Raw genomic sequence first — 57,125 nt, forward strand, 5'->3', positions numbered from 1 at the left:
TGCAGCGGGCTCATCGTCGAGCGCAGGAATTCCGGGAAGATCGCGAGCAGCACCGCGCCGAGGATCACGCCCGGGATGTGGCCCATGCCGCCGAGCACCACGCACGCCAGCACGACGATCGATTCCCAGAACGTGAACGACTCAGGCGACACGAAGCCCTGGAACGCACCGAACATCGCGCCCGACAGGCCGCCGAACGACGCGCCCATCGCGAACGCGAGCAGCTTCACGTTGCGGGTGTTGATGCCCATCGCTTTCGCGGCGATTTCGTCTTCGCGGATCGCGGCCCATGCGCGGCCGATACGCGAGTGCTGCAGGCGCGTACAGACCCAGATCACCAGCAGCGCGCAGAGCACGAACAGGTAGTAGTACATGTAGACCGACGGCAGCTGGAAGCCGAAGATCGAGTGCGTCTGCGACAGGTTGAAGCCGCCGACGTGCACCGGATCGATGCCCGTGATCCCCTTCGGGCCGTTGGTGATGTTCACCGGACGGTCGAGGTTGTTCATGAAGATCCGGACGATTTCACCGAAGCCGAGCGTCACGATCGCCAGGTAGTCGCCGCGCAGGCGCAGCGTCGGCGCGCCGAGCAGGATCCCGAAGGTCGCCGCCAGCGCCATCGCGATCGGCACGATGATCAGGAACGGGATGTGCAGGCCGTTCGGCGCGAGCGCCGCGATCCACTCGAACTGCGAGGTCAGGTGCGGCGAGCTCAGGAGTGCCGCCGTGTACGCGCCCACCGCGTAGAACGCGATGTAGCCGAGGTCGAGCAGGCCGGCGAAGCCGACCACCACGTTCAGGCCCAGCGCGAGCATCACGTACAGCATCGCGAAGTCGAGCACGCGGACCCAGTAGTTGCCGCCTGCCGAGCCGATGATGATCGGCGCCGCGATCACGAAGGCCGCGGTCAGGATGCCGATGACGACGGTCTTGGCGGTGTTGCGTTCTTCGACGAGCGACGTCGAGGATTCGATCGGTTGAATGGATGTCATGTTGTTTGCTCCCCTTCCGTTACGCGCGGTCCGCGACACGTTCGCCCAGCAGGCCCGACGGACGGAACACCAGCACGATGATCAGCACGATGAATGCGAACACGTCCTGGTAGTTACTGCCGAACACGCCACCCGTGAGGTTGCCGATGTAGCCCGCGCCGAGCTGCTCGATCAGGCCGAGCACCACGCCGCCGACCATCGCGCCGCCAAGGTTGCCGATCCCGCCGAGCACCGCGGCGGTGAACGCCTTCATGCCGGGGATGAAGCCCATGTAGAAGTGCACGTTGCCGTATTCGGACGCGATCATCACGCCGGCCAGCGCGGCGAGCGCGGAGCCGATCATGAACGTCGCCGAGATCACGAAGTTCGGGTTCACGCCCATCAGGCTCGCGGTGTTCGGGCTTTCGGCGATCGCGCGCATCGCGCGGCCGAGCTTGGTCTTGTGCACGAGCAGCAAGAGGCCTGCCATCACGATGAACGCCACCGCGATGATCACGATTTCGGTGACCGAGATCACGGCGCCGGGCGTCGTGTCGGTCGCCTTGATCACGTTGATCGGATCGGTCGGCAGCAATTGCGGGAACGGCAGCGGGTTGCGCGACCAGATGATCATCGCGGCCGTCTGCAGCAGGATCGACACGCCGATCGCGGTGATCAGCGGGGCGAGACGCGGCGCGCGGCGCAGCGGCCGGTACGCGACCCGCTCGATCGTGTAGCCCACGCACGCGCAGACGACCGCGGCGATGCCAAGGCCGATCGTCAGCGTCGCGACGTTGCCGAGTCCGGGAAAGTGGTTCTGCAGCACGGTGATCGCCGACAGGGCGACCATCGCGCCGATCATCAGCACGTCGCCGTGCGCGAAGTTGATGATGCCGAGAATGCCGTACACCATCGTGTAACCCAACGCGATGATGGCGTACACACTGCCGAGCACCAGCCCGTTGAGGATCTGCTGGACGAAAATATCCATTTAAAGCTCCTTGGCCCATGCTGCCGGAGGACGTTGCGCCCCGCGGGTAAGCGAGGAATCGCGCCTTCGCGGCGACACTGCGGGTACTAGTCGATACCGGTAAGGGTGGATCGCCCCGGCGCGCGCCGCCCGGCCTGTACGGCCGGACCTGCCGCCGGAACGGATACAGAAACGACACCGCACTGTTCCGGTGCCATCATGAGTCCCGTCGCTAAATCGTCACGACATCGAGGACGGTGTACTTGGCCTCCTTGAAGTCGTAGGGCAGCGTGCCGCAACGGCCGGTGTCCGGTTGCCCGAACGCCATGCCTTTTTCCGTCCGGGCCGGGGCGAACCCCGCGTCCGGGCAGATCAGGTTCCGCGCCGCGTCGCCCGCGGGCTCGACCACCTTGACGGCGCACATGCCGATGTCGCCAAGGGTTTGCGCTCCGATGCCGGACGCCGTCGCCTGCGGTGCAAGCGGGCCGTCCGCCGCCACCCGCGCGGCGCCCGAACCGGCATCGCGAAGGTGGCGCCCGACTTTCGTCAGGACTGCGTCGGAATCCGTGAAACGAAGCAGACCGCCCGCCGCGACGCGATGGGTCGCGGCGACACGCTGTTTCGTCGAATCGAAATGAAAGGGAATCAGTGACATCTGCACGTCGCCTGCGTTGCCCCGAAACCCGGGCGCCCGCCGTGCGGCGCGCCCTGCTGCTGCCGCATCATGGCCGGCGGCTCGTTGTCGGGCAATCAGCTTGCCCGTCGCCCGGTCGATGGCAGCGCCGCCGGCGCGTCCTGCCCGCCGTGCCGAATGCATGCCGATCTTCGGGCCCTGCGCGTTGAAATCCTCGATCGCCAAACGTGCCCCGTTGTCCTTGTCACTGTCCGATTGCGCAATGCGGCACACCGACCGCGCCGCACGACCGGGTCCGGCAGCGCGCACGTCGCTGGCCGCCGGTACTGCGGGTGCCGCAGTCTCCCTGCCCGCCTCGTCGTCGCTCTTTTTGCTACAGCCGGCAAGCATTGCAACCGGTGCGGCGACGGACATGGCGTCAGCCAACTTCACATGCATCGAGTAGGTCTCCCGCGCCTTGCCAAAACCCGATTTCAAAGCCATTCCGGCCTGAAAACGGGCGCATTGTAACTCCATTTATAGGCCGCCAATAATCCTGATTCGATGGGGTTTTCCTGCATTGCAACCAATTTTGAGAAGCGGCTACGCGCAGCGATAGCAACCGGGTTGCACCATTGCTGTGAACAATGGTTGCATCTCGTTTTCGCGACGCAAAAAAAAGCGCGCCGGGAGGCGCGCTTCGGGGGTATCGCGGGTGCGATGCGGCAATCAGGCGGCGGGCGGCAGGTTGAGCCCGCGCGGCAGCGGAAACGACACGTTTTCCTCGATGCCGTCGAGGGCGCGGACATTGCGCACGCCGAGCTCGCGCAGCCGCGCGATCACGGCCTGGGCGAGCACTTCCGGCGCCGATGCGCCGGCCGTCACGCCGATGCGGCGCTTGCCCGCGACCCAGGCCGGATCGATCTGATCGGGCGCGTCGACCATGTACGCGGCCACGCCGCGCTTCTCGGCCACTTCGCGCAGGCGGCTCGAATTCGAGCTGTTCGGGCTGCCGACCACGATCACGACGTCGCACTGCGGCGCCATGAACTTCACCGCATCCTGGCGGTTCTGCGTCGCGTAGCAGATGTCCTGCTTCTTCGGCTCGCGGATCTTCGGATACTTCGCCTTCAGCGCGCCGATGATCTCGGCCGCGTCGTCGACGGACAGCGTCGTCTGCGTGACGAGCGCGATGCGCTCGGGATCGGCGAGTGCGAGCTTCTGCACGTCCTCGACGCTTTCGACGAGATGCATGCCGCGCTCGACCTGCCCCATCGTGCCTTCGACTTCCGGGTGGCCCTTGTGGCCGATCATCACGATGTCGACGCCGTCCTGGCGCATCTTCGCCACTTCGACGTGCACCTTCGTGACGAGCGGGCAGGTTGCGTCGTAAATACGCAACCCGCGCACGTCCGCCTCGTCGCGCACGGCCTTCGACACGCCGTGCGCGCTGAAGATCACGGTGTTGCCGGCCGGCACTTCCTCGAGTTCCTCGACGAAGATCGCGCCTTTCTTCTTCAGATCCTCGACCACGTACTTGTTGTGGACGATCTCGTGACGGACGTAGATCGGCGCACCGTGCATCGCGATCGCGCGCTCGACGATCTCGATTGCGCGATCGACCCCTGCGCAGAAGCCGCGCGGCTGGGCCAGCAGGATTTCGGCATCGGCGGCGACGGTCTGCCCGGACAGCGTATCGGTGGTGCTCATGATTACAGGATTCCGATGATTTTCACTTCGAACGTGAGCGCTTGGCCCGCGAGCGGATGATTGAAGTCGAACAGCGCCGAGGTTTCGCTGACTTCCTTCAGCACCCCTGCATAGCGGCCGCCGTCCGGCGCGTTGAATTCGATCAGCTCGCCCGGCGTGAAATCGTCGCCGACCATCCCGTTCTCGCGCAGCGTCGACAGCGTCACGCGCTGGAGCATGTCGGGATTGCGGGGACCGAACCCCTGCTCGGGCGTTAGCTGAAAAGTCGAATGGTCACCGACCCTGAGCCCGAGCAGAATCTGTTCCAGCGAGGGCGCCAGTTGCCCGGCGCCGAGCAGCAGCGTGGCGGGCTTGTCGGAGAAGGTGTTGACGATATCGGCGCCGTCGGCCAGTGCCAGCCGGTAATGCAGCGTGACATGGGAACCGGGCTTCACTTCGGATAGATCGATGATGCTCATGAATGACTCGTGTTCGTCGGCGCCCGAACTGGCCGAAAGGCCCGGCGCAAAGCCAATATTGTAAGTCACCTGAGCGCGCAAGGCTGAAAGTGCGACGACGTCGCGCACACGGCCGCCGCCAATGGAGTTTCGATCATGCCGTCATCCTCTCTCGCCGTCGCGCCGGTCGAATGCCGCGACACCGCCGACCCACCGGCCGCTGCGCCGGCCCGCGTCGTCCCGATCCACCTGCGCAAGCGCCGCCCGGCCGACTGGCGCCCCGAGCGGCCGCGCGAACGGCTGCTGGAGCGCGGGCCCGCCGCACTGACCGACGACGAGCTGATCGCGCTGCTGCTCGGCACGGGCAAGCCCGGGCACGATGTGTTCGTCACCGCCCGCGCGCTGGTCAGGCAGTTCGGCACGTTGCGCGGCCTGCTCGAGGCGACCTCCGGCGACTTCGAGATGCACCCCGGCATCGGTCCCGCGCGCTCCGCACGGCTCGTCGCGGTCACCGAGATCGCGCGGCGCATGCTGGAGGAGAAGGCGCACGCGCGCCTGCAGATCGATTCGCCCGGCGCCGTCGAGGATTGCCTGCGGCTGAAGATCGGCTCGCGCCCGCACGAAGTATTCATTGCGGTGTACCTCGACGCCCGCAACGGCCTGATCGACATGGAGGAAATCACGCGCGGCTCGCTGACGCGCATGGCCGTCTATCCGCGCGAGGTCGTGCGCCGCGCGCTGCAGCAGAACGCCGCGGCGCTGATCGTCGCGCACAATCATCCGTCGGGCGCGGTCCAGCCGAGCGCGGAGGACCGCCGCCTGACGCGGGTGCTGAAAGACGCGCTCGAACTCGTCGACGTGCGGCTGCTCGATCACGTCGTCGTCGGCACCAGCGATACATTTTCGTTCGCGCGCGCCGGTTGGCTGTAGACTGTGGCCCGGCGACCCGCCCCACGGGCGCCGCAACGACGATGCGAAATTGGGTTTGATTTTTCTGAACTTTTTCTGCTAGAATCGTCGTCTGTCTTTTTTCCAACCAGTTCTAGCCATCGAAGGGCCTTGTCTTTACAGGCTTCGGCGTTCTGAGTGCAGCCATGGATCACGTGGCAGTACGATGGAACCTTCATCGGCGATCGAACCCCGAATTTAGCGTATTAGGAGTGCTCTCATGGCACGCGTATGCCAAGTAACTGGGAAAGCGCCGATGAGCGGCAACAACGTTTCCCACGCCAACAACAAGACGAAGCGCCGCTTCCTGCCGAACCTGCAAAACCGCCGGTTCTGGGTGGAGAGCGAAAACCGCTGGGTGCGCCTGCGCGTCTCGAACGCCGGCCTGCGCCTGATCGACAAGAACGGCATCGATTCCGTGCTCGCTGACCTGCGCGCACGCGGCGAAGCCTAAGCCCAAGGAGCACAATCATGGCAAAAGGCGCACGCGACAAGATCAAGCTTGAGTCGACCGCTGGTACGGGTCACTTCTACACGACCACGAAGAACAAGCGCAACATGCCGGAAAAGATGGCGATCAAGAAGTTCGATCCCGTCGTCCGCAAGCATGTGGAATACAAAGAAACCAAGATCAAGTAATCTCCGGTTTCTGCCAGCCTGACGGCGACCGAAAAGCCCCGCACAAGCGGGGCTTTTTGTTTTGCGCGGTTTCGCGCGCACGCTCGGGCCCGACGCGGTATGCTCTCCCCTTTCCGCGGCCAAAGTCGACGGAACGCACAAGATCAAAAGCGTAACGATGGAGATGCAGCATGAAATTCGACGTGGCGATCGTCGGCAGCGGCCTGGCAGGGCTGTCGGTCGCACTCAACCTGGCCAGCACGCGACGTGTCGCGCTGATCGCGAAACGTTCGATGATGGAGGGGGCAAGCGATAACGCGCAAGGCGGCATCGCGGCCGTCCTCGATTCGGCGGACAGCATCGAGAACCACGTCGACGACACGCTGGTCGCCGGCGGCGGGCTGTGCGACGAAGGCGCGACGCGCTACATCGTCGAGCATGGCCGGGAAGCGATCGAATGGCTGATCTCCCAGGGCGTGCCGTTCACGAAGGACGATGCGGCCGAACTCGGTTTCCACCTGACGCGCGAAGGCGGCCACAGCCACCGCCGGATCATCCACGCGGCCGACGCAACCGGCCATGCGGTGCTCGCGACGCTGTCCGACCGCGCACGCCAGCATCCGAACATCACGTTCTTCGAAAACCACCATGCGATCGACCTGATCACGTCGGACCGGCTCGGGCTGCCCGGGCGCCGCTGTCACGGGCTGTATGCGCTCGACGTCGACAACGACCGCACGATCACGATCGAGGCGCCGCACACGGTGCTCGCGACCGGCGGCGCCGGCAAGGTCTACCTGTACACGACGAACCCCGACACCGCGACCGGCGACGGCATCGCGATGGCGTGGCGCGCGGGCTGCCGCGTGTCGAACATGGAATTCATCCAGTTCCACCCGACCTGCCTGTTCCATCCGTATGCGAAGTCGTTCCTGATTTCGGAGGCCGTGCGCGGCGAAGGCGGCCTGCTCAAGCTGCCGGACGGCACGCGCTTCATGCCCGCACACGATCCGCGCGCGGAACTCGCGCCGCGCGACATCGTCGCGCGCGCGATCGACTTCGAGATCAAGAAGCGCGGGATCGACTGCGTGTATCTCGACATCAGCCATCAGCCGGAAGCGTTCCTGCGCGAGCACTTCCCGACGATCCACGCGCGCTGCCTCGAATTCGGCATCGACATCGCGAAGCAGCCGATTCCGGTCGTGCCGGCCGCGCACTACACATGCGGCGGCGTCGTCACCGATCTCGCGGGGCGCACCGATCTCGCGGGCCTGTATGCGGTCGGCGAGACGTCGTACACGGGGCTGCACGGCGCGAACCGGCTCGCGAGCAATTCGCTGCTCGAATGCCTCGTGATCGGCCGCGCGGCGGCCGAGGCGATCGAAGCGGCCGGCTTCGACGCTGCAACGCCGGCCAAGCTGCCCGCATGGGACGAAAGCCGCGTGTCGGATGCGGACGAGGAAGTCGTCGTCGCGCACAACTGGGACGAACTGCGCCGGCTGATGTGGAACTATGTCGGCATCGTGCGTACCGACAAGCGTCTCGAGCGCGCGAAGCACCGCTTGTCGCTGCTGCGCGACGAGATCCACGAGTACTACGCGAACTTCCGCGTGACGCGCGACCTGCTCGAGCTGCGCAATCTCGTCGACGTCGCGACGCTGATCGTGAAGAGCGCGTACTCGCGCCGCGAAAGCCGTGGGCTGCACTACAGCCGCGACTGGCCGCACACGCTGCCGAAGGCGCTGCCGAGCGTGCTCACGCCCCGCTCGCGCCGCTGACCGGTACGCCCTTCCCGGCTGCAGCCGACAAAAAAAGCCGCTGGCGTCATGCGCGCCAGCGGCTTTTTTCGTCAGACGGTATGTCGTGCGGTCAGTCGACGATCCGCATCGAGTAGTCGGTCGCGCGCACGTCCTTCGTCAGCGCGCCGATCGAGATGCGGTCGACGCCCGTCTCCGCGAACGTGCGCACCGTATCGAAATTGACGCCGCCCGACACTTCGAGCACGGCCTTGCCGGACGCGATGCGCACTGCCTCGCGCATCATGTCGAGCGTGAAGTTGTCGAGCAGCACCGACTGCGCGCCATGCGCGAGCGCCGTATCGAGCTGCGCGAGCGTCTCGACTTCGACCTGCACCGGCACGCCTGATTCGAGCGCGAACGCCGCATCGAGCGCTTCGCCGACACCGCCGGCAGCCGCGATATGGTTTTCCTTGATCAGGATGCCGTCGTACAGCGCCAGACGCTGGTTCTCGCCGCCGCCGACCCGCACCGCGTACTTCTGCGCGAGCCGCAGGCCCGGCAGCGTCTTGCGCGTATCGAGGATCTTCGTGCGCGTGCCTTCGACGCGATCGACGTAACGACGCGTCGCGCTCGCGACGCCCGACAGCAGCTGCAGGAAGTTCAGTCCGTTGCGCTCGGCCGTCAACAGCGCGCGCGCCGGCCCTTCGAGTTCGCAGACGGTCGAATCCGGCGCCATCCGGTCGCCTTCGCGATAGCGCCACTGCACGACGATCGACGGATCGATTCGCGCGATGACGGCCTCGAACCACGGCACGCCGCACAACACGGCTTCCTCGCGCACGATGATGCGCGCACGGCGCCGCTCGCCGGCCGGCACGAGCCGCCCGGTCTGGTCGCCGGTGCCGACGTCTTCGGCGATCGCATCGGCGACGTTGCGCGCGATCGCTTCGTCGAACGCCGCGCCGTATTGTGCGCGGACGGCTTCGAACAGCGGAGAGACTGTGCCGGTCATGCAGCCCCCACGTTCGCGAACAGTTGCTGATCGCGCTGCAGATCGCCGCTCGCTTGCACGCGCTTCTTGTGCGCCGCGGCGAAATCGAGCATCCGGTCGATCGGCAGACGCGCGCGCGCGCCGATCGCCGGATCGACGAAGATCTCGTTGTGACCGCGCTCGAGCACGTCGGCGAGGTTCGCGAGGCCGTTCATCGCCATCCACGGGCAATGCGCGCAGCTCTTGCAGGTCGCGCTGTTGCCGGCCGTCGGCGCGGCGATGAAGGTCTTGCCGGGCGCCGCGAGCTGCATCTTGTGCAGGATGCCGAGGTCGGTCGCGACGATGAAGTGCGTCGCGTCGAGCTTCACGGCGGCATCGATCAGCTGGGTCGTCGAGCCGACGACGTCCGCCTGCGCGACGACGTTTTCCGGCGACTCCGGATGCACGAGCACCTTCGCGTCCGGATATTCGGCACGCAGCAGGTCGAGCTCGATGCCCTTGAATTCGTCGTGGACGAGGCACGAACCCTGCCACAGCAGCATGTCCGCGCCGGTTTTCTTCTGGATGTAGCTGCCGAGATGGCGATCCGGTGCCCAGATGATCTTCTCGCCCCGCGCGTGCAGGTCGGCGACGATTTCGAGGCCGATCGACGACGTGACCATCCAGTCCGCGCGGGCCTTCACGGCGGCGCTGGTGTTCGCGTAGACGACGACGGTGCGGTCGGGATGCGCATCGCAGAACGCGGAGAATTCGTCGACCGGGCAACCGAGATCGAGCGAGCAGGTCGCGTCGAGATCGGGCATCAGTACGCGTTTGCCGGGGCTCAGGATCTTCGCGGTTTCGCCCATGAAGCGTACGCCGGCGACGACGAGCGTCTGCGCGTCGTGGTCGCGGCCGAAACGGGCCATTTCGAGCGAATCGGCGACGCAGCCGCCGGTTTCGTCCGCCAGTTCCTGCAGCTCGGCATCCACGTAGTAGTGAGCGACGAGCACGGCCTTTTCACGTGCGAGCAGCGCCTTGATGCGCGCCTTCAGCGCGGCGCGTTCTTCGGCGGACGGCGCCTCGGGCACTTTGGCCCACGCTTGCCCGACGCCACACACGGTTCCCGCCGAAACCGGCCGGTCGTACTCGACGGGTTTGATCGTCGATTGCATCTCCATATCTCCTGTCGGCCAGAGTTAGTGCTTTAGCACTTACTCTGGCCCCATGCTTCGCGGTCGACCCGAGTTAGCGCTTTAGCACTTACTCGGGTCCCATGCTTCGCGGTCGGCCAGAGTTAACGCTTCAGCGCTTACTCCAGCCCCATCCCTACGCTCGCCCCGGGGCGGCACGTCAGCGCTGCCCCGAGCCTCATACGAATTCCAGGCTTCCGGTCGCCCTTCGAAAACCGGCCACCCAAATGAAAAAACCCCGCCAACGCGGGGTTTGTGACGTCCTGAGATTCTAATCGATTTCGAATCAGGCGTAGCGACGCAGGCGCGTCGCGAATTCCTGCAGCGCCTTGATGCCGCTTTGTTCCGCGCGATGGCACCAATCCTGCAATTGCGCGAGCAGCTGTTCGCGCGAAGCGGTCGAGCGATCCCAGATCGCGGCCAGATCCTGGCGCAGCTGGAAGTACGTGTGCAGCTTCTGGCTGTTCGCGAAGATCTCCGGCAGCAGCTTCTTCTGCGGTTCGTCGAGGCCGTCGGCGTCCTTGTGGAACCACTTGCGCGCGCCGCGCATCAGCTGGTACTTCTCGCTCGAACCGAGTTCCTTCAGGTGCGCGAGCTCCTGACGATAGGCACGCTTCACGGCCTTGCCGTAGCGCGCCATCACTTCGTAGCGGTTCGACAGCACGGCCTGCAGCGTTTCCTGGTCGAGCACCGTCTTCGGCTTGTTCAGGCGCGGCGTCGGTGCAACCTTCTTCACCTTCGCGAGACCGAATGCCGACATGATGCGGATGTACATCCAGCCGATGTCGAACTCGTACCACTTGTTCGACAGCTTCGCCGACGTCGCGAACGTGTGGTGGTTGTTGTGCAGCTCTTCGCCGCCGATCACGATGCCCCACGGGAACAGGTTCGTGCTCGCATCGGCCGAGTTGAAGTTGCGGTAGCCCCAGAAGTGGCCGAAGCCGTTCACGACACCCGCGGCCCAGAACGGAATCCAGACCATCTGCACGGCCCACACGGTCAGGCCGAGCACGCCGAACAGCGCGACGTCGATCACCATCATCAGGCTCACGCCGAGGATCGGGTACTTCGAGTACACATTGCGCTCGATCCAGTCATTCGGCGTGCCGTGGCTGAACTTGCGCATCGTTTCTTCGTTCTTCGCTTCCGCGCGATACAGTTCGGCGCCTTCGAGGAACACCTTCCAGATGCCGCGCGTCTGCGGGCTGTGCGGATCTTCCTCGGTTTCGCACTTCGCGTGGTGCTTGCGATGGATCGCGGCCCACTGGCCCGTCAGCATGCCGGTCGTCATCCACAGCCAAGCGCGGAAGAAGTGACTCGCGATCGGGTGCAGCTCCAGCGCGCGGTGCGCCTGGCAGCGGTGCAGGTAGACCGTCACGCCGATGATCGTGACGTGCGTGACGGCAAGCGCGAACAGCGCGACCTGCCACCACGAAAAGCGCAGGAGCCCGTGGGAAAGAAAATCGAGCAGGGAATTCAACAAGGCAGTTACCTGTGGTGAGAGCGATGCCGGCGCCGGCCGACGTCATAAAAATGAAAGCATACCGCGTGTAGACCGGAATTTTACTTCAACCGTTCCAAGTCTTTGTAAAAAATGAATATTCTCTTGTCTTGACGCAACGCAAACAGTCCATCGGCGGACCGGGAAAGGCGCGCGATCCGGTTCTGGCCGCAGGCACCGCCCGATTCGCGCCGTCGGCCGCATCTACGCGGCCGACGCCCGCCCGTCCACCGACCGGCCACCGGCCACGGGCATGCCCTCGGCGACCACGCCGGTCGCGGCGAACCCCTCCGGCAAACCGACCACGCGCACTTCGCGCTGCGGGAACGGAATCGAGATCCCGTGCTCGCCGAACAGCCGCCAGATGTTGCGGTTCACCGACGAACGCACGCCCGACGTGCCCTTCGCCGCATCCTCGATCCAGAAGCCGAGCTCCAGGTCGATCCCGTCCGCGCCGAAGCTGACCAGATACGGCGTCGGCGCCGGCTCAGCGAGCACGCGCGGCACGCCCTTCGCGGCTTCCGCGAGCACCGCGAGCGCCTGCTCGACGTCGCTGGTATAAGCAATCTGCACGGCGACCTTCGCGTAGCCGCGCGTCAGGTACGACGACTGGTTCTGCACGACGTCGGTGATCAGCTTCTCGTTCGGGATCAGCGTCTCGTTGCCGTCGAGGCCGCGCACGACCGTATAGCGCGTGCGGATCTGCGTGACGACGCCCTGGAGCCCGCCGACGCTGATCGCGTCGCCGAGCCGCAGCGAACGGTCGAGCAGGATGATGAAGCCCGACACGTAGTTGCTGGCGATCTTCTGCAGCCCGAAGCCGAGGCCGACACCGACCGCGCCGCCGAACACGCCGAGCACCGTCACGTCGATGCCGACGAGCGACAGGCCGATCAGGATCGCCGCGAACACGAGCAGCGCGCGGCCGATCCGCGACATCACGACCTTCAGGTTCGCGTCGAGCGTGGTGGCGCGCGCGAGGCGCTCCTCGAGCACCGAGCCGAGCCACATCGCGACCATCAGCGTCACGCACACCCACAGCGCGCCGGAGATCACCGACAGCAGCGTGAGGTGTGCATTCGCGACGCGGAACTGCACGCTGTCGAGCCACGCGATCACGTCGCGCTGGATCCCGAGCACCGTCAGCACCATCGCCGCCCACACGATCACCGACACGATCTTCTCGACGATCGACAGCCACGCATGCGTGTGGCCGTCGCGGGCGAACACGCGCCGCGCGAAGAAGAACAGCACGTAGATCAGCCCGATGCCGAACAGCGGCACGAGCGCGAGCGACAGCAGCGACGTCGACATGAACGGGTCGAACCCGAGCTGCGCGGCCAGCACGAACAGCCCGCCGAACAGCGGGAACAGCGCGCGCTTCAGGCTCTGCGCCCCGGCGCCCGGCATCCGGCCGGCGGCGCGCCGGCGCGCGTCGATGCGGCCGTGCACGAAGCGCGCGGCAACCCATGCGAAACACAGCGCGCCGACGAGGATCGCCGCCTGCCAGATCATTACCGGCTGGTTGAAGTCGCGGATCACCGACGCGAGCCGGTGCGACAGCAGGCGGTTCTGCAGATTCTCCATCGTCCGTGCGCCCCGCCGTTACTGCGCGGCGCGCCGTTCCAGCACCGCGGCGAAGAAGCCGTCGGTCGCATGGCGGTGCGGCCACAGCGACAGGTAGTCGCCGGTCTCGAGTTCGATGCGCTGGTCGGCCAGCACCTTCTGTGCGGGCACCAGCACGAAGTCCGGATGGTCGGCGAGGAACTGCTCGACGATCGCCTCGTTTTCCGCGTCGAGCACGCTGCAGGTCGCGTACACGAGCCGGCCGCCCTTCTTCACGAGACGCGCGGCGCTCGCGAGGATCGACGCCTGCTTCGGCGTGAGTTCCTCGATCGACGTGCGCGTCTGGCGCCACTTGAGGTCGGGGTTGCGGCGCAGCGTGCCGAGGCCACTGCACGGCGCATCGACCAGCACGCGGTCGATCTTGCCCGCGAGCCGCTTGATCTTCGCGTCGTGTTCGCTGTCGATCAGCACCGGGTTCACGTTCGACAACCCGCTGCGCGCGAGGCGCGGCTTCAGCTTCGTGAGGCGCTTTTCCGACACGTCGAACGCATAAAGGCGCCCGGTCGAGCGCATCATCGCGCCGAGCGCGAGCGTCTTGCCGCCGGCGCCCGCGCAGAAATCGACGACCATCTCGCCGCGGCGCGGCGCGACCAGCGAGCACAGCAGCTGGCTGCCTTCGTCCTGCACCTCGATCTGGCCTTCCTCGAACAGCTTCAGGCGCGTGAGCGCCGGCTTGCCGACGACGCGCACGCCTTGCGGCGCGAACGGCGTCTCGCCCGCGTCGATGCCGTTCGCGCGCAGCGCGTCGATCACCTGGTCGCGCGTCGCCTTCTGCGCGTTGGCGCGCAGGTCGAGCGGCGCCGGGTAGTTCAGCGCGGCGGCGAGCTGCGCGAGTTCCTCCGCGTCGAAACGGGCGGACAGCGCCTGGTAGATCCAGTCGGGCAGGTTCGTGCGCACGCGCACCGGCAGGCTCGCCGGATCGATCTTCGACACGTGCTCGAGCCACGCGGCCTCGGTGTCGGACACGAACGGCTTCAGCGCATTGCGGCCGAGCGTCTGCATCAGGCCGAGCAGCGTCAGGCGCCGCGCGGGGCTGCCCGTGCCGCTCTCGGCGAGGTGCGAGAACTCCATCTTGCGGCGCAGCACCGCGAACACCGCCTCGGCGATCACGCCGCGCTCGGCGTGGCCGAGCTTCGGGTGCGCACGGAAGAACCGGCTCGTCGTCGCATCGGCGGGGCCGGTGAACTTCAGCACCTCGGCCAGCAAGGTCTCGGTCTGGCCAATCAGGAATCCGTGCAGCTTCATACGCCCTCGCTCGTTTCGGTATGCGGTTGATCCGCGAAAATCCAGCGCGCCTCTTCCGGCGCGACCACTGCCCTGCCGTTCTCGAGGCGCAGGCGCCCCTCGACGAACCAGCGGACCGCACGCGGATACAGCACGTGCTCGACCGTCAGCACGCGCCGCGCGAGCGCGGCCGCGTCGTCGCCCGCGCGCACGGGCACCGCGCCCTGCGCGACGATCGCACCGCTGTCGAGTTCGGGAATCACGAAATGCACGCTCGCGCCATGCAGCGCGACGCCGGCATCCAGCGCCTGCTGGTGCGTGTGGATGCCCTTGAAGCTCGGCAGCAGCGACGGGTGGATGTTCAGCAACCGGCCTTCATATCGTCTGACGAAATCGGGCGTCAGGATGCGCATGAAGCCGGCAAGCACGACGAGATCGGGCGCGAAGCGGTCGATCTCGGCGGCGAGCGCCGCGTCGAAGCTGTCGCGGCCGTCGAACGAGCGATGGTCGACCACCGCGGTCGCCACCCCATGCGACGCGGCAAAAGCCAGGCCGGCCGCGTCGGGCCGGTTGGCGATCACGGCGGCGACCTCGGCCGGCCAGCGTTCCTGCGCGCACGCGCGGACGATGGCCTCCATGTTGCTGCCGCGACCGGAAATCAGGATCACGAGTTTTTTCATCCGCGAATTTTACCATTCGCCCCTGCGTTTCCCCCCTTCTCGGCCGCCGGGCCGCCCGAACGTTTATAATCTTCTGCTTTGCGGCATCCCACCGCCCATTCCCCGACGCTGCATCCGCTATCGTGAAAGTCTTCCGCGGCCTGCCCAACGCCGAGAGCCGCGCGCCGTGCGCGCTGACGATCGGCAACTTCGACGGTGTCCATCGCGGCCACCAGGCCCTGCTCGCGCGCGTGCGCGCGGCAGCGGACGCGCGCGGCCTGCCCGTGTGCGTGATGACCTTCGAGCCGCACCCGCGGGAATTCTTCAACCCGGCCGGCGCGCCGCCGCGCATCGCGATGCTGCGCGACAAGCTGGAAGCGCTGCGCGAGCACGGGGTCGACCGCGTCGTCGTCGAGCACTTCAACCATACGTTCGCAAGCCAGTCGCCGCAGGCGTTCGTCGAGCGCACGCTGGTGAACGGGCTGCACACGCGCTGGATGATGGTCGGCGACGATTTCTGCTACGGCGCGAAGCGCGCGGGCACCTTCGACACGCTGAAGGCGGCCGGCGAGCAGTACGGCTTCGAGGTCGAGCAGATGGGCACGGTCGCCGGCAGCGACGGCACGCGCATCTCCAGCTCGGGCGTGCGCGCCGCGCTCGCGGCGGGCGATCTCGACGCGGCCGCGCAGGCGCTCGGCCACGGCTACGCGATTAGCGGCCACGTCGCGCACGGGCTGAAGCTCGGCCGCGACCTCGGCTTCCCGACCCTGAACCTGCCGATCGCGCACAAGCGGCCGGCGCTCGCGGGCATCTTCGTCGTGCAGGTGCACGGCCTGGGCCCCGCCCCGCTGCCGGGCGTCGCGAGCCTCGGGCTGCGCCCGACCGTCGACGATTCCGGCCGCGTGCTGCTCGAAGTCCACCTGCTCGACTGGCACGGCGACGCGTACGGCAAGCTCATCCGCGTCGAATTCCTGAAGAAGCTGCGCGACGAAGCGAAGTTCGACGATCTCGAGGCGCTGTCGCGCGCGATCGCGCTGGACGTCGCGAATGCACGTGCGTACTTCGTCGAGCGCGACCGCGCGCCGGGCAGCCGCACGACCGGCTTCTCGACCTCGGCGACCGACCGAATTAGCTGATCCGGCCGGCGGCGCCCCGCGCCGCACCCTCGCGCCGCCGACCCGCGCGCATCCCCGATTCACGACGCACGAGCGTCCCCCGATTTAGATAGCGATCCCATCATGAGCAACAAGAAAGCCGATTCGAAACCGCAGGCCAAGTATCCGGTCAACCTGCTCGACACGCCGTTCCCGATGCGCGGCGACCTGCCCAAGCGCGAGCCGCAGTGGGTCAAGGAATGGGAGGAGCGCGGCATCTACGAGAAGATCCGCGCGGCCAGCCAGGGCCGGCCGAAGTTCATCCTGCACGACGGCCCCCCGTATGCGAACGGCGACATCCACCTCGGTCACGCGGTCAACAAGATCCTGAAGGACATCGTCGTCAAGTCGCGCAACATGGCCGGCTTCGACGCGCCGTACGTGCCGGGCTGGGATTGCCACGGCATGCCGATCGAGATCCAGATCGAGAAGCAGTTCGGCAAGTCGCTGCCGGCGGCCGAAGTGATGAGCAAGGCGCGCGCGTACGCGACCGAGCAGATCGAAAAGCAGAAGGTCGGCTTCAAGCGTCTCGGCGTGCTCGGCGACTGGGCGAACCCGTACAAGACGATGAACTTCGTCAACGAGGCGGAAGAAATCCGCGCGCTCGGCAAGATCATCGAGAAGGGCTATGTGTATCGCGGGCTGAAGCCGGTGAACTGGTGCTTCGACTGCGGCTCGGCACTCGCCGAGGCGGAAGTCGAGTACAAGGATCGCACCGACCCGACGATCGACGTGATGTTCGCGTTCGCGGAACCGGAAAAGACCGCGCAGGCGTTCGGCCTGCCGGCACTGCCGCGCGCCGAGGGCGGCATCGTGATCTGGACCACCACGCCGTGGACGATCCCCGCGAACCAGGCGCTGAACCTCCATCCGGAAATCGTCTACGCGCTGGTCGACACCGAGCGCGGGCTGCTGATCATCGCGGAAGAACGTGTCGAAGCCTGCATGACCGACTTCAAGCTGACCGGCCGCGTCGTCGCGACCGCGCCGGGCGTGAAGCTCGCGAACCTGCGCTTCCACCACCCGCTCGCATCGGCCCACCCCGGCTACAAGCGCACCGCGCCCGTCTACCTCGGCGACTACGTGACGACCGACACCGGTACCGGCGTGGTGCACTCGTCGCCCGCCTACGGCATCGAGGACTTCCAGTCGTGCAAGGCGCACGGGATGACCGACTCGGACATCATCAACCCGGTGATGGGCGACGGCCGCTACATCGAATCGCTGCCGCTGTTCGGCGGCCTGTCGATCTGGGACGCGAACCCGAAGGTCGTCGACGCGCTGCGCGAGGCCGGCTCGCTGCTGCGCAGCGAGCACTACAAGCACAGCTACATGCACTGCTGGCGTCACAAGACGGCGATCATTTACCGTGCGACGTCGCAGTGGTTCGCCGGCATGGACGTGACGCCGCGCGACGGCGACAAGACGCTGCGCGAAACCGCGCTCGAAGGCATCGACGCCACCGCGTTCTACCCGTCGTGGGGCAAGCAGCGCCTGTTCAGCATGATCGCGAACCGTCCCGACTGGACGCTGTCGCGCCAGCGCCAATGGGGCGTGCCGATGGCGTTCTTCGTGCACAAGGAAACCGGCGAGCTGCACCCGCGCACGCTCGAGCTGCTCGAGGAAGTCGCGAAGCGCGTCGAGCAGTCGGGCATCGAGGCGTGGCAGACGCTCGATCCGCGCGAGCTGATCGGCGACGACGCGAACCTGTACGAAAAGAACCGCGACACGCTCGACGTGTGGTTCGACTCGGGCACGACGCACTGGCACGTGCTGCGCGGCTCGCACAAGGATCAGCTGCAGTTCCCGGCCGACCTGTACCTCGAAGGCTCGGACCAGCACCGCGGCTGGTTCCACTCGTCGCTGCTGACCGCATCGATGATCGACGGCCGCGCGCCGTACAAGGGCCTGCTCACGCACGGCTTCACGGTCGACGGCGAAGGCCGCAAGATGAGCAAGTCGCTCGGCAACGGCATCGACCCGCATGAAGTCGCGAACCGTCTCGGCGCGGAAATCATCCGCCTGTGGATCGCGTCGACCGACTACTCGGGCGAACTCGCGATCTCCGAGGAAATCCTGAAGCGCGTGACCGAAGGCTATCGCCGCATCCGCAACACGCTGCGCTTCCTGCTCGCGAACCTGTCGGACTTCGACTTCGCGCAGCACGCGGTGCCGGTCGACGAATGGCTCGAGATCGACCGCTACGCAGTCGCGTTCTCCGCGCAACTGCAGACGGAACTGCTCGGCCACTACGAGAAGTACGAATTCCACCCGGTCGTCGCGAAGCTGCAGACGTACTGCTCGGAAGACCTCGGCGGCTTCTACCTCGACGTGCTGAAGGACCGCCTGTACACGAGCGCGGCCGATTCGCGCGCACGCCGCTCCGCGCAGACCGCGCTGTACCACCTCACGCACGGGCTGCTGCGCGTGCTCGCGCCGTTCCTGTCGTTCACCGCGGAAGAAGCATGGAAGGTGTTCCAGCCGGCCAGCGACACCGTGTTCACGGAAACCTACTACGCGTATCCGGAAGTCGCCGGTGCAGCCGCGCTGATCGAGAAGTGGGCGCTGCTGCGCGACGTGCGCGGCAACGTGACGAAGGCGCTCGAGGAAGCCCGCACCGCGAACCGCATCGGCTCGTCGCTGCAGGCCGAAGTGGCCGTGCACGCGAGCGGCGCGCGCTACGACGCGCTGACGAGCCTCGGCGACGACCTGAAGTTCGTGCTGATCACGTCGGCGGCAACGGTCGTGAAGGTCGACGACGAAGCGCAGGAAAGCGTCGACGTGGCCGCGTCGAAGTACCAGAAGTGCGAACGCTGCTGGCACTACCGCGAGGACGTCGGCGCGCACGCCGATCATCCGACGCTGTGCGGCCGCTGCTTCTCGAACCTGTTTGAAAACGGCGAAATCCGGAGCGCTGCGTAAATATGGCGAAAACCCTGTCGAAACCGGCCAGCGGCGCGCTCGCGCCCTGGCTCGGCATTTCGCTGATCGTGATCCTGTTCGACCAGCTGTCGAAGATCGCGATCCTGAAAACGTTCGCGTACGGCGCGCAGCATGCGCTGACGTCGTTCTTCAACCTCGTGCTGGTGTACAACCGCGGCGCCGCGTTCGGCTTCCTGTCGACCGCGAGCGGCTGGCAGCGCTGGGCGTTCACCGCGCTCGGCGTCGGCGCGACGCTCGTGATCTGCTTCCTGCTGAAGCGCCACGGCCACCAGCGGCTGTTCAGCGTGTCGCTCGCGCTGATCCTTGGCGGCGCGCTCGGCAACGTGATCGACCGGCTGATCTACGGCCACGTGATCGACTTTCTCGATTTCCACCTCGGCGACTGGCACTTCCCGGCGTTCAACCTCGCCGATTCCGCGATCACGATCGGCGCGGTGCTGCTGATCTACGACGAACTGCGTCGCGTGCGCGGCTCGCGCTGAGCGCGCATACTCGGTGGCGACGGCCGGCTTCGCGCCGGCCGTTCCGTTTGACCCTTGGAGGCCTGAGTTGGCACACGCAGAACTCGCAGGAAAACACCTCGTTCTCGGCCTGACGGGCGGCATCGCCTGCTACAAGATCGCCGAGCTCACCCGGCTGCTGACGAAGGCAGGCGCGACCGTACAGGTCGCGATGACCGAAGCCGCCGCGCAGTTCATCACGCCCGTCACGATGCAGGCGCTGTCCGGCCGGCCCGTCTACATGAGCCAGTGGGACGCGCGCATCGGCAACAACATGGCGCACATCGACCTGTCGCGCGAAGCCGACGCGATCGTGATCGCGCCCGCGTCGACGGATTTCCTCGCGAAGCTCGCGCACGGGTTCGCGGACGACCTGCTGTCGACGCTGTGCGTCGCGCGCGACTGTCCGCTGCTCGTCGTGCCCGCGATGAACCGCCAGATGTGGCAGAACCCGGCCACGCAACGCAATGCCGCGCAACTGCGCGCCGACGGCGTGTCGGTGCTCGGCCCCGATTCGGGCGCGCAGGCGTGCGGCGAAGTCGGCGACGGCCGCATGCTCGAGCCCGAGGCGATCTACGAGGCAATCGTCGCGCACTTCGCGCCGAAGGTGCTCGCGCACCGCCGCGTGCTGATCACGGCCGGCCCGACGTTCGAGCCGCTCGATCCGGTGCGCGGGCTCACGAACCGCTCGAGCGGCAAGATGGGCTTCGCGCTCGCGCGCGCCGCGCAGCAGGCCGGCGCCGACGTGCATCTCGTCGCGGGGCCGGTCGCGCTCGACACGCCGTGGGGCGTGTACCGCCAGGACGTGCAGACCGCGCAGCAGATGTACGACGCGGTGATGCAGGCGGTAGCCGACGCCGACATCTTCATCGCGGTGGCCGCGGTCGCCGACTGGCGCGTCGATCAGCCGGCCGAGCACAAGATGAAGAAGACGGCCGACCGCAAGATGCCGGCGCTCGCGTTCGTCGAGAACCCCGACATCCTCGCGTCGGTCGCGGCGCTGCCCGATCCGCCGTATTGCGTCGGCTTCGCGGCCGAAAGCGGCGACCTCGACGTGCACGGCGACGAGAAGCGCAAGCGCAAGAACGTGCCGCTCCTGGTCGGCAACCTCGGCCCGCTGACGTTCGGCCGCGACGACAACGAAGTCGTGCTGTTCGAGGCAGCCGGCCTCACGCGCCTGCCGCGCGCGCCGAAGGACGAACTCGCGCACGTGCTCGTCGCGGAAATCGCGAAGCGCCTGCCGGACAACCGCCTGATCTGATTACCCGCGCGGCGGCCCGCGCCGCCGCGCCCTTCCCGACCGATTCGACGACCGCATGAAACTCGACCTGAAGATTCTCGACGCGCGCATGCGCGACTACCTGCCCGCCTACGCGACCACCGGCAGCGCGGGCCTCGACCTGCGCGCGTGTCTCGACGCGCCCGTCACGCTGCAGCCGGGCGAAACGACGCTGGTGCCGACGGGCCTCGCGATCCACCTCGACGACCCCGGCTACGCAGCGCTGATCCTGCCGCGCTCGGGCCTCGGCCACAAGCACGGGATCGTGCTCGGCAACCTGGTCGGCCTGATCGATTCCGACTACCAGGGCCAGCTGATGGTGTCGACGTGGAATCGCGGCCAGACCGAGTTCGTGCTGAACCCGTTCGAGCGGCTCGCGCAGCTCGTGATCGTGCCGGTCGTGCAGGCGCAGTTCAACATCGTCGACGACTTCGCGCAAAGCGATCGCGGCGAAGGCGGCTTCGGCAGCACCGGCCGTCACTGAACGGCGCAACGCAAAAAAGGGCCTCGCGGCCCCTTTTCTTTCGTCGGTTCGGTCCGGCTTCGCTCACCGCTCGGCCGTCTGCGCGATCCGCGCGGGTACGAGTTCGCGGCGCCGCGCCTGCGCGATGCTCGCGTAGATCACCAGCGCGACCAGCACGCCGAGCAGCACCGCCGACGAGCCGACCGTGCCGAGCGCGAGTCCACCCTTGGCGACCGGTTTCGTCAGCAGGTCGCCGACCGTCGCCCCGAACGGACGCGTGAGCACGAACGCCGCCCAGAACAGCAGCACGCCGGAAATGCGCGTGAAGTAGTGCGCGAGCACGATCGCCGCGAGCAGCCCGCCGATCAGCAGCGCGCCGCCGCCGAAGCCGAGGCCCGAGCTGTCCGCGAGGAAATCGCCGAGCGCGGTGCCGAGCGTGTTCGAGAACAGGATCGCGATCCAGTACAGCAGCTCGACCTTGCGCGTGCGGATCAGGTCGACCGACAGCGATTCGCCGCTCAGGCGCCACACCGTGAAGATCGCCAGCAGGATCGCGACGAGAATCGACGAGCCGGCTGCGTAGCCGAGGCCGAGCGTGCGGTCCATGAAATCGGACATCGTCGTGCCCGCCGTGCTCGTCGCGACGATCACGGCCCAGTAGATCGCCGGGCGATACTGCGTCGTCCTGAGCTGCGCGCCCAGCGTGACGAGAAAGAAACCGAACAGCAGGATCGAGCTCACCGCATAGCCAACGTTCAGCGTCATCGAGAGCAGGTCGCCGCCGGTTTCGCCGAGCGTCGTCGCGCAGATCTTCATGATCCAGAACGCGAGCGTGATTTCGGGAAGTTTGTTCATTCGAACCCCTTTTACAGATGGCGCCGGGCTGGCGTGCGCCGGCCCGGATCGCGGACAGATTCGAATGTAATCGCCGCCGGCTTAACGGAACCTTAGCGCGGCGGGCGTTGCGATGCCGCGCAGGCTGCAGCCCCGCGGCGGGAACGCACGCGTCAGCGCGCGTGCTGGTGCCGATAGTGCAGCGCGTACGCGAGCGTCAGCAGCACGACGAACACGACGCCGACCACCATCGTCATCCGGAATTCGCGCGTGAACGCGGTCGTCAGCAGGATCGCGCCGACGAGCCCGGCACCGAGCAGGCTGCCGAACGGGTGCCCCCACATCCGGAACGCGAGCGCCGGCCCGCTGTACCGCGCGCGAAAGCGCAGGTGCGTGACGAAGATCATCATCCACGTGAACAGCGCGCCGAACATCGCGATCGCCATCATCACGGTAAACGCGGTGTCGGGCGACAGCGCGACCAGCACGGCCGCGACCGCGACGCCGCTGGTCGAGATCCACAGCGCCGCGCGCGGCACGCCGTTGCCGCCGAGCCGGCCGAAGACCGCCGGCGCGAGCCGCGCGCGCGACAGGCTGAACATCATCCGCGTCGTCACGTAGAGCTGGCTGTTCATCGCCGACAGCGCCGCGATCAGCAGCACGAAGTTGATCACGCCGGCCGCATACGGCACGTGCGTCGCGGCCATCACTTTCACGAACGGGCTTTCGTCGGTGCCGGCCTGGGTCCACGGCACGATCGCGAGCATCAGCGACAGCGTCAGCAGGTAGAACAGCACGAGCCGGAACACCGTCGAGCGGAACGCGCGCGTGACCGCGTGCTGCGGATCGCGCGCCTCGCCGGCCGCGATCGCGACCGCCTCGATGCTCATGTAGCTGAAGATCGCGACGATCACCGCGACCCAGGTGCCCCACGGCCCTTTCGGCATGAAGCCGTCGTGCGCGGTGTAGTTCGCGAAGCCGATGCCGGAAGCCGCCGGCGCCGACCACACGAGATACGCGCCGAGCACGATGAACACGACGATCGCCGCGATCTTCAGCAGCGAGAATGCGTATTCGACCGAGCCGTACAGCGTGACGCTCGCCAGGTTCACCGCGATCAGCAGCGCGGAGAAGCCGATCACCCAATACCAGCCGGGCACGGCCGGAAACCAGTACTTCATGAAGACGGCGATCGCGCTGATCTCGGTGCCAATCGCGAACACGACCGCGAACCAGTATGCATAGCGCACGAGAAAACCCGCGAGCGGGCCGACGTAGTGCTCGGCATACGCGCCGAACGAACCGGCCGTCGGATGCGCGACCGTCATTTCCGCGAGCGCGCCCATCAGCAGCAGCGCGATCAACGCGCCGATCGCGTACGAAACCAGCACGCTGGGGCCGGCGAGCCCGATCGCGAACCCGCTGCCGAGGAACAGCCCCGTGCCGATCGCGCCGCCGATCGCGATCATCGCCATCTGCCCGGACGTCAGCGCATGGCGCAAGCCTTGTTCGCGCGCGACGATGTTGTCGAACGATCGTTGTTGTTGTGTCACTGCGTTACCACTCCCCTGCACCACCATCGCGCCACCGGCGCCAGATAAAACGAAACGGCGCGGAGAACTTCCCGCGCCGTTCGCATGAACCACGAATTATCGCTTATTCGACTTCGACCGCCTCTTCGTTCGGCTTGTGCGGCGGATTCGCCAGCTTGTCGAACGACAACTGCACCTTGTCGTTTTCGTCCACGTCGACCGTCACATGGCCGCCATTGACGAGCTTGCCGAACAGCAGTTCGTCGGCCAGCGCGCGACGGATCGTGTCCTGGATCAGCCGCTGCATCGGCCGCGCCCCCATCAGCGGGTCGAAGCCGTGCTTCGCGAGATGCTTGCGCAACGCGTCGGTAAAGAGCGCGTCGACCTTCTTCTCGTGCAGCTGCTCCTCGAGCTGGATCAGGAACTTGTCGACCACGCGCATGATGATTTCCTCATCGAGCGAGCGGAAGCTGATGATCGCGTCCAGACGGTTGCGGAACTCCGGCGTGAACAGGCGCTTGATGTCGGTCATCTCGTCGCCCGTTTCGCGGCGCGTCGTGAAGCCGATCGTCGCCTTCTGCATCGACTCGGCGCCCGCGTTCGTCGTCATGATGATGATGACGTTGCGGAAATCCGCCTTGCGGCCGTTGTTGTCCGTCAGCGTGCCGTGGTCCATCACCTGCAGCAGCACGTTGAAGATGTCCGGATGCGCCTTCTCGATCTCGTCGAGCAGCAGCACGCAGTGCGGCTTCTTCGTGACGGCTTCGGTCAGCAAGCCGCCCTGGTCGAACCCGACGTAGCCCGGCGGCGCGCCGATCAGCCGGCTCACCGCGTGACGCTCCATGTATTCCGACATGTCGAAGCGGATCAGCTCGATGCCGAGCGTGAACGCGAGCTGGCGCGCCACTTCGGTCTTGCCGACGCCGGTCGGGCCGGAGAACAGGAACGCGCCGATCGGCTTGTCCATCTTGCCGAGGCCCGCACGCGCCATCTTGATCGACGCGGCGAGCGCGTCGATCGCCGGATCCTGGCCGAACACGACGCTCTTCAGGTCGCGGTCGAGCGTCTGCAGCTTGCTGCGATCGTCCTGCGACACGCTCTGCGCCGGCACACGCGCGATCTTCGAGATGATTTCCTCGATCTCGCTCTTGCCGATCGTCTTCTTCTGCTTCGACTTCGGCAGGATGCGCTGCGCGGCACCCGCTTCGTCGATCACGTCGATCGCCTTGTCCGGCAGGTGACGGTCGGTGATGAAGCGCGCCGACAGTTCGGCCGCGGCCGACAGCGCGCCCGACGAATACTTGACGCCGTGATGCTCCTCGAAGCGCGACTTCAGCCCGCGCAGGATCGCGACCGTCTGCTCGACGGTCGGCTCCGTGACGTCGACCTTCTGGAAGCGCCGCGACAGCGCCGCGTCCTTCTCGAAGATGCCGCGATACTCGGTGAACGTGGTCGCGCCGATGCACTTGAGCGTGCCCGACGACAGCGCCGGCTTCAGCAGGTTCGACGCGTCGAGCGTGCCGCCCGATGCGGCGCCCGCGCCGATCAGCGTGTGGATTTCGTCGATGAACAGGATCGCGTGCGGCCGTTCCTTCAGTTCCTTCAGCACCGTCTTCAGACGCTGCTCGAAGTCGCCGCGATACTTGGTGCCCGCAAGCAGCGCGCCCATGTCGAGCGAATACACCTGCGCGTTCGCGAGGATGTCCGGCACTTCGCCGCGCGTGATGCGATAGGCGAGCCCTTCCGCGATCGCGGTCTTGCCGACGCCGGCCTCGCCGACGAGCAGCGGATTGTTCTTGCGGCGGCGGCACAGCACCTGCACGACGCGCTCGACCTCGGGCTCGCGGCCGATCAGCGGATCGATGCGGCCGTCCTTCGCCATCTGGTTCAGGTTCTGCGTGAACTGCGCGAGCGGGGTTTCCTTCTGCGCGTTTGCGTCTTCGCTTTCCGCGTTCGCGTCGGACGACTTCGCGGCTTCGCCGCCGTTCGTCTTCGCGATGCCGTGCGAAATGAAGTTCACGACGTCCAGGCGCGTGACGCCCTGCTGCTGCAGGTAGTAGACCGCGTGCGAATCCTTCTCGCCGAAGATCGCGACCAGCACGTTCGCGCCGGTCACTTCCTTCTTGCCGTTCGACGTCGACTGGACGTGCATGATCGCGCGCTGGATCACGCGCTGGAAACCGAGCGTCGGCTGGGTATCGACATCGTCGGTGCCCGGGACGGTAGGTGTGTTGTCGTGGATGAAATTGCGCAGGTTCTGACGCAAGTCCTCGATGTTGGCCGCACACGCGCGCAACACCTCGGCTGCCGTCGGATTATCCAGCAGGGCCAGCAGCAGATGCTCGACCGTAATGAACTCATGGCGCGCCTGGCGTGCTTCCATGAACGCCATGTGCAGGCTGACTTCCAATTCCTGGGCAATCATGCTTCCTCCATCACGCACTGCAGCGGATGCCCGGCCTGCCGCGCATGGGTAACGACTTGCTCAACCTTGGTCGACGCGATGTCCCGCGTATAGACCCCACAAACCCCTCGCCCTTCGCGATGGACCTTCAGCATGATCTGCGTGGCCGTCTCGCGATCCTTCTTGAAATACTCCTGTACGACCATCACGACGAACTCCATCGGCGTGAAGTCGTCGTTCAGCAGCACCACCTTGTACATCGAAGGCGGCTTGAGCTTCTGCTGCTTGCGTTCCAGGACGGTGCTGTCCTGCTTGTCCGGGATAATCGCCATACACCCATTCTAAACAACTCGGACAGGCCCGCAATCCTGCCGTTACCCGACCGACCGGCCGGTGCCCTCCCTGGTTCCCGACGACCCGCGATCGTCTTCGCACCATACGAAAGCCGGCTGCGGTGCCGGCTTTCACGCGTGGCGCGGAACACGAACCGTCAGGGGGAAACTGCACCGGACGTCGCATCCGCGTCCAGTATCCCACAAGCCGGGACGACTCGATCGCGTGTCACTCGAGCCTGGTATATGAGCCGATTATGCGTCTTTTCAAGTCCGCGCGCTCGACGGGATGCTGCAAAGCAAAGCCGGAAAAACCCTGAAAATGGGTTCTTTACAACGTCCCTCTAAACGTCTAAAAATTCCCCTTGACACTCAAATAAAGAGCGCCAACAATCAAGCTGGCACTTTTTTCAACTCGCCGGTTGGCGAAATGAAAGAGGCCGAAGGTGAGCTTGTGAGGGGGGAACGGCTGTATTTTCCGGTCGTTTAGCTTTTCGAGCGTGCTCGTGGTAAGTAGCAGCGACTGTGTGACAGGGGAAGTAGGAAATGGCAACTGGTATCGTTAAGTGGTTCAACGACGCGAAGGGCTTCGGTTTCATCACTCCCGACGAGGGCGGTGAAGATCTGTTTGCGCACTTCTCGGCCATCAACATGCAGGGCTTCAAGACCCTGAAGGAAGGCCAGAAGGTGAGCTTCGAGGTCGTTCAAGGGCCGAAGGGCAAGCAAGCGTCGAACATCCAGGCCGCGTAAGGCACCGGATATCAGACGAAGAAACCCGGCATTGCGCCGGGTTTCTTTTTTTCAGGCCGACCACTCGTTAATTCGATTGGCCGGCCTTTTCGTTCAATCCCGATAATCGAACACGTATTGTCTTGTTGCACGCGCAGATCGAATGCCGTCATGCGCGTGAAACATATTCGATATCCGTTACACGACCTTCAGCGTGCCCATCATGCCGAGATCCTCGTGTTCGAGAATGTGGCAATGAAACATGCGCTCGCCGGGCATGTCTTGCGTGACGAGTAGCGTCACGGTCTCGCCGCTGCGCACGTTGACGGTATCGCGCCATGCGCGGAACGGTTCGCTCGTGCGCGTGCCGTCCGACGCGCGCTCGATCACCTGGAATTGCGTGCCATGCAAGTGGAACGGGTGATCCATGTCGGTGGCGTTGCGCAGGGCCCAGCGCTCGACGTCGCCGCGGCGGCTGGTCAGCGTCGCGCGATGCGGCGCGTAGGTCGCACCGTTGATCATGAAGCGCATGCCCGCCGGGCGGCCGCGTGCCGGCCCTTTCATCATCGCGTCCATGTCCATCTTTTCGCCGAACTCGATCGTCTTCTGCGCGACCGGCTCGCCGAGCGCGGGCACCCTGCGCAGCGTCGCGGGCAGCGCGCGCGACGCTGCAGGCGCGAACGCGACATCGGCGAGCGCCAGCGCCGGATCCGGCGGCAGGCTGCCGTGGCCGCCGTCGTGCGACATTGCCATCTTGCGGCGGTCGTACTCGGCCGCCTGCAGCACCGCGCGTGACGCGCGGTCGCCGGCGCGCACCAGCAGTTCCGCACGCTCGCCCGGCGCGAGCAGCAGCGACGTCACGCGGCGCGGCGCGTCGAACAACCCGCCGTCGGTGCCGACCTGCTCGAACGCGCGACCGTCGTCGAATGCGACGCGCAAGTAGCGTGCGCTGCATGCGTTCCACACGCGCCAGCGCTCGTCGCTCGCGACGTCGATCCGCGGCCGGCGCGCCCCGTTGACCAGCACGAACTGGCCTTCGCGGCCGTTCATCCAGTCCATCATGTCGTTCGGCGGGATCGTGCCGTCGCGCGCGAGCTTCAGGTCGGATACGAACAGGTTGCGCTCGGGCCAGCCGGCGAGCGGGTCGTCGACGGCGCGCACGATGAAGGGCCCCGCAAGCCCGCGGAACACCTGTTCGGCCGTCATCATGTGCGGATGGGGGTGATACCAGTAGGTGCCGGCGCTGCCCTTCGGCAGCGTGAAGCGGTACACATGCGACGCGCCCGGCGCAACCGGATCGGACGGATTGCCGTCCTGGTCGGGCGGCACCGGTAGCCCGTGCCAGTGGATCGTCGACGGTTGCGGCAGCTTGTTCACGAAGCGGATCTCGACCGTGTCGCCCTCGCGCACGTCGATCAGCGGGCCGACAACGGGCCCTTGCGTGTCCGTGCCGAACTGCCAGAACGTCGTCGGACGCGCACCGTGCAGCATCGGACGCGCGACCGGCTGCGCGACCAGCGTCGCGCGGAACGTGCCGGGTTCGCGGCTTTCGTTTGCCAGGATGCGCAGCGACGCGAGCGGCGTGCCGGCCGGCAGCGCATCGGCCGCGGCGAGCGCGGCCGGCGCCGGCTTCGCGTGCTGCGCGTGGTCCGCCATTCCCGACATGCCCGGCATGTCGTCCATCTGATCCATGCCGGCCATGCCCGCGTGACCGGCATGCTGCGCCCATGCGGCGCGCGCAAACAGCGAAGCGGCCGCGACACCGATGGCGTGCGACAGGAAGGTTCTCCGTATCATCAATCGTTCCTCGTTATTCGTGCTGCATCGCGCGGCCGTCTCGACCTGCGCGCGTGCCGGCACGGGGAAGCGCCCGTGCGACGCGCAATCCGATGCCCGCGTCATCATAACCGCAGCACTCGGTCGAAACGCCGCGACACCGCGCGAGCGTCGATACGCCGCACGACGCGGCCGGCCCGACGATTCGCGCGCCGCGCGGGCCGCGTTTTCGCTCATCGAATGACGCCGCGGTCCCCGCTGCCCTCGCGCCGGCCGGGCCGATCGACGCCTTGCATCCCCCCGGTTTGGTCACGCCCGATCGAAGGCATTTGCTGCCGCTGCGCATCGCGTCGTCGACGCGTCGCGCGCCCTCTTTGCCTGAACCCCTCGATTTTTCACGATGTGGAACAAGTCTCTGCTTTATAAAAATTCGTGGTGCACGGCACAAATTCGCTGTTTCGCGATGCCAAAAATCATTCCGCAATACAAAACACACGAAATATCCAATTGTTTTAAAAGGAGAATTTTTGTTTCGAGAAAGCGTTCTACGCGCACCATCGAGCGCGCTCGCGGACGTAGACTTTGTTCCATGCACTGACGCTTCGCCACGACGTTCGATACGGAACCCGGCGCAAGCAGCCAGTCGGGCCACAGCCGGACGCGCCGGCGGGCGGCACACCAGAATCGCTTGTGATCAGAAAGGGAGAACGGAAATGAAGGGATTTCGCTTTGGTTCAGCGCTCGGGTCGTTCTACATCCTGCCGGCAAACGGCGGCTGGGAAGCGACGTTCGGCAACGCCTCGCTCGGCGCGTTCTCGTGCCCGGAAGTGGCAGCCGACCACATCTCCCGCGGCGACTGCGAACAGCCGTCCGAACTGGATACGGCCACGCTCGAAGTGCCGCACGAAATCGCCGAATGGGAAATCGTTCACGTCTGAATGGTACGCCTGCAACGAAAAACGCCCCGGGCGACCGGGGCGTTTTCATTGTCGGCGGGACGGCGAGCCGCCAGGCCCGCCGCGTCGGCTGCCGCCGTTGCCAGGGCGCGCGCGGTGGCGCGGCCGGCGTCAGGCGACTGCGTCGACGATGCCGTTCAGCGTTGCGCTCGGGCGCATCGCCTGGCTCGTCAGCTCGACGCTCGGACGGTAGTAGCCGCCGATCGCCTGTGCCTTGCCCTGCGCGGCCGACAGTTCTTCCAGGATGCGCGCTTCGCTGTCGGACAGCGACTTCGCGACGCCTTCGAACTGCGCCTTCAGCGCGGCGTCGTCGGTCTGCTCGGCCAGCGCCTGCGCCCAGTACAGGCACAGGTAGAAGTGGCTGCCGCGGTTGTCGAGGCCGCCGACCTTGCGCGCCGGCGACTTGTTCTCGTCCAGGAACTTGCCGGTCGCCTGGTCGAGCGTCTTCGCGAGCACGAGCGCCTTCGGGTTCTGGTAAGCGTTGCCGAGGTGTTCGAGCGACGCGGCCAGCGCGAGGAATTCGCCGAGCGAATCCCAGCGCAGGAAGCCTTCCTCGACGAACTGCTGCACGTGCTTCGGTGCCGAGCCGCCCGCGCCCGTCTCGAACATCCCGCCGCCGGCCATCAGCGGCACGATCGACAGCATCTTCGCGCTGGTGCCGAGTTCCATGATCGGGAACAGGTCGGTCAGGTAGTCGCGCAGCACGTTACCCGTGACCGAGATCGTGTCCTTGCCCGCGCGGATGCGCTCGAGCGAGAAACGCGTCGCGTCCACCGGCGTCATGATGCGGATGTCGAGGCCGTTCGTATCGTGATCCTTCAGGTAGCGTTCGACCTTCGCGATGATCTGCGCGTCGTGCGCACGTGCCGGATCGAGCCAGAACACCGCCGGCGCGCCGGTCGCGCGGGCGCGGTTCACCGCGAGCTTGACCCAGTCCTGCACCGGTGCGTCCTTGGTCTGGCACATGCGCCAGACGTCGCCCGACTCGACCGCGTGCTCGAGCAGCACGTTGCCGGCTTCGTCGGTGACGCGCACGACGCCGTCGGCCGGGATCAGGAACGTCTTGTCGTGCGAACCGTATTCCTCGGCCGCCTGCGCCATCAGGCCGACGTTCGGCACGCTGCCCATCGTGACCGGGTCGAATGCGCCGTGCTGCTTGCAGTCCTCGATCACGGCCTGGTAGACGCCCGCGTAGCAGCGGTCCGGAATCACGGCCTTCGCGTCGTACAGTTCACCGTCCGGGCCCCACATGCAGCCCGACTCGCGGATCATCGCCGGCATCGATGCGTCGACGATCACGTCGCTCGGCACGTGCAGGTTCGTGATGCCCTTGTCCGAGTTGACCATCGCGAGGCGCGGACGCACCGCGTACTCGGCCTTGACGTCGGCTTCGATCGCTTCCCGCGTGTCGGCCGGCAGGTCCTTCAGGCGCGCGTACAGGTCGCCGATCCCGTTGTTCGGGTTGAAGCCGGCCTGCGCCAGCACGTCCGCGTGCTTCGCGAGCGCGTCGCGGTAGAACACCGACACGAAGTGACCGAACAGGATCGGGTCCGAGACCTTCATCATGGTCGCCTTCAGGTGGACCGAGAACAGCACGTCCTGCGCCTTCGCGTCGGCGATCTGCGCTTCGATGAAGCTGCGCAGCGCCTTGCGGCTCATCACCGAGGCGTCGATGACTTCACCGGCCTTCACGGCCGTCTTTTCCTTCAGCACCTTCTTCACGCCGTCGGCCGTCGTGAGTTCGATCTTCACGCTGCCGGCATCGGCGATCAGCGCCGACTTCTCGCTGCCGTAGAAGTCGCCTTCGGTCATGTGCGCGACGTGCGCCTTCGACGTGGCCTTCCATGCGCCCATCTTGTGCGGGTGCTTGCGTGCGTAGTTCTTGACCGACAGCGGCGCGCGACGGTCGGAGTTGCCTTCGCGCAGCACCGGGTTCACCGCGCTGCCCTTGATCTTGTCGTAGCGGGCCTTGACGGCCTTCTCTTCGTCGCTCGACGGCTCTTCCGGGTAGGCCGGCAGCTTGTAGCCCTGCGCCTGCAGTTCGGCGATCGCGGCCTTGAGCTGCGGCACCGATGCGCTGATGTTCGGCAGCTTGATGATGTTCGCTTCCGGCTTCAGCGTGAGCTGGCCCAGTTCGGCCAGATCGTCGGAACCCTTCTGCTCCGGCGGCAGGACGTCGGCGAATGCCGCGATGATGCGGCCGGCGAGCGAGATGTCGCGCGTTTCGACGGCGACGCCCGACGAGCGCGTGAAGGCCTTGACGATCGGCAGCAGCGAATAGGTCGCGAGCGCGGGCGCTTCGTCGGTGAGGGTGTAGATGATCTTGGGCGAAGTGGACATGGTCGATGCGTTGCTACGTGAAAATTTGGGACTGAGGAGCGCCGGCGGTAACCGGCGGGGAGCGACCGGGTCGATCGCGAAAGGGGTGTGCCGGCTAGCCGGGCGGTGGTGTTGCGAGGGCCGTCATGTTCTACCTTGCAGGGCACCCGGGCCGCATCGCGGCGCCGCGGCCCGCATGCCGGACCGCCCTGCCAACAAACCTGCCGTTCATGAAACGCCCCGGCGCCGGCAGTAGGCGCCGGGGCGGCCGGCGGTCCGCCGGCCTGCCCCGGAAGGGACTTACATGTTCTCGATCAGCACTTCGCCGAAGCCGGAGCACGACACCTGCGTCGCGCCTTCCATCAGACGCGCGAAGTCGTACGTGACGCGCTTCTGCAGGATCGACTTCTCCATCGCGGCGATGATCGTGTCGGCCGCTTCCGTCCAGCCGAGGTGGCGCAGCATCATTTCCGCCGACAGGATCTCGGAACCGGGGTTCACGTAATCCTTGCCCGCGTACTTCGGCGCCGTGCCGTGGGTCGCCTCGAACATCGCGACCGAATCCGACAGGTTCGCGCCCGGCGCGATCCCGATGCCGCCGACCTGCGCGGCCAGTGCGTCGGAGATGTAGTCGCCGTTCAGGTTCAGCGTCGCGATCACGTCGTATTCGGCCGGACGCAGCAGGATCTGCTGCAGGAACGCGTCGGCGATCGAATCCTTGATGACGATCTCGTTGCCCGTCTTCGGGTTCTTCACGCGCATCCACGGGCCGCCGTCGATCAGCTCGCCGCCGAACTCCTTCTGCGCGAGCGCATAGCCGGCGTCACGGAACAGGCCTTCCGTGAACTTCATGATGTTGCCCTTGTGCACCAGCGTGACCGACTTGCGATCGTTGTCGATCGCGTACTGGATCGCCTTGCGCACGAGACGCTCGGTGCCTTCGGTCGACACCGGCTTGACGCCGATCCCCGAGGTTTCCGGGAAGCGGATCTTCTTCACGCCCATCTCTTCCTGCAGGAACTTGATGACCTTCTTCGCCTGCTCGGAGCCCGCGGCCCATTCGATGCCCGCGTAGATGTCTTCCGAGTTCTCGCGGAAGATCACCATGTCGATCTTTTGCGGCTCGCGCACCGGCGACGGCACACCCTTGAAATACTGGACCGGGCGCAGGCAGACATAGAGGTCGAGTTCCTGGCGCAGCGCGACGTTCAGCGAACGGATGCCGCCGCCGACCGGGGTCGTGAGCGGCCCCTTGATCGACACCACGTATTCCTTCAGCACCTGCAGCGTCTCGTCCGGCAGCCACACGTCCGGACCGTACACCTTGGTCGCCTTCTCGCCCGCGAAGATCTCCATCCAGTGAATCTTGCGCTTGCCCTTGTAGGCATGCGCGACCGCCGCGTCGACGACCTTGATCATGACCGGCGTGATATCGAAGCCCGTACCGTCGCCTTCGATGTAGGGAATGATCGGCTGATCGGAAACGTTGAGCGAGAAGTCCTTGTTGACGGTGATCTTGTCACCGCCCTCCGGAACCTTGATGTGCTGATACGGCATGATCGACTCCAGTGACGTGGCTGAGCAGGTGATGCTGGTCGAAACTGCGCGCGCGGCGAGGTGGCCTTGCCACCTTCGTGACGGCAACAGCGAGCCGCTATTCTAGCGCCCCAACCGGGGCCGGCGGCACGAAGCGCGACGCTGCGTATCAAGTCTTCCCTTATGTCTTATATAAGACAGAGGACTTGCCGTTCCGTATTATGCATTAAGATTCCGCCATTTGCCATAGACCGCCCGTCCCGCCGCCCCGCGGCACGCCGGGCGGGCACCCGCCATGACCCTGATCGCCCTCAACAAGCCGTTCGGCACGATTTGCCAGTTTTCCGCGCACGAGACGCGGCCGTCGCTCGGCGACTGGGTAACCACGCCCGGCGTCTACCCGGCCGGCCGGCTCGACGCGGACAGCGAGGGCCTGCTGCTGCTCACCGACGACGGCGCGCTGCAGGCGCGCATCGCCGAGCCGCGCCACAAGCTCGTCAAGCGCTACTGGGCGCAGGTCGACGGCGCGCCGGGGCCGGCCGACCTGAAGGCACTCGCGCGCGGCGTCGATCTCGGCGACTACGTGACGCGCCCGTGCCGCGCCGAATTCATCGAACCGCCCGAGGCGCTGTGGCCGCGCAACCCGCCGATCCGCTATCGCGCCGCGATCCCGACCACGTGGATCGAACTCGCGATCACCGAAGGCAAGAACCGGCAGGTGCGCCGGATGACGGCCGCGATCGGCTTCCCGACCTTGCGTCTCGTGCGTGTCGGCATCGGTGCGCTCGACATATTCGCGCTCGGCATTGCACCGGGCGAAACAATCGCACTGCCGCCGCGCGCCCCGTGGGACGGTTTCGCGCGCGCCGAATGACCAATTCGCGACGGGCGAATTTTTCGTCGTCTTTTTCGTCAACCGCCGGCGAAGATCGTGCGTTAAACCACGCAGATGCCAACCTTAGCTATCCGGCATTGGCAGCCGAACCGGTATTTCCGTGTTTGCGTCACGAAAGCGACGTTTTCTTCGAATACGATTCGGCGCCCGCAGCGCAAAGAGAAATTTCTCGAAGCGTCTGTCAACCGAAAGGTGGATGGCACCGTTAGACGACATGACTCCTATTGCCGGGTCATTTGGTTAATTAACTAAAGCTGAGGAACACAACATGAACAAACTGATCGCCGCTCTGGTCGCTGGCCTCTTCGCAACGGCAGCATTCGCACAAGCTTCGGCTCCGGAAGCTGCTTCGGCTGCTGCTCCGGCAGCTGCTTCGGCACCGGCAAAGCACGCTGCCAAGAAGCACCACGCAAAGAAGAAGCACCACGCAGCTAAGAAGGCAGCTAGCGAAGCCGAAGCACCGGCAGCTGCTTCGAACTAAGCAAGCTGGTTGTAATAACGCAGTCAAGAACACGCAGTCTTGCCGTTCTTACGGCGTTGAAAGGCAGATCACCGCGAGGCGATCTGCCTTTTTCTTTTTTGTGCCCGCCGGCGCGCTTCGCGTACCATGCGGGTCTCGTTTTCCCGATAGGAGCCCTGCTGTGCGATTCTCCCTGCGCCCGTCGCTCGGCCGCCTTGCGCGCGCCGCCGTGTTTCCCGCCGCGCTCGCCGTCCTCGCACTCGGCATGCAGACCGCCCACGCCCAGATGCCGCCCGGCGCCAAGCAGCCGGGCGAGTTCCCGCGCGTGAAGCTGCGCGCCGGCATGTACGTGATCGACGCGGCCGTCGCCGCGAACGACGCCGATCGCGAACAGGGGCTGATGTACCGGTCGCAGCTCGCGCCGAACGAAGGCATGCTGTTCGTGTTCAACGAGAACGCCGTGCACTGCTTCTGGATGAAGAACACGCTGATCCCGCTGTCGATCGCGTTCGTCCGCGCGGACGGCACGATCACCGACATCGACGAGATGAAGGCCGAGACGACCGACAACCACTGCCCGCGCAACAACGGTGTCTATGCGCTCGAAATGAGCAAGGGCTGGTTCGCGGCGAAAGGCATCAAGCCGGGCATGAAGCTCGACGGGCTGCCCAAGGCCCAGTAATCGCCATCGCCGCGGCACCGCCGCGCATCGACCGCAGCCGGCCGCCCTGCTTGTTGGGCGCCGGCTTTTTTTTCACCGGCCGGCGGCCACGGCCGCCTTGATACGGCGCACCCTGCCCGCATCTGCAAAAGCCACGGACAAGCGCTATGCTTTAAATCTCGCTTGTTTCAGCCCGGGCCGGCGCCGCCGTCCCGCTTACGATCCGAACCACCAGGAGGTTCACGTGCCCCGCAAAACCCCCATCGAGCGCTATCGCAATATCGGGATCAGCGCTCACATCGATGCCGGCAAGACCACGACGACCGAGCGCATCCTGTTTTACACCGGCGTGAGCCACAAGATCGGTGAAGTGCACGACGGCGCGGCCACGATGGACTGGATGGAGCAGGAGCAGGAACGCGGCATCACGATCACGTCGGCTGCGACCACGGCCTTCTGGAAAGGCATGGCCGGCAACTACCCCGAACACCGGATCAACATCATCGACACGCCCGGGCACGTCGACTTCACGATCGAGGTCGAGCGCTCGATGCGCGTGCTCGACGGCGCGTGCATGGTCTACGACTCGGTCGGCGGCGTGCAGCCGCAGTCCGAAACCGTATGGCGCCAGGCGAACAAGTACAAGGTGCCGCGCATCGCGTTCGTCAACAAGATGGACCGCATCGGCGCGGACTTCTTCCGCGTGCAGCGCCAGATCGGCGAGCGCCTGAAGGGCGTCGCCGTGCCGATCCAGATTCCGATCGGCGCGGAAGATCATTTCCAGGGCGTCGTCGATCTCGTGAAGATGAAGGCGATCGTCTGGGACGACGAAAGCCAGGGCGTGAAGTTCACGTACGAAGACATCCCCGCGAATCTCGTCGAGCTCGCGCACGAATGGCGCGAGAAGATGGTCGAGGCCGCCGCGGAAGCCAGCGAGGAACTGCTCGAGAAGTACCTGCACGACCATGAATCGCTGACCGAGGACGAGATCAAGGCCGCGCTGCGCCAGCGCACGATCGCCAACGAGATCGTGCCGATGCTGTGCGGCAGCGCGTTCAAGAACAAGGGCGTGCAGGCGATGCTCGACGCGGTGATCGACTACCTGCCGTCGCCGGTCGACGTGCCGGCCATCCTCGGTCACGACTTCCACGATCCGGAGAAGCCGGCCGAACGTCACCCGAGCGACGACGAGCCGTTCTCGTCGCTCGCGTTCAAGATCATGACCGATCCGTTCGTCGGCCAGCTGATCTTCTTCCGCGTGTATTCGGGCGTCGTCGAATCGGGCGACACGGTGCTGAACGCGACGAAGGACAAGAAGGAGCGGCTCGGCCGGATCCTGCAGATGCACGCGAACGAGCGCAAGGAAATCAAGGAAGTGCGCGCGGGCGACATCGCGGCGGCAGTGGGCCTGAAGGAAGCGACGACGGGCGACACGCTGTGCGATCCGGCCAAGCCGATCATCCTCGAGAAGATGGAATTCCCGGAGCCGGTGATCTCGCAGGCCGTCGAGCCGAAGACGAAGGCCGACCAGGAGAAGATGGGCCTCGCGCTGAACCGTCTCGCGCAGGAAGATCCGTCGTTCCGCGTGCAGACCGACGAGGAATCCGGCCAGACGATCATTTCGGGGATGGGCGAGCTGCACCTCGAAATCCTGGTCGACCGGATGAAGCGCGAGTTCGGCGTCGAGGCGACGGTCGGCAAGCCGCAGGTCGCGTATCGCGAAACGGTGCGCACGACGGCATCCGATGTCGAGGGCAAGTTCGTCAAGCAGTCGGGCGGGCGCGGCCAATACGGGCACGCGGTGATCACGCTGGAGCCGAACCCCGGCAAGGGCTACGAGTTCCTCGACGAGATCAAGGGTGGCGTGATTCCGCGCGAATTCATCCCGGCCGTCGACAAGGGCATCACCGAGACGCTGAAGAGCGGCGTGCTCGCGGGCTACCCGGTGGTCGACGTGAAGGTGCACCTGACGTTCGGCTCGTACCACGACGTCGACTCGAACGAAAACGCGTTCCGGATGGCCGGCTCGATGGCGTTCAAGGAAGCGATGCGCAAGGCCAAGCCGGTGCTGCTCGAGCCGATGATGGCCGTCGAGGTCGAGACGCCCGAGGACTTCATGGGCAACGTGATGGGCGACCTGTCGAGCCGGCGCGGCATCGTGCAGGGGATGGAAGACATCGCGGGCGGCGGCGGCAAGCTGGTGCGCGCCGAGGTGCCGCTCGCGGAAATGTTCGGCTATTCGACGTCGCTGCGCTCGGCGACGCAAGGCCGTGCGACGTACACGATGGAGTTCAAGCACTACGCGGAAACGCCGGCGAACGTGTCGGAAGCCGTGATCAACGCGAAAGTGAAGTAAGCACGGCGCGCCTGCGCACTGGTGCGCGGCAAGTACGAGCCCGTCCGGTTCCGGACGGGCTTTTTTTCGTCCGTCGAACGCAGCGATGCGACCGGCCGGCGACGTTTTTGATCGGCACGCCAGGCATTTTTTTCGCATGCCACAATGCATCGCGATTCGTCCGACGGAACCCTGCCGATGCCACGCCCCCCTGCCCTGCGCCGCCTGCTGATGCTGTATGCCGGCCTGATCGCCGCGAACGTCGCCGTCTGGCTGTGGGCACTCGCGGTGCTGCGCGACCATCCGCTGCTGCTCGGCACCGCGGCGATCGCGTACGGGCTCGGCCTGCGTCATGCGGTCGACGCCGATCACATCGCCGCGATCGACGTCGCGACGCGCAAGCTGATGCAGGACGGCCGGCGTCCGGTGACGGTCGGCCTGTTCTTCTCGCTCGGCCACTCGACGATCGTGATCGCCGCGACGCTCGGCATCGCGCTGAGCGCGTTCGCGCTGCGCGACCGCTTCGACGCATTCCGCGAGATCGGCGGCACGATCGGCACGGCCGTGTCGGCCACCTTCCTGCTCGTGCTCGCGTGCATCAACCTGGTGATCCTGCGCGACGTGTGGCGGCGCTATCGCGGCGCGCCCGATCACGCGCACGACGCCGCGCATGCACATCCTCCGGCCGGCCTCGTCGGTCGGCTGCTGCGTCCGCTGTTCCGCTTCGTGTCGAAGAGCTGGCACATGTATCCGGCCGGGGTGCTGTTCGGCCTGGGTTTCGATACTGCAACCGAAATCGCGCTGCTCGCGATCGCGGCCGCACAGGCGAGCCACGCGCTGCCGCTCTATACGGTCATGCTGTTTCCCGCGCTGTTCGCCGCCGGCATGACGCTGATCGACTCGACCGACAATGTCCTGATGATTCATGCGTACGGATGGGCGATGGACGACCCGCGGCGCAAGCTGCTCTACAACGCGAGCATCACGCTGCTGTCGGCGGCCGTCGCGCTGGCCATCGGCGGGATCGAGGCCGCCGGCCTGCTCGCCGACAAGCTGTCGTTGACGGGCCCCGTACGCGATGCGCTCGATGCACTCGGGGAACGCTTCGGCGCGATCGGTTACGGCATCGTCGCACTCTTTCTCGTCGCCTGGATCGCGTCGATCCTCTGCCATCGCTGGCCGCGCGCTGCCGACACGACGGCGCGCCAGACGTAGTCAGACGTTTCAGTTCGGAAACAAAAAGCTCACGACGACGTATCGCACGCTGTCGCGCACTGCGTGCGCGCCTTGCGCCGCGGGCATAGCCGGCCGGTGGCACGAATCTCGCAGTTAGGGATTCGCACGGCGGGCCCGCGTGCCGACTCGTGCTCGCGGCTGGCCTCTGGCGCCGGCCGGACACACGTCGGCCGCCGAAACGACACTGCATCGTTGCTGGTCCCCTGCTCCACACGTTGATGAACGCGCGTGTCGAGGCATCGCGCGCATCGGGAGGCCAATGATGAGCAGAACGAAACAAATGTCCCGCACGACGGGACGGTGCTATCGCATGACCCTGCTGGCCGCAGCCGCGATTGCGTGCTGCTGCTCGTATGCCGTCGCGCAGGACACGACAACCGTCGTTCCTGTGACCGTGCTGCCGGGTGACGGCACTTCCACCACCCCATCCGCCCAGATCGAGCAGAACGCGGCGCCTGACGCCACGTCCAGCGCGGACACCGTGATGATCTTGGCCGAAAACGCTGCGTCATGTGCGGCCAACCCGGCCGCTTGTGCGGTGCGTGTGTATGCCGGCGGCGGCAATGGCGGAAATGGCGGCCTCGGTAGCGGCGGAACGACCGGAAGCGGGAGCGCCAGCACGGGTAGCGGCGGAAACAACGGCAATGGCGCCGTCGGCCCCGCAGGCGTCGGCGGGACAACGGGCGGAACGAACGGCTCGGTTGGCTCCGGGGGCACCGGCCGCGGCGGCAATGCCTCCGGCAGCGGGGGCTCAGGCGGTGGTACTTCGGGCGGTGGTACTTCCGGAGGCGGTACTTCCGGAGGCGGTACTTCCGGAGGCGGTACTTCCGGAGGCGGTACTTCCGGAGGCGGTACTTCCGGAGGCGGTACTTCCGGGGGCGGTACTTCCGGAGGCGGTACTTCCGGAGGCGGTACTTCCGGAGGCGGTACTTCCGGAGGCGGTACTTCCGGAGGCGGCCATGGTGGCGGTGGCGGCTCCGGCGGTGACGGAGGCCATGGCGACGGAGGCCACGGTGACGGAGGTCACGGCGATGGAGGCCACGGCGACGGAGGTCACGGCGGTGGCGGCTCCGGCGGTGGCGGAGGCCACGGCGACGGAGGTCACGGCGGTGGCGGCTCCGGCGGTGGCGGAGGCCACGGCGACGGAGGTCACGGTGGCGGCGGCTCCGGCGGTAGCGGAGGCTCCGGTGGCGGAGGTCACGGTGGTGGCGGCTCCGGCGGTGGCGGAGGCCACGGTGGCGGTGGTTCCGGCGGTGGTTCCGGCGGCGGTTCCGGCGGCGGTTCCGGCGGTGGTTCCGGCGGTGGTTCCGGCGGTGGTTCCGGCGGTGGTTCCGGCGGTGGTTCCGGCGGTGGTTCCGGCGGTGGTTCCGGCGGTGGTTCCGGCGGTGGTTCCGGCGGTGGTTCCGGCGGCGGCGGCCATGGCACCGGCGGTCACGGCAACGGCGGTGGCAACGGTAATGGCAACGGTAGCGGCGGCGCTGGCAACGGTGGCGCCAATGGCGTCGGCAATGGCAATGGAAGCGGCAGTGCCGGCGGCAACGGCGGCAACGGCGGATCGTCCAGTGGCCATGGCCACTGACCGACGCGTCGCCTGCCCCCGACGCGGTCAGAGCATTTCGAGCGCGCGCTTGCTGCGCGGCGGACGGAAGTACCCGTCGAGTTGCGCGCGCTCGTCATCGCTCAACACGAGATCGAGCGCGGCGCGATTGTCGCGCACGTGCTCGATCCGCGACGTCTTCGGAATTGCGAACACACCCGGCTGCGCAAGCACCCAGGCGAGTGCGACGCGCGTGACCGACACACCGCGCTGCCGCGCGATTTCATCGAGCGGAGAACGCTTCGGCAGCCGTCCGTGATCGACCGGGCTGTAGGCCATCGCCGGCATCCGGTGATCGGCGAGCCACGGCAGCAGGTCGAATTCCGGGCCGCGCCGCGCGATGTTGTAGAGAATCTGGTTGGTCGCGCACGCGCCCCCGCCCGCCTCGTCGACGAGCTCGGCCATGTCGGCCGTATCGAAGTTGCTGACGCCCCAGTGGCGGATCTTGCCCGCGCGTCGCAGCGCCTCGAACCCCTCGACCGTCTCCTCGAGCGGCACCGAACCACGCCAGTGCAGCAGGTACAAGTCGAGACGATCGGTACGCAGACGCTTGAGGCTCGCGTCGCACGCGGCGACGACGCCGCGCCGGCTCGCATGATGCGGATACACCTTGCTGACCAGGAACACGTCGTCGCGCAGGCCGGCGAGCGCCTCGCCGACGAGTGCCTCGGTCGCACCGTCGCCGTACATCTCGGCGGTATCGACCAGCGTCATCCCGAGATCGATCCCGTCGCGCAATGCGGCGATCTCGTCCGCCCGGCGCGCGGGCCGCTCGCCCATTTCCCAGGTGCCCAGGCCGAGTTTCGGAATCGTCTCGCCGTCCGGCAGGACGACCGTGGCGATCGTGTCTGTCATGCGCTCCTCGCTGCGGATTCGTGGCCGCGCACCCGCGGCCGAAGCATCAAATACGACGCATCAGTGTAGTCAATCGGTGCGGCGTCCACCTGTTACACGGCAAAAACCGGCTATAACGGCGCCGCATGATGACTTAGAATGGCCGGCACCCTGATCGATACCCATTCCATGAAGGCACCCACGGACGACCGCTGGCAGGACCTGCGCCCCGACCCCGACAACGACACGCCGCTCTACCTGCAGCTCGCCCGCAAGCTCGGCGACGCGATCCACGACAATCGCTGGGCGGCCGGCGAGGCGCTGCCGTCCGAACGCGTGCTGTCCGAAGCGCTCGGCGTGTCGCGCATTACCGCGCGCAAGGCGATCGCGCTGCTCGTCGAGCAGGGCCTGATCCGCCGCACGCAAGGCGCCGGCAACTTCATCCGGCCGCGCTACGAGGATCCGCTGTCGCGGCTGTCGAGCTTCAGCGAGATGCTCGAGCGCCGCGGCTTCAAGCCGAGTTCGCAATGGCTCGAGCGCGAAATCCAGCCCGCGAATCGCGACGAAGTGATCCAGCTCGGCCTGTCGCCGGCCGCCTCCGTTACACGGCTGAAACGCCTGCGCCTCGCCGACGGCATCGTGATGGCCGTCGAGAATTCGACGTTCCCCGCCACGCTGATTCCCGATCCGCAGGCGATCGGCGGTTCGCTGTACAGCTATCTCGAAGCGCGCGGCACGCCGATCGTGCGCGCACTGCAGCATTTCCGCGCGGTCAACGCGACCGACGAGATCGCGCAACAGATGGGCATCGCGCCGCACGACGCGCTGCTGCTGATCACGCGGATCGGTTATACGGCCGACCAGCGCGCGATCGAACTCACCGATACCTACTGCCGCAACGACTACTACGACTTCGTCGTCGAACTGCGCAAGTAACGCCGGCAATACTCACGGCGTACGGCGCCGCCGGCGCTCACAGCCAGCATGCTCCGTCCGTGCCGAGCGGCACGGGCGGCCGCGTGAAGCGCGGCGGTGTCGCAGACAGGCGTTCGGCCGGACGCACGGCATCGATCGTGCCGAACGGCGACGCGCTCCGGTCGATCCGGTCGCGCACGTCGTCGAACGTGAAATCCGGCGCCCGCAGGCCGTCCGGCACCGTGCCGAACGATTGCAGCCAGCGCCCCGTCTGCGCGAGCGAGAGCCGCACGTGCCAGCTCCCCCCTTCCGTCGCACGGCGCGCGAGCGCGATCATCGCGCCGAACGCCGCGAGATAACCCGTCGCATGATCGAGCGCCTGGCATGGCAGATGGCGCGGGCCGTCCGCTTGCGCGGCGTGCTGCTCGTGCCACGCGATACCGCTCGCCGACTGCACGAGACTGTCGAAGCCACGCCGCATCGACCACGGCCCTGCGTGCCCGTATGCGGACACCGACACGCAGACGATGCCGGGCCGCAGCTCCGCCAGCGCCTGCGGCGAAAACCCGCGCGCCGCGAGCGCGCCGGGGCGATAGGCCTGCAGGAATACGTCGGCGTCGCGTGCGAGCGCGCGCAACGCGGCGACACCGCCCGCCTCGCGCAGGTCGATCCACGTCGAGCGCTTGCCGCGCCCGTTGTCGATCACGAGCGACGCGATGTTCGGCAGGTGCGGGCCGTTGACGAGCAGCGTCTGTGCCCCGTGCGATGCCAGCGTGCGGCCCGCGACCGGCCCCGCGATGATGCGCGTGAGATCGAGCACGCGCACGCCCGCGAGCGGATGGTCGGGCGCGCCGCGGCCGATCGCCTCGACGGGCGCGTCACCGATCCGCTCGATCTCGAACAGCGGCAGCGACGCGAGTGCCCGTGCCTGGTCGTGCGCCGCCCATTCGTCAGGAGTTCTGATCAATGCCGCGCACAGGCCGGCCTCGGCGAGCGCGGTATCGAGTGCCGCGCCGTCCCACGTGCGGATCGCCGCGGCCACGTCATCGCGCTGCGGGCCGCTGCCGAGCACGTCGAGAATCCCGTGCAGGTGATGCGGAAAGTTCGCATGCAGCTGGATCCAGCGCCCGTCGCGCGTTTCGTAGAAGCCCGTCACCGGATGGCGCGGCTCGGGCGGCAGGCCGTCGTCCACGCGCAGGTAGCGTTCGCTGCGAAACGCGACGAGCGCGTCGCGCATCGACACGTCGACGCGCTGCGCGACGCCCGTGCGCAGCCGGTGGCATTCGGCCGCCGCGAGCCCGGCTGCCGCGATCGTCGCCGCGGCGAGCGTGCCGACGTGGAACGACGACGGCAGCGTCGGGTCCTGCCCCGCCACGGCCGCGCGGGCCAGTGCGCGCGGTTCGCCGTGCGCCAGTTGCCACAAGTGGGTCAATGCGAGTTCGGGGGTCATGGTGGAAGCGCGCCGTGGAGGAGATGCATTCGAGTCTAGAATTCGCGACAGGCGCGATCAATCTTGATTGCGCGAATCAATGCATAACGAATAGTTGTAGCCGGGCCGCGCTTCATGCGCCCCGACAGGAGCGATCGGCATGACGTCCCTCAGCGCGCCGGAAGCCGCCGGCATCCTCGGTGTCAGCGTGAGCACCCTGTACGCGTATGTGAGCCGCGGCCTGCTGCGCTCGCTGCCCGACGGCGCGAGCAAGCGCCGCCGCTACGACGCGGACGAGGTGCGCCTGCTCGCGCGCCGCCGCGCCGATGCAAAACGCGCGGGCGGCGTCGCCGAACGCTCGCTCGACTGGGGCGTGCCCGTGCTCGAATCGCGGATCACGCAGATCGCCGACGGGCGCCTGCACTATCGCGGCGCCGATGCGATCGCGCTCGCGAACGACGCGACGCTCGAGGAAACGGCGGCCCGCCTGTGGGATTGTCCGCCCGCGCGGCTCGCTGCGGCAACGCTTGCGTCGACCGGTTTCGACACCGCGCAGTGGGAAGACTGGGCCCGCCGCTGGGCCCATCTCGCGCCGCTCGAGCGCACGCTGGTGCTGCTCCCCGCAGCGGCCGCCTCGCTGCCGCGCCTGTGGGCGCAGGGGCGCGACGCGCAGTTCGACGCGGCCACGCTGCTGCTGCGCGTGACGACGGCCGCGCTCGCCGGCATCGCGCCGCGCGACGCGCCCGTGCATCGACAGCTCGCCGCCGCGTGGCGGATCCGGCGGCGCGACGAAGCCGACCTGCTGCGCCGCGCACTCGTGCTGTGCGCCGATCACGAACTGAACCCGTCGACCTTTGCGGTGCGCTGCATCGCGTCGACCGGCACCCACCTGTTCGGTGCGATCGCGGGGGGGCTCGCGGCGCTGTCGGGCCCGCGCCACGGCGGCGAGACGTTCCGCGCGGGCGCCCTGCTCGACGAAGCCGCGCGGGCCGCCGACCTCGACCGCTACCTCGCGCTGCGCGTCGCACACGACGAACGCGCGGACGGCGCACGCACGGCGCTGTCCGGTTTCGCGCATCCGCTCTATCCCGACGGCGATCCGCGCGCACGCGCGTTGCTCGACGCACTGCACGCGACGCTGCCCGCCCGGGCACCGCTGCGCATGGCCCGCGCGCTCGCCGCGCGCGTCGAGGCGGCGACCGGCCTGCGGCCGTCGATCGATTTCGCGCTCGCGGTGCTGGAGCGCACGCTTGCGCTGCCCGACGGCGCCGCGTTCACGCTGTTCGCGGCCGGCCGCACCGCCGGCTGGATCGCGCACGCGCTCGAACAGTACGCTAGCGGCAAGCTCATCCGGCCCCGCGCGCGCTACGTCGGCAGCGACGCGGCGGCCTGAGCGCGGCCGCCGCGCCATGCGGCGAACCGCCGCCATGCGCTCGGCGCAGCCTGCACGGCCGGCGCCGCCTGCGGGCCGAACGCGAACACCGCGCCGCCCGCCGCCGCGCTGATCCAAACGCGCATGCCGGGCAGCAGCGCGAGCGTCTCACCGGCATGCAACCAGTGATCGTCGGGCCGGCCCTCGATCGTCAGCCACAGACCGCCGTCCGCGACCTGCAACGCGGTGCGATCGACGATCCGCCACCGCCCGGCCGGTTCGTTGCCGTCCATCTCGTAGAGTCGCAGTTCGCGCATGGCCGCCTCCGGGTCGTGTGGGTTCGATGACGCCAGTATTTCGGACAGTGGCGAAACACGGACAGATACGCCTGCAGACACTTTCGACTGAACTGTACCGGTCCGCCGCCGGACAGGCGTCCGGACCGATCCTGCGTGGCACGGCGGCTTTGCCTACAATGGCGGCTGTCCCGCGCCACCGGTCCGTCCCCATGTTCCAACGCCCGCCCGCCGCCGCTCCCGGCGAAAAGAACCTCACCATAATGCTCTGGCTCGTTGCGACGGGCTTCTTCATGCAGACGCTCGATGCGACGATCGTCAACACGGCGCTGCCGTCGATGGCAGTGAGTCTCGGCGAATCGCCGCTGCGGATGCAGTCGGTCGTGATCGCCTACTCGCTGACGATGGCGGTGATGATTCCCGTCTCGGGCTGGCTCGCGGACACGTTCGGCACGCGGCGCGTGTTCTTCAGCGCGATCCTGGTGTTCTCGCTCGGTTCGCTGCTGTGCGCGAACGCGCATACGCTGTCGCAGCTCGTCGTGTTCCGCGTCGTGCAGGGGGTGGGCGGCGCGATGCTGCTGCCGGTCGGTCGGCTGGCCGTGCTGCGCACCTTCCCGGCCGAACGCTACCTGCCAGCACTGTCGTTCGTCGCGGTTCCCGGGCTGATCGGGCCGCTGATCGGGCCGACGCTCGGCGGCTGGCTCGTGAAGATCGCGTCGTGGCACTGGATCTTCCTGATCAACGTGCCGGTGGGCGTCGCCGGCTGCGTCGCGACCTTCTACTCGATGCCCGACGCGCGCAACCCGGCCGTCGGCCGCTTCGACCTGAAGGGCTATCTGCTGCTGACGATCGGGATGGTCGCGATCTCGCTGTCGCTCGACGGGCTCGCCGATCTCGGGATGCAGCACGCGGCCGTGCTCGTGCTGCTGATCCTGAGCCTCGCGTGCTTCGTCGCGTACGGGCTGTACGCGGTGCGCGCGCCGCAGCCGATCTTCTCGCTCGAGCTGTTCAAGATCCATACGTTCAGCGTCGGCCTGCTCGGCAACCTGTTCGCGCGGATCGGCAGCGGCGCGATGCCGTACCTGATCCCGCTGCTGCTGCAGGTGAGCCTGGGCTATTCGGCATTCGAGGCCGGGCTGATGATGCTGCCGGTCGCGGCGGCCGGGATGTTCTCGAAACGGATCATCACGCGCCTGATCACGCAGCACGGCTACCGCAAGGTGCTGCTCGCGAACACGATCATGGTCGGGGTGATGATGGCGAGCTTCGCGCTGATGCGCGACACGGTGCCGGTGTGGGTGAAGGTCGTCCATCTCGCGCTGTTCGGCGGCTTCAACTCGATGCAGTTCACCGCGATGAACACGCTGACGCTGAAGGATCTCGGCACCGGCGGCGCGAGCAGCGGCAACAGCCTGTTCTCGCTCGTGCAGATGCTGTCGATGAGCCTCGGCGTCACGGTCGCGGGCGCGCTGCTGGCCACCTTCACCGGGATGCTGCGCACGGTGACGCCGAGCAACACGCTGCCCGCGTTCCATGCGACCTTCATCTGTGTCGGGATCATCACGGCCGCGTCCGCGTGGATCTTCGCGCAACTCGCGCCCGACATCCGCGGCGGCACGCAGCACAAGACCGATCCGTCCGAACGCGCGTGACGCACGGCGCGCGCCGCCGCAATCGCCACGGCGGCGCGCCGCGCACCATGTCGGTGCAGCACGGCTGCACCGCGCGCGCCCTGCCGGCCGCGACGTCCCGCCGCACGGGGCACGATGCCGTGCATGCTTCTTGCTCGCCTATTCTGTAGGTAAACTGGCAGTCTTCCTTCGGCCGACATCATGAGCATGATCGACATCGATCCACCCGGCTTCCAGCCGCCCCGCCCCGTCGCCGGCGACGACGGGAAGCGGCGCACCGTGCTGTACGGCGCATACACCGTGTTCAGCGTGTTCCAGCCCGTTTTCTCGGTGTCGCACCGCCGCGCGATCGGCTATCACGCGTCGCTGCGCGCGCACGACGAGGACAGCCGCCAGGTCGCGTCGCACGAGGTGTTCACGCAGGCGGCGCGGCGCGGCGACCTGCTCGAGCTCGGCCGGCTCGCCGAATCGCTGCATCTCGGCAACTTCCACGCGTTCGACAGTCACGACGAATGGCTCTTCCTGAGCCTGCACCCGGCGGCGCTGATGGACACCGTCTACGGCGACGCGCTGCTCGCGAACCTGAAGGCGCTCGGCCTGCCGCCGCATCGCGTGGTGCTCGAGGTGCCCGAGCAGGCGGGCGGCGAGACGCCGCGCTATGCGGCGATCGTCGACGGGCTGCGCAAGGCCGGCTTCCTGATCGCGCTCGGCGGCTTCGGCGCGAAACATTCGAACATCGACCGCGTGTGGCACCTGCACCCCGACATCGTCACGCTCGACCGCGGGATCCTCGCGCAGGCGAGCGAACACTCGCATCTCGAGCGCGTACTGCCCGGGCTCGTGTCGCTGCTGCACGAATCCGGCCAGCTCGTGCTGATGGGCGGGCTCTCGACCGAGCGCGACGCGATGATCGCGCTCGAATGCGACGTCGATTTCGTGCAGGGACAGTACTTCGCGGGGCCGAGCGTCGACCCCGTGCAACCGCAGGCCGCCGCAGGGTGCATGGATACGCTGTCGGCCGCGTTGCGGCTGCGCGTCGCGCAACGCGAGCGCACGCAGGCCGAACGCCTCGCGCCGTATGTCGCCGCGCTGGAGGAAGCGAGCCGGAAGCTCGTCGCGGGCGAATCGCTGATCGACGCGGCCGGCGCCGTGCTCGGGTTGCCGGAAACCGCGCGCTGCTTCCTGCTCGATGCATCGGGCCGCCAGATCGGCGACAACGTGCTCGCGCGCGGCAGCGTCTCGCAGCGGGCGAAGCGCTTCCGGCCGCTGCTGCATTCGGAAGGCGCGAGCTGGGAGCGCCGCCCCTACTTCATCCACGCGATGCGCGCGCCCGGCCGCGTGCATCTGACGCCGCCGTACCTGTCGATCAACGAAGCGCACCTGTGCGTGACCGCATCGATCGCCGCGCCGGCCGCGACCGGCATGCAGGTGCTGTGCGTCGACATCAACTGGGAAGCCGCACTCAGCCGCGAATGAGTTCGCGCGGCCGCGCTCACGCGGCGCCGTCGAGGGCGTTGGCGCGGCGCGCGATCAGCCGGTGCACGCGCTTGCCGGACGACGCGCTGACCACCTCGTGCTCGTCGATCACGTGCATGCCGGCGCCGAGCGCCGCATGCATGCGCGCCGAATCGAGCGGCGTATACAAGCGGCCGCGCTCGTCGCGCAGCGCGCCGTTGCCGGCCACCCGCCAGCTCAGGTACAGCGTGCCGCCTGGCATCAGCAGCGCGGCCAGCCGCGCCGCCGCCGCTGCAGCATCCGCCTGTTCGAGGTGCATGACGACCGTCTCGCACAACACGTTCCGAAACGCGCCGGCCGGCACGCCGGCGAGCGCCGGCAGCGCAGCCAGCTCGAAGCTCAGCGACGGATGGCGCAAGCGCGCCTCGGCGAGCAGCGCGGCGCTCGCGTCGTAGCCGCGCACGTCGAATCCGCGCGAAGCGAGCCACGCGGTGTCGCGTCCCGCACCGCAGCCGACGTCGGCCGTCGGCCCGGGCGAGAAATATTGCTCGAGCAGCGCATACATGTCGTCGGGGGCGGCCTGGTCGAGCCAGTCCTGCGCGTATTGCGCGGCATGGGCTTCGTAGGCATCGAGAGTCGGGCGATCCACCATGGCGATTGCTCCGCGTACGCGTCCTGTCGTGCGACGCACCCCGCATCTTAGCCGTTGCGCGTCGCGCGTGGGATGGCGGGCGACGCGCGGCCCCGCGCCGCTCGCAGGTCGCCGGCGCGGTCAGTTCGGCCCACGGCGCATCGCCGCGCCAGGGCCGGCCGCGATGCCGCCGCGAACCGGCCGCCGAGGGCGCAGCCGACCGCGTCCGCGCCGAACCCGCAGGCCGGCGCGGCCGACGCGTCAGACATGCGAATGCGCGCCGCCGTGCACGGGCCCCGCGCGCCGCTCGACCTCGCGGCGCACGTCGCCGCGCAGGCCCGCGAAAAACGCGACTTCGGCGACGACGAACAGCGGCCCGACCATCAGCCCGACCAGGTCGTCGACGAACGCGGGCTTGCGCCCCTCGAACCAGTGCCCGACGAACTGCACGATCCAGCCGACCACGAACGCGCCGGTGCCGATCCCGAGCCATTGCGCGGTCGGCAGCCGCGCGAGCGTCTGCGCGGCCCACAGGCCGAGGGCGAACAGCGCGGTCATGACCGCCCCGAAGCGCAGGTCGAGGCGCAGGTAGAACACCGCGAACGCCACCGCGAGCAGCAGCGCCGGCGACAGCGCGACACCGGCCAGCGCGCCGAGCGCCGGCCGCGACAGCAGCACCTCGACCGCGAACACGATCATCGGAATGCCGACCAGATGCGTCGCGATGTTGCGCGCGTCGCGATGGTAGGCCGCATACTGGGAAAGGTGGTCTTCGAGCGTCTTCATGGTGTCTCCTGAACGATCATTGGGCGCTATGATGCGCGTCACGCCCAGGAACCTCTGTCAGCTACCCGACATCGCGTGCCCATGCCCTCGCCGCTCGCCCCGTACCTGCCGCAGATCGAAGCGCACCCGTGGTTCGCCGCGCTGCCGCCGGCGTTGCGCGACGACCTGCTCGCCCGCGCCGCGTTGCGGCACCTGCCGGCCGGCCACGCGCTGTTCCGCCGCGGCGACCCGCCATGCGGGCTGTATGCGGTGCTGGCCGGCGCCCTCACCATAGGCGCGGTCGATCCGCAGGGCAAGGAAGCGCTGCTGACGGTCGCCGAACCCGTCACGTGGTTCGGCGAGATCGCGCTGTTCGACGGCCAGCCGCGCACGCACGACGCGATCGCACTCGACGACACGCTGCTGCTGCACGTCCCGCAGCGCGCGCTGCTCGCGATTCTCGACACGACGCCGCAATACTGGCGGCAGTTCGCGCTGCTGATGGCGCAAAAGCTCCGGCTGAGCTTCCTGACCGTCGAATCGATGAGCGTGATGCCGGCCGCGCAGCGGCTTGCCGCACGGCTGCTGATGATCGCCGACGGCTACGGCGGGATCAGCGCCGGCCGCACGCGCATCCGGCTGTCGCAGGAAAAGCTCGCGGCGATGCTGTCGCTCACACGGCAGACCACCAACCAGCTGCTGAAGGCGCTGCAGGCCGACGGCGTCGTGCGGCTGCATGTCGGCGAGATCGAACTCGTCGACGTCGATGCGCTGCGCCGGGCGAGCGGGCTGCCTGACGGCACTCACTGACGGCACGCACTGACGACGCGCCGCCTCCGTCCTGACGCGCCCGTCGTGACGCCATCGAGCGATCGCCGCAACGCCGCATTCCCGCCGTCATCGCTTCGCGCTATCGTGGCGGCTCGTTCGTCCTTCTCCCCGCATACGCGCTTGAACACGTCCACCCTTACCGCCCCTTCCCGCCACGCGTGGCCTGTCTTCGTCGCGTTCCTGCGGCTCGGCCTCACGTCGTTCGGCGGGCCCGTCGCGCATCTCGGCTACTTCCGCGACGCGTTCGTCACGCGGCGCGGCTGGCTGACCGAACGCGCGTATGCCGATCTCGTCGGCCTGTGCCAGTTCCTGCCGGGGCCGGCGAGCAGCCAGGTCGGGATGGCGATCGGCCTGTCGCGCGCGGGTTATGCGGGAATGTTCGCCGCATGGCTCGGCTTCACGCTGCCGTCGGCGCTGCTGATGATGCTGTTCGCACTCGGCATGCACGCAGCGGGCATGCCGGTCGCGGCCGGCGCGCTGCACGGGTTGCGGATCGTGTCGGTCGCGGTGATCGCGCAGGCGGTGTGGGGCATGGCGCGCACGCTGTGCCCGGATGCGCGCCGCGCCACGCTGATGGCGGTCGCGGCCTGCCTCGCGCTGCTCGTGCCGGCCGCATGGCTGCAGGTGGCCGTGATCGTCGCGGCCGGCGCGGCCGGCTTGGTACTGTTGCCGCAGCCCGAGCGCGGCGCGCACGATCCGCTGCCGCTGCACGTGTCGCATCGCGCGGGTGTGCTGTGGCTCGTGCTGTTCGCCGCATTGCTCGTCGCGTTGCCGTTCGCGGCGGGCGCGCTGCATTCGCATACCCTCGCGGTGGCCGACGCATTCTTTCGCACCGGCGCGCTGGTGTTCGGCGGCGGGCACGTCGTGCTGCCGCTGCTGCAGGCGGCCGTCGTCGCGCCGGGCTGGGTCGGCGATGCGGCGTTCCTCGCCGGCTACGGTGTCGCGCAGGCCGTGCCGGGGCCGCTCTTCACGTTCTCGGCGTTTCTCGGTGCGTCGCTGCGCGACGCGCCGAACGGCTGGCTCGGCGGGACGATCGCGCTCGTGTCGATCTTCGCGCCGTCGTTCCTGCTCGTCGCGGGCACCGCGCCGTTCTGGGAACGCCTGCGCCGCAGCACGCGCATGCAGGCCGCGCTCGCGGGCGTAAACGCGGCGGTGGTCGGGCTGCTGCTCGCCGCGCTGTATCACCCGGTGTGGAGCGAGACGATCGTGTCGCCGCGCGACTTCGCGGCGGCGCTCGTCGCGTTCGTCGCACTCGTGTTCTGGCGGGTGCCGCCGTGGGCCGTCGTGATCGCGAGCGCGGCGCTCGGCTGGTTGGCGACGACGCTCGCGTGATCCGGCAAATGCCACGCATCGATTCCCGCCCGACAAAAACAAAAAAGCCCTCGTGACGAGGGCTTTTCTTCGGGTGCCGCGCGCCGCAACGGCGCGCAGTACGCATGGACTTACGCGAAGTTCTTCGCTGCGAAGTCCCAGTTCACGATGTTCCAGAACGCTTCGACGAACTTCGGACGTGCGTTGCGGTAGTCGATGTAATACGCGTGTTCCCACACGTCGATCGTCAGCAGCGGCTTGTCGGCCGTCGTCAGCGGCGTGGCGGCGTTGCTCGTCGACACGATGTCGAGCGAACCGTCGGCCTTCTTCACGAGCCATGCCCAGCCCGAACCGAACGTGCCGACCGCGGCCTTCGAGAACGCTTCCTTGAACGCGTCGTACGAACCCCACTTCGCGTTGATCGCGTCGCCCAGCGCGCCCGACGGTGCGCCGCCGCCGTTCGGCGACAGGCTGTTCCAGAAGAACGTGTGGTTCCAGATTTGCGCGGCGTTGTTGAAGATGCCGCCCGACGACTTCTTCACGATCTCTTCCAGCGACAGGTTTTCGAATTCCGTGCCCGGGATCAGATTGTTCAGGTTCGTCACATAAGCCTGATGATGCTTGCCGTAGTGGTACTCGATCGTCTCTTTCGAGATGGTCGGCGCGAGTGCGTCTTCAGCGTACGGGAGCGGCGGGAGCGTATGAGCCATGGCGATTCCTTCGTTGAGTATGTAGGGAGGCTGTGTTGAATGCTGCCGAGCGTCCGATTGTAGGCGAGTCCGAATATCCCCGCAAACTCACGGGCATTTATCCGCGGTATGCAGAAAATCGGCGTTCCCGCTTCATCCGGCAGGACGAGAAGACGGATGCGCAGCATCCGTTCCCGCGCCGGGCGCCGGACCATCCGGAGCGCCGGACGCGCGACCTTCGTTCCGCTTACGCCGCCGTCGTCAGATCGTATCGGTCAGCCGGGGCTGCACGTCGGCGAGCGATACGTCGGCCGAGCCTTCGGCGAGATGCACGGTCAGGCGGCGCTGCGGTTTCAGCGCGTTCGGCGCGCGCACCGCGCGGCCGGTCTGCGTGTCGATCAGCGCCGCGTAGCCGCGCTCGAGCGTGCGCTGCGGGCTCAGCACCTCGAGCCGCGCCGCGCAGGCCGACACGCGCGCGGTATCGCGCTCGTGACGGCGCTGCAGCGCCACCGCGAGACGTTGCGACAGCCCGGCGAGTGCCTGACGCGCCTGCGCCGGGTCGGGCCGCGCGCGCTGCCAGCGCAATTGCGCGAGCGCGAAACGCGCACGCGCGTCGCGCACCGGCCGCGACGCGGCCGAGGCGAGCCGCACCGCCAGTTGCTCGACGTGGGTACGCTGCCGCTGCAGCCGCTCGGCCGGGCTGACGAGCCGGCGCGCGAGCCAGTCGAGCTGCTGCGCACGCTGCTCGAGCCCGCGTTCCAGGCAGCGCGCAAGCGCGCGCTGCCGGTCGGCAACTTCGCGCAACAGCAACGCGCGCTGCGGACTCGCGAGCTCGGCCGCGCCGGTCGGCGTCGGCGCGCGCAGGTCGGCCGCGAAGTCCGCGATCGTGAAATCGGTTTCGTGGCCGACGCCGCTGACGACCGGCAGTTCGCTCGCCGCGATCGCACGCGCGAGCGCTTCGTCGTTGAACGACCACAGATCCTCGATCGACCCGCCGCCGCGACAGACCAGCAGCACGTCGACCTCGCGCCGCGCGTTCGCCGCCTGCACGGCCGCGACGAGCTTCTCGGCCGAGCCCGCACCCTGCACGGGCGCCGGATAGACGATCACCGGGATGTGCGGCGCGCGGCGCGCGAGCGTGGTCAGCACGTCGCGCAGCGCGGCGGCCTGCAGCGACGTGACGATGCCGATCGCGCGCGGGTGCGCCGGCAGCGGCCGCTTGCGCTCGGGCGCGAACAGGCCTTCGGCCTCGAGCTGCGCCTTCAGCCGCAGGAACGCCTCGTACAGGCGCCCCTGGCCGGTCCGCCGCACGGCCTCGACGTTGAGCTGCACTTCGCCGCGCGGCTCGTACATCGTGACGACCGCGCGCACCTCGATCCGGTCGCCTTCGCGCGGCGTGAATTCCGCGTACTGCGCGCGACCGCGGAACATCACGCAGCGCATCTGCGCCTGCTGGTCCTTGATCGAGAAATACCAGTGGCCGCTCGCGGCGCGCGTGAAATTCGACACTTCGCCCGAAATCCACAGCAGCGGAAACGAGCGCTCGAGCATCGTCGAAATCGCGCGATTGAGCGCCGAAACGGGAATCACTTCGTCGCCGCCGCGGGTCGCGCCGGGAGCGGAAAAAGGAGAGTCGGAAAGCATGGGCGGTCGGATGAATGCTGGCGGCGACACGATAGTCCGACACGCGCGCGGCGTCCAGCGCCGGCCGCCCGCGCTGCACCATTTGGAAGGTGTCCACACTCTGGCAATCGTCCATCAAAAACGCTTCAAAACCGCGGAAAAACCCAGACGATTCCTCACAACGCATTGATTTTTATAGTTTTTTAAACCTTGCAGTTTGATTTGCCGCCGATTCGATGTCCGCCCGGCGGGCGTTTCACGCGGACAGGCCGGGAGTTTTTCACAGAGTTATCCACAGCCCGTTTCGTTCCGGCCCCATCGGGTGCGTCGCCCGGCCGCGCTTGCCGCGCCCGCGTGCGGCGCGCTAGAGTGCCGCCTTCCGAACCCCTAGCGGCATGCGCCGCCCCACGGAGAATCCGTCTTGACGAATCCGTCCCACGCCGCGGCGCACGACGCGCCGCGCCCGGCCCGATGAGCGCGCCCGGCGGCCTGCTCGCGCGGCTCGAAGCGCGCCTCACGCGCGAATGGCAGCGACGCGGCGCCCTCGCGTGGGCGCTCACGCCGTTCGCGTGCGTGTTCGGCCTGTGCGCGGCGCTGCGCCGCACGGCCTACGCGCAGGGCTGGAAGCAACCGGTCGACGTCGGCGTGCCCGTCGTCGTGGTCGGCAACGTGACCGTCGGCGGCACCGGCAAGACGCCGACCGTGATCGCGCTCGTCGACGCGCTGCGCGCGGCCGGCTTCACGCCGGGCGTCGTGTCGCGCGGCTACGGCGCGAACGTGAAGGCGCCCACCGCGGTCACGCCCGCGTCGCGCGCGAGCGCGGCCGGCGACGAACCGCTGCTGATCGCGCGCCGCACCGGCGCGCCCGTGTGGGTGTGCCCCGACCGCGTCGCTGCCGCGCAGGCGCTGCGCGCCGCGCACCCGGACGTCGACGTGATCGTCAGCGACGACGGCCTCCAGCACTACCGCCTCGCGCGCACGGTCGAGCTCGTCGTGTTCGACCACCGGCTCGGCGGCAACGGCTTCCTGCTGCCGGCCGGCCCGCTGCGCGAGCCGCTGTCGCGCCACCGCGACGCAACGCTCGTCAACGATCCGTACAGCGGCGCGCTGCCGCCGTGGCCCGACACCTATGCGCTCGCGCTCACGCCGGGCGCCGCGTGGCACCTCGACCAGCCGGCGCTGCGCCGCCCGCTGTCGCAGTTCGCGCACGAGCGGGTGCTCGCCGCGGCCGGCATCGGCGCGCCGGAACGCTTCTTCGCGACGCTGCGTGCGGCCGGCCTCGCGCCGGCGACGCGCGCGCTGCCCGACCATTACGCGTTCGCCGACAATCCGTTCGTCGACGACGCGGTCGATGCGATCCTGATCACCGAGAAGGATGCAGTAAAATTGGGCGCTTCCTGGCGCGACGCTCGGCTGTGGGTCGTCCCCGTCGAAGCCGCGCTCGATCCTCGCCTCATTGCCCTCGTTGTGGAGAAACTCCGTGGACGCTCGCCTGCTTGAAATCCTTGTGTGCCCTATCTGCAAAGGCCCGCTCCACTATGACCGCGCCGCGCAGGAGCTGATCTGCAACGCGGACAAGCTCGCCTACCCGATCCGCGACGGCATCCCCGTGATGCTCGTCGACGAAGCACGCCAGACCGTCGAAGGCACGCCGGTCGACCCCGCCGGCCCGGCCGGCAGCTAAACGCCGCACCGCTGCACCGGCGCCCGGCCGCGCTTCTTCGCGGCCGCGTGCCGGCCCTGCCGGGCGGCCCGCCTTCGACGCGCCGCCCGCCCCGCTCTTCTCACCGCTCAGCCCCGATGACTCATCCGCAGCCCTTCATCGCCGTCATTCCTGCCCGGCTCGCGTCGACGCGCCTGCCGAACAAGCCGCTCGCCGATCTCGGCGGCAAGCCGATGGTCGTGCGCGTCGCCGAGCGCGCGCGCGAAGCGGGCGCGCAGCAGGTGCTCGTCGCGTCCGACGCGCAGAGCGTGCTCGACGCGGCCCGCGAGCACGGTTTCGAAGCGGTGCTGACGCGTGCCGACCATCCGTCCGGCACCGACCGGCTCGCGGAAGTCGCCGCGACGTTCGGGTGGAGCGACGACACCGTCGTCGTCAACGTGCAGGGCGACGAGCCGCTGATCGACCCGGCGCTCGTCCGCGACGTAGCGTCGCACCTCGCCGCGCACCCGGACTGCGCGATCGCGACCGCCGCGCACCCGATCCACGACGCGGCCGACGTG

The 57,125-nt window shown here is 67.5% G+C and carries 52 protein-coding genes (2 of these 52 running past the window's edge); 26 read left to right on the forward strand and 26 right to left on the reverse strand.

Annotation, left to right across the window (positions count from 1 at the left end):
* The 5 genes from U5A56_RS09910 to U5A56_RS09930 all read right to left on the reverse strand — a co-directional run.
* A protein-coding gene (locus U5A56_RS09910; RefSeq protein WP_044845602.1) for an ABC transporter permease subunit crosses the window boundary here: on the reverse strand, positions 1-992 show its 5' portion. Its footprint begins 178 nt before the window's first position; only the first 992 of its 1,170 coding nucleotides appear in the window; its start codon is at positions 990-992; its stop codon lies beyond the left edge, outside the window.
* A gap of 19 nt (positions 993-1,011) precedes the next feature.
* Positions 1,012-1,962, reverse strand: coding sequence for a branched-chain amino acid ABC transporter permease (locus tag U5A56_RS09915; protein ID WP_044845601.1), 951 nt, complete (start codon positions 1,960-1,962; stop codon positions 1,012-1,014).
* A gap of 211 nt (positions 1,963-2,173) precedes the next feature.
* Positions 2,174-3,013 (reverse strand): branched-chain amino acid ABC transporter, encoded by an 840-nt coding sequence (locus U5A56_RS09920; protein WP_321922196.1) that lies wholly within the window; start codon positions 3,011-3,013, stop codon positions 2,174-2,176.
* A gap of 270 nt (positions 3,014-3,283) precedes the next feature.
* The gene (gene ispH / locus U5A56_RS09925) at positions 3,284-4,264 is read right to left on the reverse strand and encodes a 4-hydroxy-3-methylbut-2-enyl diphosphate reductase (protein ID WP_044845600.1); all 981 of its coding nucleotides are present in this window, start codon (positions 4,262-4,264) and stop codon (positions 3,284-3,286) included.
* A gap of 2 nt (positions 4,265-4,266) precedes the next feature.
* Positions 4,267-4,722 carry an FKBP-type peptidyl-prolyl cis-trans isomerase gene (locus U5A56_RS09930; RefSeq protein WP_044845599.1) on the reverse strand — a complete coding sequence of 152 codons (456 nt, stop codon included), beginning with the start codon at positions 4,720-4,722 and terminating at the stop codon, positions 4,267-4,269.
* Positions 4,723-4,857: 135 nt separating this feature from the next.
* Between U5A56_RS09930 and radC the strand changes: the two genes are divergently transcribed.
* The 4 genes from radC to nadB all read left to right on the forward strand — a co-directional run bounded on the left by radC (position 4,858) and on the right by nadB (position 8,045).
* Entirely contained in the window at positions 4,858-5,631 is a 774-nt protein-coding gene (gene radC / locus U5A56_RS09935; RefSeq protein WP_321922061.1) for a RadC family protein, read from the forward strand.
* Between the two features lie 238 nt (positions 5,632-5,869).
* Entirely contained in the window at positions 5,870-6,103 is a 234-nt protein-coding gene (rpmB, locus tag U5A56_RS09940) for a 50S ribosomal protein L28 (protein WP_004186391.1), read from the forward strand.
* A 17-nt stretch (positions 6,104-6,120) separates the two neighbouring features.
* Positions 6,121-6,288, forward strand: coding sequence for a 50S ribosomal protein L33 (rpmG, locus tag U5A56_RS09945; RefSeq protein ID WP_006478046.1), 168 nt, complete (start codon positions 6,121-6,123; stop codon positions 6,286-6,288).
* 170 nt (positions 6,289-6,458) lie between these two features.
* Positions 6,459-8,045, forward strand: coding sequence for an L-aspartate oxidase (gene nadB / locus U5A56_RS09950; protein ID WP_044845597.1), 1,587 nt, complete (start codon positions 6,459-6,461; stop codon positions 8,043-8,045).
* A gap of 91 nt (positions 8,046-8,136) precedes the next feature.
* Here nadB and nadC read toward each other — a convergent pair whose 3' ends face one another.
* The 6 genes from nadC to purN all read right to left on the reverse strand — a co-directional run bounded on the left by nadC (position 8,137) and on the right by purN (position 15,200).
* On the reverse strand, positions 8,137-9,018 hold the full coding sequence (gene nadC, locus U5A56_RS09955; RefSeq protein ID WP_321922063.1) for a carboxylating nicotinate-nucleotide diphosphorylase: 882 nt from the start codon (positions 9,016-9,018) through the stop codon (positions 8,137-8,139).
* Entirely contained in the window at positions 9,015-10,151 is a 1,137-nt protein-coding gene (gene nadA, locus U5A56_RS09960; RefSeq protein ID WP_044845643.1) for a quinolinate synthase NadA, read from the reverse strand. Before nadA ends, nadC begins: the two co-directional genes overlap by 4 nt.
* Before the next feature lie 304 nt (positions 10,152-10,455).
* A complete protein-coding gene (locus tag U5A56_RS09965; RefSeq protein WP_124523871.1) occupies positions 10,456-11,652 on the reverse strand; it encodes an acyl-CoA desaturase in 1,197 nt (398 codons plus the stop codon).
* Positions 11,653-11,874: 222 nt separating this feature from the next.
* Positions 11,875-13,257 carry a mechanosensitive ion channel family protein gene (locus U5A56_RS09970; protein WP_321922066.1) on the reverse strand — a complete coding sequence of 461 codons (1,383 nt, stop codon included), beginning with the start codon at positions 13,255-13,257 and terminating at the stop codon, positions 11,875-11,877.
* A gap of 18 nt (positions 13,258-13,275) precedes the next feature.
* Complete coding sequence (locus U5A56_RS09975) at positions 13,276-14,541, reverse strand: RsmB/NOP family class I SAM-dependent RNA methyltransferase (protein ID WP_044845593.1); 1,266 nt, start codon at positions 14,539-14,541, stop codon at positions 13,276-13,278.
* Positions 14,538-15,200: a phosphoribosylglycinamide formyltransferase gene (gene purN, locus U5A56_RS09980; RefSeq protein WP_124663056.1), complete on the reverse strand. Its 663-nt coding sequence runs from the start codon at positions 15,198-15,200 to the stop codon at positions 14,538-14,540. The genes U5A56_RS09975 and purN overlap by 4 nt, the downstream gene beginning before the upstream one ends.
* Positions 15,201-15,322: 122 nt before the next feature.
* On the opposite strand from purN, the gene U5A56_RS09985 reads away from it, so the two are divergent.
* The 5 genes from U5A56_RS09985 to dut all read left to right on the forward strand — a co-directional run bounded on the left by U5A56_RS09985 (position 15,323) and on the right by dut (position 21,539).
* The gene (locus U5A56_RS09985) at positions 15,323-16,315 is read left to right on the forward strand and encodes a bifunctional riboflavin kinase/FAD synthetase (RefSeq protein WP_044845591.1); all 993 of its coding nucleotides are present in this window, start codon (positions 15,323-15,325) and stop codon (positions 16,313-16,315) included.
* Between the two features lie 102 nt (positions 16,316-16,417).
* Positions 16,418-19,255 (forward strand): isoleucine--tRNA ligase, encoded by a 2,838-nt coding sequence (gene ileS, locus U5A56_RS09990; RefSeq protein WP_321922069.1) that lies wholly within the window; start codon positions 16,418-16,420, stop codon positions 19,253-19,255.
* A gap of 2 nt (positions 19,256-19,257) precedes the next feature.
* Complete coding sequence (lspA, locus tag U5A56_RS09995; RefSeq protein ID WP_044845589.1) at positions 19,258-19,758, forward strand: signal peptidase II; 501 nt, start codon at positions 19,258-19,260, stop codon at positions 19,756-19,758.
* 67 nt (positions 19,759-19,825) lie between these two features.
* On the forward strand, positions 19,826-21,037 hold the full coding sequence (coaBC, locus tag U5A56_RS10000) for a bifunctional phosphopantothenoylcysteine decarboxylase/phosphopantothenate--cysteine ligase CoaBC (protein ID WP_321820336.1): 1,212 nt from the start codon (positions 19,826-19,828) through the stop codon (positions 21,035-21,037).
* A gap of 55 nt (positions 21,038-21,092) precedes the next feature.
* Entirely contained in the window at positions 21,093-21,539 is a 447-nt protein-coding gene (gene dut / locus U5A56_RS10005; protein ID WP_044845587.1) for a dUTP diphosphatase, read from the forward strand.
* 63 nt (positions 21,540-21,602) lie between these two features.
* Here the strand turns inward: dut and U5A56_RS10010 are convergent, their stop codons facing one another.
* The 4 genes from U5A56_RS10010 to clpS form a co-directional block, all read right to left on the reverse strand.
* A complete protein-coding gene (locus tag U5A56_RS10010) occupies positions 21,603-22,373 on the reverse strand; it encodes a membrane protein (RefSeq protein WP_044845586.1) in 771 nt (256 codons plus the stop codon).
* 152 nt (positions 22,374-22,525) lie between these two features.
* Positions 22,526-23,905 (reverse strand): amino acid permease, encoded by a 1,380-nt coding sequence (locus U5A56_RS10015; protein ID WP_321820334.1) that lies wholly within the window; start codon positions 23,903-23,905, stop codon positions 22,526-22,528.
* A 103-nt stretch (positions 23,906-24,008) separates the two neighbouring features.
* Complete coding sequence (gene clpA, locus U5A56_RS10020) at positions 24,009-26,309, reverse strand: ATP-dependent Clp protease ATP-binding subunit ClpA (protein WP_044845584.1); 2,301 nt, start codon at positions 26,307-26,309, stop codon at positions 24,009-24,011.
* Positions 26,306-26,620, reverse strand: coding sequence for an ATP-dependent Clp protease adapter ClpS (clpS, locus tag U5A56_RS10025; RefSeq protein WP_006398529.1), 315 nt, complete (start codon positions 26,618-26,620; stop codon positions 26,306-26,308). Before clpS ends, clpA begins: the two co-directional genes overlap by 4 nt.
* 289 nt (positions 26,621-26,909) lie before the next feature.
* Between clpS and U5A56_RS10030 the strand changes: the two genes are divergently transcribed.
* Both U5A56_RS10030 and U5A56_RS10035 read left to right on the forward strand, forming a co-directional pair.
* Positions 26,910-27,110, forward strand: a complete 201-nt coding sequence (locus U5A56_RS10030; RefSeq protein WP_185641051.1) for a hypothetical protein — start codon at positions 26,910-26,912, stop codon at positions 27,108-27,110.
* A 56-nt stretch (positions 27,111-27,166) separates the two neighbouring features.
* On the forward strand, positions 27,167-27,370 hold the full coding sequence (locus tag U5A56_RS10035; RefSeq protein ID WP_004196460.1) for a cold-shock protein: 204 nt from the start codon (positions 27,167-27,169) through the stop codon (positions 27,368-27,370).
* A gap of 177 nt (positions 27,371-27,547) precedes the next feature.
* Here the strand turns inward: U5A56_RS10035 and U5A56_RS10040 are convergent, their stop codons facing one another.
* Complete coding sequence (locus U5A56_RS10040) at positions 27,548-29,146, reverse strand: multicopper oxidase family protein (protein WP_321922072.1); 1,599 nt, start codon at positions 29,144-29,146, stop codon at positions 27,548-27,550.
* A gap of 692 nt (positions 29,147-29,838) precedes the next feature.
* Between U5A56_RS10040 and U5A56_RS10045 the strand changes: the two genes are divergently transcribed.
* Positions 29,839-30,063: a hypothetical protein gene (locus U5A56_RS10045; RefSeq protein ID WP_044845583.1), complete on the forward strand. Its 225-nt coding sequence runs from the start codon at positions 29,839-29,841 to the stop codon at positions 30,061-30,063.
* A 129-nt stretch (positions 30,064-30,192) separates the two neighbouring features.
* Here U5A56_RS10045 and U5A56_RS10050 read toward each other — a convergent pair whose 3' ends face one another.
* A complete protein-coding gene (locus U5A56_RS10050) occupies positions 30,193-32,421 on the reverse strand; it encodes an NADP-dependent isocitrate dehydrogenase (protein WP_321809408.1) in 2,229 nt (742 codons plus the stop codon).
* A gap of 279 nt (positions 32,422-32,700) precedes the next feature.
* Positions 32,701-33,957, reverse strand: coding sequence for an NADP-dependent isocitrate dehydrogenase (gene icd / locus U5A56_RS10055; RefSeq protein ID WP_044845581.1), 1,257 nt, complete (start codon positions 33,955-33,957; stop codon positions 32,701-32,703).
* 274 nt (positions 33,958-34,231) lie between these two features.
* On the opposite strand from icd, the gene U5A56_RS10060 reads away from it, so the two are divergent.
* The 5 genes from U5A56_RS10060 to U5A56_RS10080 all read left to right on the forward strand — a co-directional run bounded on the left by U5A56_RS10060 (position 34,232) and on the right by U5A56_RS10080 (position 39,502).
* Entirely contained in the window at positions 34,232-34,810 is a 579-nt protein-coding gene (locus U5A56_RS10060; RefSeq protein WP_321820332.1) for a pseudouridine synthase, read from the forward strand.
* A gap of 289 nt (positions 34,811-35,099) precedes the next feature.
* Positions 35,100-35,312, forward strand: a complete 213-nt coding sequence (locus U5A56_RS10065) for a hypothetical protein (RefSeq protein ID WP_072465376.1) — start codon at positions 35,100-35,102, stop codon at positions 35,310-35,312.
* Between the two features lie 160 nt (positions 35,313-35,472).
* Positions 35,473-35,973: a DUF192 domain-containing protein gene (locus U5A56_RS10070; protein ID WP_044845579.1), complete on the forward strand. Its 501-nt coding sequence runs from the start codon at positions 35,473-35,475 to the stop codon at positions 35,971-35,973.
* 223 nt (positions 35,974-36,196) lie between these two features.
* Complete coding sequence (gene fusA, locus U5A56_RS10075) at positions 36,197-38,308, forward strand: elongation factor G (RefSeq protein ID WP_044845578.1); 2,112 nt, start codon at positions 36,197-36,199, stop codon at positions 38,306-38,308.
* Positions 38,309-38,485: 177 nt separating this feature from the next.
* The gene (locus U5A56_RS10080) at positions 38,486-39,502 is read left to right on the forward strand and encodes a HoxN/HupN/NixA family nickel/cobalt transporter (RefSeq protein WP_321922075.1); all 1,017 of its coding nucleotides are present in this window, start codon (positions 38,486-38,488) and stop codon (positions 39,500-39,502) included.
* Between the two features lie 772 nt (positions 39,503-40,274).
* On the opposite strand, the gene U5A56_RS37150 is transcribed toward U5A56_RS10080, so the two are convergent.
* Complete coding sequence (locus U5A56_RS37150) at positions 40,275-41,093, reverse strand: hypothetical protein (protein ID WP_415749109.1); 819 nt, start codon at positions 41,091-41,093, stop codon at positions 40,275-40,277.
* 36 nt (positions 41,094-41,129) lie between these two features.
* Positions 41,130-41,975, reverse strand: a complete 846-nt coding sequence (locus U5A56_RS10090) for an aldo/keto reductase (RefSeq protein WP_321922079.1) — start codon at positions 41,973-41,975, stop codon at positions 41,130-41,132.
* Positions 41,976-42,143: 168 nt separating this feature from the next.
* On the opposite strand from U5A56_RS10090, the gene U5A56_RS10095 reads away from it, so the two are divergent.
* Positions 42,144-42,890, forward strand: a complete 747-nt coding sequence (locus U5A56_RS10095) for a GntR family transcriptional regulator (RefSeq protein ID WP_044845577.1) — start codon at positions 42,144-42,146, stop codon at positions 42,888-42,890.
* A gap of 37 nt (positions 42,891-42,927) precedes the next feature.
* Here U5A56_RS10095 and U5A56_RS10100 read toward each other — a convergent pair whose 3' ends face one another.
* Entirely contained in the window at positions 42,928-44,319 is a 1,392-nt protein-coding gene (locus U5A56_RS10100; protein ID WP_321922082.1) for a CoA transferase, read from the reverse strand.
* Positions 44,320-44,458: 139 nt separating this feature from the next.
* Here U5A56_RS10100 and U5A56_RS10105 point away from each other — a divergent pair, with 139 nt between their 5' ends.
* Positions 44,459-45,691, forward strand: a complete 1,233-nt coding sequence (locus U5A56_RS10105; RefSeq protein ID WP_321922084.1) for a citrate/2-methylcitrate synthase — start codon at positions 44,459-44,461, stop codon at positions 45,689-45,691.
* On the opposite strand, the gene U5A56_RS10110 is transcribed toward U5A56_RS10105, so the two are convergent.
* Positions 45,664-45,987, reverse strand: coding sequence for a DUF2917 domain-containing protein (locus U5A56_RS10110; RefSeq protein WP_321922086.1), 324 nt, complete (start codon positions 45,985-45,987; stop codon positions 45,664-45,666). The genes U5A56_RS10105 and U5A56_RS10110 overlap by 28 nt on opposite strands.
* 191 nt (positions 45,988-46,178) lie before the next feature.
* Here U5A56_RS10110 and mdtD point away from each other — a divergent pair, with 191 nt between their 5' ends.
* Both mdtD and U5A56_RS10120 read left to right on the forward strand, forming a co-directional pair.
* The gene (gene mdtD / locus U5A56_RS10115) at positions 46,179-47,618 is read left to right on the forward strand and encodes a multidrug transporter subunit MdtD (protein WP_044845573.1); all 1,440 of its coding nucleotides are present in this window, start codon (positions 46,179-46,181) and stop codon (positions 47,616-47,618) included.
* Between the two features lie 180 nt (positions 47,619-47,798).
* Entirely contained in the window at positions 47,799-49,073 is a 1,275-nt protein-coding gene (locus U5A56_RS10120; protein ID WP_044845572.1) for an EAL domain-containing protein, read from the forward strand.
* A gap of 16 nt (positions 49,074-49,089) precedes the next feature.
* Here U5A56_RS10120 and U5A56_RS10125 read toward each other — a convergent pair whose 3' ends face one another.
* Both U5A56_RS10125 and U5A56_RS10130 read right to left on the reverse strand, forming a co-directional pair.
* Positions 49,090-49,704 (reverse strand): class I SAM-dependent methyltransferase, encoded by a 615-nt coding sequence (locus tag U5A56_RS10125; protein WP_321922088.1) that lies wholly within the window; start codon positions 49,702-49,704, stop codon positions 49,090-49,092.
* Positions 49,705-49,944: 240 nt separating this feature from the next.
* Positions 49,945-50,469, reverse strand: a complete 525-nt coding sequence (locus U5A56_RS10130) for a DUF962 domain-containing protein (protein ID WP_321922090.1) — start codon at positions 50,467-50,469, stop codon at positions 49,945-49,947.
* An 81-nt stretch (positions 50,470-50,550) separates the two neighbouring features.
* Between U5A56_RS10130 and U5A56_RS10135 the strand changes: the two genes are divergently transcribed.
* Entirely contained in the window at positions 50,551-51,258 is a 708-nt protein-coding gene (locus U5A56_RS10135) for a Crp/Fnr family transcriptional regulator (protein WP_124486977.1), read from the forward strand.
* A gap of 141 nt (positions 51,259-51,399) precedes the next feature.
* Positions 51,400-52,611 carry a chromate efflux transporter gene (gene chrA / locus U5A56_RS10140; protein ID WP_321922092.1) on the forward strand — a complete coding sequence of 404 codons (1,212 nt, stop codon included), beginning with the start codon at positions 51,400-51,402 and terminating at the stop codon, positions 52,609-52,611.
* 110 nt (positions 52,612-52,721) lie between these two features.
* Here the strand turns inward: chrA and sodB are convergent, their stop codons facing one another.
* Positions 52,722-53,300, reverse strand: a complete 579-nt coding sequence (sodB, locus tag U5A56_RS10145; RefSeq protein ID WP_124486975.1) for a superoxide dismutase [Fe] — start codon at positions 53,298-53,300, stop codon at positions 52,722-52,724.
* A 240-nt stretch (positions 53,301-53,540) separates the two neighbouring features.
* Entirely contained in the window at positions 53,541-54,923 is a 1,383-nt protein-coding gene (gene xseA / locus U5A56_RS10150) for an exodeoxyribonuclease VII large subunit (RefSeq protein ID WP_124522998.1), read from the reverse strand.
* Between the two features lie 450 nt (positions 54,924-55,373).
* Between xseA and lpxK the strand changes: the two genes are divergently transcribed.
* From lpxK to kdsB, 3 genes are all read left to right on the forward strand, one after another.
* A complete protein-coding gene (gene lpxK, locus U5A56_RS10155; protein ID WP_321922095.1) occupies positions 55,374-56,402 on the forward strand; it encodes a tetraacyldisaccharide 4'-kinase in 1,029 nt (342 codons plus the stop codon).
* Positions 56,383-56,586 carry a Trm112 family protein gene (locus U5A56_RS10160; RefSeq protein WP_006750935.1) on the forward strand — a complete coding sequence of 68 codons (204 nt, stop codon included), beginning with the start codon at positions 56,383-56,385 and terminating at the stop codon, positions 56,584-56,586. The genes lpxK and U5A56_RS10160 overlap by 20 nt, the downstream gene beginning before the upstream one ends.
* 116 nt (positions 56,587-56,702) lie before the next feature.
* Positions 56,703-57,125, forward strand: partial view of a 3-deoxy-manno-octulosonate cytidylyltransferase gene (kdsB, locus tag U5A56_RS10165; protein WP_044848576.1) — the 5' portion only. Its footprint extends 369 nt past the window's final position; the window shows 423 of its 792 coding nt (coding positions 1-423); its start codon is at positions 56,703-56,705; its stop codon lies beyond the right edge, outside the window.

Source organism: Burkholderia sp. BCC1998 (genome assembly GCF_905339875.1).
Lineage (GTDB): Bacteria > Pseudomonadota > Gammaproteobacteria > Burkholderiales > Burkholderiaceae > Burkholderia.

Excerpts from the sequence above, each read along its gene's own strand:
- U5A56_RS09915 (WP_044845601.1), bottom strand. The coding sequence starts at position 1,962 with ATGGATATTTTCGTCCAGCAGATCCTCAACGGGCTGGTGCTCGGCAGT.
- U5A56_RS09920 (WP_321922196.1), bottom strand. The coding sequence starts at position 3,013 with ATGCATGTGAAGTTGGCTGACGCCATGTCCGTCGCCGCACCGGTTGCA.
- ispH (WP_044845600.1), bottom strand. The coding sequence starts at position 4,264 with ATGAGCACCACCGATACGCTGTCCGGGCAGACCGTCGCCGCCGATGCC.
- U5A56_RS09930 (WP_044845599.1), bottom strand. The coding sequence starts at position 4,722 with ATGAGCATCATCGATCTATCCGAAGTGAAGCCCGGTTCCCATGTCACG.
- radC (WP_321922061.1), top strand. The coding sequence starts at position 4,858 with ATGCCGTCATCCTCTCTCGCCGTCGCGCCGGTCGAATGCCGCGACACC.
- rpmB (WP_004186391.1), top strand. The coding sequence starts at position 5,870 with ATGGCACGCGTATGCCAAGTAACTGGGAAAGCGCCGATGAGCGGCAAC.
- rpmG (WP_006478046.1), top strand. The coding sequence starts at position 6,121 with ATGGCAAAAGGCGCACGCGACAAGATCAAGCTTGAGTCGACCGCTGGT.
- nadB (WP_044845597.1), top strand. The coding sequence starts at position 6,459 with ATGAAATTCGACGTGGCGATCGTCGGCAGCGGCCTGGCAGGGCTGTCG.
- nadC (WP_321922063.1), bottom strand. The coding sequence starts at position 9,018 with ATGACCGGCACAGTCTCTCCGCTGTTCGAAGCCGTCCGCGCACAATAC.
- nadA (WP_044845643.1), bottom strand. The coding sequence starts at position 10,151 with ATGCAATCGACGATCAAACCCGTCGAGTACGACCGGCCGGTTTCGGCG.
- U5A56_RS09970 (WP_321922066.1), bottom strand. The coding sequence starts at position 13,257 with ATGGAGAATCTGCAGAACCGCCTGCTGTCGCACCGGCTCGCGTCGGTG.
- U5A56_RS09975 (WP_044845593.1), bottom strand. The coding sequence starts at position 14,541 with ATGAAGCTGCACGGATTCCTGATTGGCCAGACCGAGACCTTGCTGGCC.
- purN (WP_124663056.1), bottom strand. The coding sequence starts at position 15,200 with ATGAAAAAACTCGTGATCCTGATTTCCGGTCGCGGCAGCAACATGGAG.
- ileS (WP_321922069.1), top strand. The coding sequence starts at position 16,418 with ATGAGCAACAAGAAAGCCGATTCGAAACCGCAGGCCAAGTATCCGGTC.
- lspA (WP_044845589.1), top strand. The coding sequence starts at position 19,258 with ATGGCGAAAACCCTGTCGAAACCGGCCAGCGGCGCGCTCGCGCCCTGG.
- dut (WP_044845587.1), top strand. The coding sequence starts at position 21,093 with ATGAAACTCGACCTGAAGATTCTCGACGCGCGCATGCGCGACTACCTG.
- U5A56_RS10010 (WP_044845586.1), bottom strand. The coding sequence starts at position 22,373 with ATGAACAAACTTCCCGAAATCACGCTCGCGTTCTGGATCATGAAGATC.
- clpA (WP_044845584.1), bottom strand. The coding sequence starts at position 26,309 with ATGATTGCCCAGGAATTGGAAGTCAGCCTGCACATGGCGTTCATGGAA.
- clpS (WP_006398529.1), bottom strand. The coding sequence starts at position 26,620 with ATGGCGATTATCCCGGACAAGCAGGACAGCACCGTCCTGGAACGCAAG.
- U5A56_RS10030 (WP_185641051.1), top strand. The coding sequence starts at position 26,910 with ATGCTGCAAAGCAAAGCCGGAAAAACCCTGAAAATGGGTTCTTTACAA.
- U5A56_RS10035 (WP_004196460.1), top strand. The coding sequence starts at position 27,167 with ATGGCAACTGGTATCGTTAAGTGGTTCAACGACGCGAAGGGCTTCGGT.
- U5A56_RS10040 (WP_321922072.1), bottom strand. The coding sequence starts at position 29,146 with ATGATACGGAGAACCTTCCTGTCGCACGCCATCGGTGTCGCGGCCGCT.
- U5A56_RS10045 (WP_044845583.1), top strand. The coding sequence starts at position 29,839 with ATGAAGGGATTTCGCTTTGGTTCAGCGCTCGGGTCGTTCTACATCCTG.
- U5A56_RS10050 (WP_321809408.1), bottom strand. The coding sequence starts at position 32,421 with ATGTCCACTTCGCCCAAGATCATCTACACCCTCACCGACGAAGCGCCC.
- icd (WP_044845581.1), bottom strand. The coding sequence starts at position 33,957 with ATGCCGTATCAGCACATCAAGGTTCCGGAGGGCGGTGACAAGATCACC.
- U5A56_RS10060 (WP_321820332.1), top strand. The coding sequence starts at position 34,232 with ATGACCCTGATCGCCCTCAACAAGCCGTTCGGCACGATTTGCCAGTTT.
- U5A56_RS10065 (WP_072465376.1), top strand. The coding sequence starts at position 35,100 with ATGAACAAACTGATCGCCGCTCTGGTCGCTGGCCTCTTCGCAACGGCA.
- U5A56_RS10080 (WP_321922075.1), top strand. The coding sequence starts at position 38,486 with ATGCCACGCCCCCCTGCCCTGCGCCGCCTGCTGATGCTGTATGCCGGC.
- U5A56_RS37150 (WP_415749109.1), bottom strand. The coding sequence starts at position 41,093 with ATGGCCACTGGACGATCCGCCGTTGCCGCCGTTGCCGCCGGCACTGCC.
- U5A56_RS10090 (WP_321922079.1), bottom strand. The coding sequence starts at position 41,975 with ATGACAGACACGATCGCCACGGTCGTCCTGCCGGACGGCGAGACGATT.
- U5A56_RS10095 (WP_044845577.1), top strand. The coding sequence starts at position 42,144 with ATGAAGGCACCCACGGACGACCGCTGGCAGGACCTGCGCCCCGACCCC.
- U5A56_RS10100 (WP_321922082.1), bottom strand. The coding sequence starts at position 44,319 with ATGACCCCCGAACTCGCATTGACCCACTTGTGGCAACTGGCGCACGGC.
- U5A56_RS10105 (WP_321922084.1), top strand. The coding sequence starts at position 44,459 with ATGACGTCCCTCAGCGCGCCGGAAGCCGCCGGCATCCTCGGTGTCAGC.
- U5A56_RS10110 (WP_321922086.1), bottom strand. The coding sequence starts at position 45,987 with ATGCGCGAACTGCGACTCTACGAGATGGACGGCAACGAACCGGCCGGG.
- mdtD (WP_044845573.1), top strand. The coding sequence starts at position 46,179 with ATGTTCCAACGCCCGCCCGCCGCCGCTCCCGGCGAAAAGAACCTCACC.
- U5A56_RS10120 (WP_044845572.1), top strand. The coding sequence starts at position 47,799 with ATGAGCATGATCGACATCGATCCACCCGGCTTCCAGCCGCCCCGCCCC.
- U5A56_RS10125 (WP_321922088.1), bottom strand. The coding sequence starts at position 49,704 with ATGGTGGATCGCCCGACTCTCGATGCCTACGAAGCCCATGCCGCGCAA.
- U5A56_RS10130 (WP_321922090.1), bottom strand. The coding sequence starts at position 50,469 with ATGAAGACGCTCGAAGACCACCTTTCCCAGTATGCGGCCTACCATCGC.
- U5A56_RS10135 (WP_124486977.1), top strand. The coding sequence starts at position 50,551 with ATGCCCTCGCCGCTCGCCCCGTACCTGCCGCAGATCGAAGCGCACCCG.
- sodB (WP_124486975.1), bottom strand. The coding sequence starts at position 53,300 with ATGGCTCATACGCTCCCGCCGCTCCCGTACGCTGAAGACGCACTCGCG.
- xseA (WP_124522998.1), bottom strand. The coding sequence starts at position 54,923 with ATGCTTTCCGACTCTCCTTTTTCCGCTCCCGGCGCGACCCGCGGCGGC.
- lpxK (WP_321922095.1), top strand. The coding sequence starts at position 55,374 with ATGAGCGCGCCCGGCGGCCTGCTCGCGCGGCTCGAAGCGCGCCTCACG.